Origin of the sequence: Sphaerotilus natans, assembly GCF_900156335.1 — a bacterium.
Taxonomy (GTDB): domain Bacteria; phylum Pseudomonadota; class Gammaproteobacteria; order Burkholderiales; family Burkholderiaceae_C; genus Sphaerotilus; species Sphaerotilus natans.
The window spans coordinates 56,756-112,751 of sequence record NZ_FTMZ01000013.1 but is presented as its reverse complement, the minus strand read 5'-3'; the positions used below and the strand labels follow the sequence as shown (position 1 = coordinate 112,751).

Below are 55,996 nucleotides of genomic sequence, written 5' to 3'. Positions count from 1 at the left end.
CTCGCCGTCTCGGACCTGCTGTTCGATCAGTACGACGAGTCCCCGGAAGGCGAGCTGACCCGCATCCGCGCCCACCTGGTGCGCCAGGACATGCTGCACCGCATCGCGCTGTCGCTGGGCATTCCGGCGATGCTGCGCCTGTCGGAGGGCGAGGCCCGCGGCGGCGGCGCCCAGCGCCCCTCCATCCTGGCCGACGCGATGGAGGCCATCATCGGCGCGGTCTACCGCGACGCCGGCTTCGACGCCGCCCAGGCGCTGGTGCGCCGGCTGTTCTCGCCGCTGATCTCCGAGACCGCGACCCAGGCCTGGGCCAAGGACGCCAAGACCCAGCTGCAGGAGTGGCTGCAGGCGCGCCGCCACAGCGTGCCCGAATACCGCATCGAGACCACCCGCGGCCGCGCGCATGACCAGACCTTCGTCGTCGTCTGCGCGGTCGCCAGCCATGGCGTCGAGGCGCGCGGCGAAGGCCGCTCGCGCCGTGCCGCCGAGCAGGAAGCCGCCCGCATCGCCCTGGAGCGGCTCAGCGCCGAACACGAATGACCCTTCCGAACGAACCGAACCTTCCCGATTCCGAATCCGAGAACGAGACCGCCGACGGCGCCCCGTCGCTCCAGCCCGATCTGGAGGCCATGCTCGCCGCCGCCCGCCCGGGCGGCCAGCCCGAGGGCCCGACCCGCTGCGGCCTGATCGCCATCGTCGGCCGACCCAATGTCGGCAAGTCGACGCTGATGAACTCGCTGATCGGCCAGAAGGTCAGCATCACCTCGCGCAAGGCGCAGACGACGCGCCACCGCATCACCGGCATCGCCTCCGACGGCGACACGCAGTTCGTCTTCGTCGACACGCCCGGCTTCCAGACCCGCCACACCGTCAAGGGCACCGCGGCGCTGAACCGCAACCTGAACAAGACGGTGCAGTCGGTGCTGGGCGACGTGGACGTGGTGCTGTTCCTGGTCGATGCCGGCCGCTTCGGCCTGGACGACGCCAAGGTGCTGTCCATGATCCCGAAGGGCAAGCCGGTCTTCCTGATCGCCAACAAGCTCGACCTGATCCACCGCCGCGCCGACCTGCTGCCCTGGCTCAAGCAGATGCAGGAGCGCCATCCGTTCACCGAGTTCGTGCCGCTGCAGGCCACCAGGCAGGCCGACACCGAGCGGCTGCTGGGCATCATCCGCCCCTACCTGCCCGAGCAGCCCTGGTTCTACGACGCCGACGCGCTGACCGACCGCAGCGACAAGTTCCTCGCCGCCGAGCTGATCCGCGAGAAGCTCTTCCGCCTGACCGGCGACGAGCTGCCCTACACCTCGACCGTGCAGATCGACAAGTACGAGGAGGTCGAGGGCGGGCGCCTGAACCGCATCGCCGCGACCATCATCGTCGAGCGCGACGCGCACAAGGGCATGGTGATCGGCGAGAGCGGCGAGCGCCTCAAGCGCATCAGCACCGAGGCCCGCACCGAGATGGAGCGCCTGACCGGCAAGAAGGTCTTCCTGGAAGTCTGGGTGAAGGTGCGCTCCGGCTGGGCCGACGACGAGCACCGCCTGAAGAGCTACGGCTACGAGTGATCCGGTGGCCGTGAGCCGACGCGCCGCGCCGGCCGCGCTGGCCGCCTATGTGCTGCACCGCCATGACTGGAGCGAGTCCAGCCTGATCCTGGAGCTGTGGACGCGCGAGCGCGGCCGCATCGCCGCAGTCGCCAAGGGCGCCAAGCGGCCGCACTCGCAGCTGCGCAGCGTGCTGCTGCCCTTCCAGCGCCTGCAGATCGTGCTGGGCGGGCGCGCCGAGCGCCGCGACGAGGCCGCGCCGCCCGAGATCCACCTGCTGCGCAGCGCCGAATGGGCCGGCGCCCTGCCCGACGGCCGCGGCGTGGCGGCGATGCCCTCCGGCGCGGCGCTGCTGGCCGGATTCCATCTCAACGAGCTGCTGATGCGCGCGCTGCAGCGCCACGATCCGCATCCGCGCCTGTTCGACGCCTACGCGCTGACGCTGCCGGCGCTCGATCGCGACGACGAGGCCGCCACCGCCGCGGCCCTGCGCGCCTTCGAGCTGGTCCTGCTGCGCGAATCGGGCGTGCTGCCCGAACTGGGCCGGGTCACGCAGACGCAGCAGCCGGTCGAGCCCCGAGCCCGCCACGGCCTGCATGCCGAGCGGGGCGTGACGCCGATCGACGGTGCCGGCGGCCTGTCCGGCGCGACGCTGCATGCGCTGGAGGCAGCGCTGGCCGCCGGCGACCTGGCCGCCCTGCGCCAGGCCTGCCGCGGCGCGCTGCCGGCGCTGCGCACGCTGCTGCGCGGCCTGCTTCACTATCATCTGGACACCTCGATGCTGCGCACCCGCGCGCTGATGGTCGAGATCCAGAAGCTGACCGAACCTTCCACCCCACCATGAACCCTCTCGTCGCCCCCGAGGCCGGCCACCGTGGCAGCCGCACCGCGCTGTCGGTCAACCTGAACAAGGTCGCGCTGCTGCGCAACACCCGCCATCTCGGCATCCCGAGCGTCACGAAGGCGGCGCGCCTCGTGCTGGAGGCCGGCGCGCAGGGCCTCACCGTGCACCCGCGCCCGGACGAGCGCCACATCCGCGCCCAGGACGTGCGCGATCTGGCCGAGCTGCTGAAGGACTGGCCGCAGGTCGAATACAACATCGAGGGCAACCCCTTCCACAACCTGATGGACGTGATCCGCGAGATCCGCCCGCACCAGGCCACCTTCGTGCCCGACTCGGTCGGCCAGTTCACCTCCGACCACGGCTGGACCTTTCCCGCCGACCTCGAGCGGCTGGCGCCGGTGGTGGCCGAGACAAAGGCATTGGGCGTGCGCGTGAGCCTCTTCATGGACCCGATCCCCGAGATGATGCGCGCCGCGCGCGAGGTCGGCGCCGACCGGGTCGAGCTCTACACCGAGGCCTACGCCAGCGCCTGGGGCACGCCGCGCCAGGCTGCGGAACTGGCGCGCTACCGCGCCGCCGCCGAGGCCGCGCTGGCCGCCGGCCTGGAGATCAACGCCGGCCACGACCTGAACCGCGACAACCTCGCCGATTTCCTGCGCGAGGTGCCGGGCGTGCAGGAGGTGTCGATCGGCCACGCGCTGGTGGCCGACGCGCTGGAGCTGGGCTACACGGAAACCATCCGCGACTACCAGCGCTGCATCCAGCGCGCCTTCGCGCCGCGCTGAGCATGGTCCACGGCATCGGCACCGACATCTGCGACATCCGCCGCATCCGCGCGGCGCTGGAGCGCCACGGCGAGCGCTTCGCCGAGAAGGTGCTCGGCCCGAACGAGATGGCGGTCTTCCGCGCCCGCCGCGCGCAGGCCGAGGCCCGCGGCGTGGCCTACCTCGCCACCCGCTTCTCGGCCAAGGAAGCCTTCTCGAAGGCGATCGGCCTGGGCCTGCGCTCGCCGATGCGCTGGCGCGACTGCGAGACGCTCAACCGCCCCAGCGGCCAGCCCGAGATCCGCCTGCACGGCGCGCTGGCCGCCTGGTTCGACCAGCAGGGCCTGGTCGCCCATGTCAGCCTGACCGACGAGAGCGACTACGCCACCAGCTTCGTCGTCGTCGAGACCCGCCAACCCTGAGGCACGCCCCCATGCCCACCCGCAAGAGCAGCAAGAAGAAGTCCGACCTGCCCGCACCCGAGCCCATCGTCCCGGCGCACGCGCCGGTCGTGCTCGATGTCGCCGGCCTGACGCTGGACGACGACGACCGCCGCCGCCTGGCGCATCCGCTCACCGGCGGCCTGATCCTGTTCGGCCGCAACTGGAAGGACCGCGCACAGCTGACCCGGCTGGTGGCCGAGATCAAGTCGATCCGGCCCGACGTGGTGGTCTGCGTCGACCATGAGGGCGGCCGGGTGCAGCGCTTCCGCACCGACGGCTTCACCCACCTGCCGCCGATGCGCGCCTTCGGCGAGCGCTGGATGAACGACGCGGCCCAGGGCGAAGGCCACGGCGCCCTGACCGCCTGCGACATGGCCTGCGCCGCCGGCCGGGTGCTGGCGGCCGAGCTGCGCGCCTGCGGCGTCGACCTGAGCTTCACGCCGGTGCTCGACCTGGACCACGGCCGCAGCGGCGTCATCGGCAACCGCGCCTTCCACCGCGACCCGCGGGTGGCCGCGACGCTGGCGCGCAGCCTGATGCAGGGCCTGCTGCAGGCCGGCATGGCCAACTGCGGCAAGCATTTTCCCGGCCACGGCTGGGCCGAGGCCGACAGCCATGTCGCGGTGCCCACCGACGAGCGCACGCTCGAGACGATCCTGGCCGACGACGCCCGCCCCTACGAATGGCTCTCGACCTGCCTGACCAGCGTGATGCCCGCGCATGTGATCTATCCGCAGGTCGACGCGCGGCCGGCGGGCTACTCGCCGCGCTGGCTGAACGCGGTGCTGCGCGAGCAGCTCGGCTTCACCGGCGTGATCTTCAGCGACGACCTGAGCATGGAGGGCGCGCGCCGCGTGCCCGGCGTCAAGGACGGCGCGGTGCTGAGCTACACCGAGGCCGCGACGCTGGCGCTGGGCGCGGGCTGCGACATGGTGCTGCTGTGCAACCAGTCGCTCGACGGCGGCCGCGCGGTCGACGCGCTGCTCGACGGCCTGCAGGCGGCGCTGGAGCGCGGCGACTGGCACCAGAGCCCCGACAGCGAGGCGCGCCGCCTGGCGCTGCTGCCGCAGACCCCGCCGCTGACCTGGGACGAGCTGATGCACGACGCGCCCTACCGGCGCGCGCTGCAGCGGATCGAGCCGCTGCTCTGAACGCGACGGCCGGCCCGGCTCAGGCCGCGCGACGCAGCGCGGTGTAGGCCTCGCGCGCCAGCGCACCGCCCTGCTCGCGCGTCTGTGCGTGGGCGGCCCGCTCGGCCGCCAGTTCGGCATGCAGCGACTTCAGCGCCTGGTAGGCCTCGCGCGACAGCGCCGCCGACTGCCGGGCGGCCGTCTCGCCGGACTGCTGCAGCGCCTGCAGCCGACGCTCGTCAGCCTGGCGATCCGCCTGCACCGCCTCGAGCTGGCGCGAGAGCGCCTCGGCGCGCTGCTGCAGCGACTGGCGTTCGCTGGCCGATCGCGCCTGCTCCTCGCGCAGCGCCGCCACTGCGGCCTCCGACTGGCGCCGGGTCTCGGCCAGGCGGTGATTGAGCGCATCCAGTTCGGCGCGGCTGGCGGCCTGGGCACGCGTCAGCGCCGTCTGGCTCTCGCTCAGGGTCGCGGCCTGAGAGGCCCGCTCCCGGCTTTCCCGGGCCTCGACCTCGGACTGCAGCGCCGCCATCTGGCGGGCCGCCTCGCCCCGGCCCTGGCCCCGGCCGATCCAGAAACCGGCGGCAGCGGCCAGCAGGATGAACAACAGGCTTGTCACGAGCAGATCTCCTCTTTCTTCCTCATGGCTGGGCACTGTAGTGATGCCGCAGACAAGCGCCCACCCGCACAGACCCGGCCTCGCTCAGCCGCGCTGCTCCAGGCTGATACAGCCATGCAGCCGGGCCGGACACACGCCGCGCAGCGCGTTGCACAGCGCCAGCGCCTCGGCGCGCTCGAGATCGGCCGGGCGCAGCACGCGCTCCTGCAGCGCCCAGGCCGGATCGGCCATCAGCGCCGCGCGCATCACGCCGGGCAGCGCGCCGGCGGCCACCGGCGGCGTCCACCAGCGGCCGTCCAGGCGCAGCAGCAGCGTGCTGCGCGCACCCTCGGTCAGCTCGCCGCGCGGGTTGACGAAGATGCGGTCGAAGGCGCCCTGCGCCTCGGCCTCGCGGATCGCCGCGTCGTAGGTGGCGCGCAGCGAGGTCTTGTGCGCCAGCAGCGCCGCCTCGTCCGCCGGCAGCGCCGGGCCCGGCGGCAGCAGGCCCAGCGGCCCGTCGGGCAGCGACGCGAGCACGCCGTGACGGATCTGCCAGCCGCCGTCGCGCGCCAGGTCCAGCCGCAGCCGGTGGACGAGTTCGCCCGGCAGCGCCTGCGCCTGCGCGAGCACCGCCGCCCGCAGCGCCTCGCCGTCGAAGGCGAAGCCCAGCGCCGCCGCGCTGGCGCCCAGCCGCGCCAGATGCGCCGGCAGCCGCAGCGGCTGGCCGGCCTCGACGCGGATCGTCTCGAACAGCGTGAAGCCCGGATCGGGCCGGGTGGCGAAGCGCGACTTCAGCCGCCACTCGGCCGCCTCGTCCTCGGCCACCGAATCGAGCACGATGCCACCGCCCACGCCCAGCGTGACCGGCCGCAGGCCGCCTTGCCCCGGCACAGGACCAACCGGCGCGCCCAGCTCCAGCGTGCGGATTGCCACCGAGAGCGCGAAGTCGCCCAGCCGCCGGTCGCTGCCGGGCGCGGGCGCCTCCACCCAGCCGATCGCGCCGGTGTAGAGCCCGCGCGGCGAGGATTCGAGCGACTCGATCAGCTGCATCGTGCGGTGCTTCGGGGCGCCGGTGATCGAGCCGCAGGGAAAGAGCGCGCGCAGCACCGCCGGCAGATCGGCGCCCGGCGCGGGCTCGGCCTCGACGGTGGAGGTCATCTGGAAGACGGTGCGGTAGGGCTCGACCTGGAACAGCGCCGGCACCTTCACGCTGCCGGTGCGGGCGATGCGGCCGAGGTCGTTGCGCAGCAGGTCCACGATCATCAGGTTCTCGGCGCGGTTCTTGGTGTCGGCGCCCAGCCAGGCGGCGGCGGCGGCATCGGCCTGCGCGTCGTCGGGGCGGCGCGCGGCGGTGCCCTTCATCGGCCGCGCCTGCAGCCGTCCGCCCTCGTGGCGCACAAAAAGCTCCGGCGAGCACGACAGCACCCAGCGGTCGCCCGGCAGCGCCACCAGCGCGCCGAAGGGCACCGGCTGCAGCGCGCGCAGCCGCCGGTACAGCGCCAGCGGCGTGCCGAGCGCCTGGCCGCGCAGGCGCAGCGTGTGGTTGACCTGGTAAGTCTCGCCGGCGCGGATCAGCGCGTGGATGCGCGCGATCGCGGCGGCGTAGGTGGCGTCTTCGTCGTCGGGCTGCGGCGCCAGCACCGCCGCCGGCGCGGGCTCGGCGCGGCCCTCGGCCTGGGCCAGCCAGGCGGCCACGCCCTCGGCGTCGAGCCGCTGCAGGCGCGAGAACATCAGGAGCCGCAGCGCGCCCGGCGCCTGCTCGCTCCAGCCGCCGGGCGTTCCGGCACCGGCCAGCCGCACGCCCCATTCGTAGTCGGCCAGCAGCAGCGCGTGCGCCCCGGCGGCGATCTGCGCCTGCGCGCCGGCCCAGACCGCCTCCAGCGTGGCCGGATCGTCGCAGCGCCACTCGCCGAGCCAGCCGCTCAGCAGCCGGCTGCGCGGCGCCCCCGCAGGCGCGTCGGCCTCGTCGAGCAGCGCGAAGACGGCGGAATGATCGGAAGACGGGACAGGATCGGCAGGCAGGAACACGGTCGTGTACTGGAAATGGGACAGGTAGCAGGGCGGACAGGCGCAGCAGCTCGGACGCGCCCAGGACTCACGCATGCATCATGCCCGGCCAAGAAAAACGCCGCCGGGCGCAAGCCGGGCGGCGTCATGTCGGAGACGCCCTGCAGGCGCAGGGCATCACCCTCGGGCTCACGGCATCAGCCGCGCGCCGCCTGGGCCTCGACCTCGAAAGGCAGCTGCAGCGAGGCCAGATCGCGGCGGGTCTCGACCAGGATCAGCGGCCCCTCGTCGACCAGCACCACCGGACGCGGCTCGCGCGGCACATGGACCGGCTTGGGCTCGGCGGCGATCGCCTCCTGGACCGCGCGGACCTTGTCCGGGTCGGAGTTGATCCACTCCAGGCCGGCTTCGCGGGCCACCTCGGCCAGCGCGTCGATCTGCAGCACATAGGGCTGCGCGACCGCGACGGGCTCGACAACCGGCTCGGCGACCGGCGCGGCCACGGCGGCCGCCACCGGTTCGGCGGCCGGTGCCACGGCAGCGGCCGCCGCAGCGACCACCGGCTCGACAGCCGGCTCGGCCGGGGCCAGCGCGGCAGCGGCCGCCGGCTCGGCGTCCTGGCCTTCGGCCACGCTGTCGGACACGCCCTCGCCCGCCGCCTCGTCGCGGCGACCACCACGGCGGCGACGACGACGCCCTTCCTCGCGGGCGGCGCCATCCTCGCGGACCTCGTCGGCGGCCACCGGTGCGGGCTCGACCGGCTCGGACGCCTCGGTCGACGCGAGCTCGACGGCCTGGCCGTCCTCGGTCACCGCGCCCTCGGCACCGCGCTCGTCACGGTCGCGGCGATTGCGACCACCACGGCGGCGACGGCGGCCATCGCGCTCGGCGCTGGCGTCCTCGCCATCGAAGGCCTGGGGCTGGGTGTCGGCAAAGGCCGGCGCCTGCAGCGTGGCCTCGTCGGCCGGTGCCGTGACCTCGGGGGCCGGACGACGCTCGCGCTGCGGACGGTCGCCGCGCTCGCCGCGTTCGCCACGCGGCGGACGATCGCCACGCTGCTCGCCTCGATCGGCACGCTCGCCACGTTCACCGCGTTCGCCACGTTCGCCGTTGCGTCCCCCACGGCGCTCGCCGTTGCGGCCGCCGCGACGATCGCCGCGCTCGCCACGATCACCGCGCGGCTCGCCGGCCGGGGTGGCCGTGGGCTGAGCGGCGGCGGTATCGGCTTCGACCGGCTGCGCGGCCGCAGCCACCGGCTGGGCCGCAGCCTGCACCGGCGCGGGCGCCGGCGCGATGCCGAACAGGCGCTTCATCCAGCCGAAGAAGCCGGTGGCCGGCGCAGGTGCCGGGGCGACCGGAGCCGGGGCCGGAGCCGGAGCCGCCACCGGGGCCGGTGCGGCGGCGACCGGCGCAGCCGCGACCGGCTCGGGCTTCGGCGCGGCGACCGGCGCGGGCTGGTCAGGCAGCACGCCCTTGATGACCGGCTCCTGCTTGGCCTTGGCCTGCTGCTTCTCGCGGCGGGGCAGACCGACATCCTCCGGCGGCTCCTCGATCATCGAGTAGCTGGCCTTCAGGTTCTCCAGGCGCGCGTCGTCATGGCGCAGGCGCTCGAGCTTGTAGTTCGGCGTGTCGAGGTGCTTGTTGGGCACCAGCAGCACGGTGACGCGCTGCTTGAGCTCGATCTTGGTGATCTCGGTGCGCTTCTCGTTGAGCAGGAAGCTGGCGACCTCGACCGGGACCTGGACGTGCACCGCGGCCGTGCCCTCCTTCATCGACTCCTCCTGGATGATGCGCAGCGTCTGCAGCGCGGAGGACTCGGTGTCGCGGATGTGGCCGGTGCCGTTGCAGCGCGGGCAGGTGATGTGGCTGCCCTCGGAGAGCGCCGGGCGCAGGCGCTGGCGGCTCATCTCCAGCAGACCGAACTTCGAGATCGACGAGAACTGCACGCGGGCGCGGTCATGGCGCAGCGCGTCGCGCAGGCGCTGCTCGACCTCGCGGCGGTTCTTCGACTCCTCCATGTCGATGAAGTCGACCACCAGCAGGCCGCCCAGGTCGCGCAGACGCGCCTGGCGGGCGATCTCGTCGGCGGCTTCCAGGTTGGTGCGGGTGGCGGTCTCCTCGATGTCGCCGCCGCGGGTGGCGCGCGCCGAGTTGACGTCGATCGACACCAGCGCCTCGGTGTGGTCGATGACGATGGCGCCGCCCGAGGGCAGGTGCACCGTGCGGCTGAAGGCCGTCTCGATCTGGTGCTCGATCTGGAAGCGGCTGAACAGCGGCGCGTCATCGCGGTAGCGCTTCACGCGGCTGGCCGTCTCGGGCATGACGTGCAGCATGAACTGCCGCGCCTGCTCGTAGATGTCGTCGGTGTCGATCAGGATCTCGCCGATGTCGGCGGTGAAGTAGTCGCGGATCGCGCGGATCACCAGCGACGACTCCTGATAGATCAGGAAGGCGCCCTTGCCGCCCTTGGCCGCGTCGTCGATCGCCGACCACAGCTTGAGCATGTAGTTCAGGTCCCACTGCAGCTCGGGCGCGGTGCGGCCGATGCCGGCGGTGCGGGCGATCAGGCTCATGCCCTTGGGGTATTCGAGCTGCTCGAGGTTTTCCTTCAGCTCCTCGCGGTCCTCGCCCTCGATGCGGCGGCTCACGCCACCGCCGCGCGGGTTGTTGGGCATCAGCACCAGGTAGCGGCCAGCCAGGCTCACGAAGGTGGTCAGCGCTGCGCCCTTGTTGCCGCGCTCTTCCTTCTCGACCTGGACCAGCAGCTCCTGGCCTTCCTTGATCACGTCCTGGATGCGCGCCGAGCGGACCTCGACGCCGTCCTTGAAGTACTGGCGCGAGATTTCCTTGAACGGCAGAAAGCCGTGGCGGTCTTCGCCGTAGTCGACGAAGCAGGCCTCCAGCGAGGGCTCGACACGGGTGACGACGGCCTTGTAGATGTTGCCCTTGCGCTGCTCGCGCCCTTCGATCTCGGTCTCGAAGTCGATCAGCTTCTGGCCATCAACGATCGCCAGGCGCCGCTCTTCCGGCTGCGTGGCATTGATCAGCATGCGTTTCACGTTTTCTCCTCATGCTCGCTTCATCATCAAGAGATGCGCGAGGCCGCACGGAAGGAGCCGGGAAGGAATCGCCCTGGACTGCGCGGCAGGCACCGGTCTCGCGACGGGTGGATCAGCTGCGCGGCGTTGGCGCGTGCGTGGACAGGAGGGATGCCGGGTCGGATCGCAGCAGGCCGGCCGCGTGATGCCGGACGGACCGGCAGGGCACGGGTCCGCCATCCGACGCATCCGCGACAGCGGACGGCTCCGGCCGGGGGCGCTGGGCGCCGGCGGTCGGGTCGGGAAACGGCAAAAGGCACTTCTGCTTCATGCGACGGCGGCGTCCGTTCGTCGGACGCAGGCCACAGCAGCGACAGGCCGGAGGACGCGTCGTCATGCGAGATTTCTCACGACCCGCGCCGGCCATCGCTGCTGCAGCCGGAAAAACCTTGTGTCAGGGCTCTTTCAGCGTGGTCTCTGGCGCCCGTCCTGACAGCCCGCGCACTCACCTTGGGAATGCGCACCACCGACAGAACGCGCGCTGCATCAGCGTTGCAGTCGCACCGGGCATGCAGCATGCCGCGAGACGACCGCGACCACCTTGCGCCGGAGGCTGCTTCTCAGTGCCCGCTAAACTCAGGCAAATCAAACACTTACAGCGCCAACGTGGTCCAACGCATTATAGGGGCAAAGCCCGGCCGGCCCGATTCTGGAAAAGACCCCCGAAAGGAGCCGGCCCGGCCCTTGACTGGAACCGCCTCCAGCCCGAGCACCGCCCTGGTGCGCCACCTCGTCGTCGACGAGGGCAGCGCCGGCCAGCGGCTCGACAACTTCCTGCTGCGCGAGCTCAAGGGCGCGCCCAAGACGCTCGTCTACCGCATCATCCGCAGCGGCGAGGTGCGCATCAACAAGGGCCGCGCCAGCGCGGAGTCGCGGCTGCAGATCGGCGACCAGGTGCGGGTGCCGCCGCTGCGCCTGAACGAGCCTGACGCGCAGGCCACTGCGGCGGTGCCCGCGCGCGAGTTCCCGGTGCTGTTCGAGGACGAGCACGTGCTGGTGGTCGACAAGCCGGCGGGCGTGGCGGTGCACGGCGGCTCGGGCGTGAGCTTCGGCGTCATCGAGCAGCTGCGCCGCGCGCGGCCCGAGGCCAAGTTCCTCGAGCTGGTGCACCGACTCGACAAGGAGACCTCCGGCCTGCTGCTGATCGCCAAGAAGCGCAGCGCGCTGACCGCGCTGCAGGACCAGTTCCGCCAGCGCGAGACCGGCAAGACCTACTCGGCGCTGGTGAGCGGCACCTGGCCGGCGGCGCGCAAGGTGATCGATGTCGCGCTGCACAAGTTCCTGGACACTGCCGGCGAGCGCCGGGTGCGCGCGGTCGGCGCCGACCATCCCGACGGGCGGCGCTCGATCTCGCTGGTGCGCATCGTCAAGGCCTGGGCCGGCTACACGCTGCTGGACGTGACGATCAAGACCGGCCGCACGCACCAGATCCGCGTGCACCTGCAGAACGAGGGCCACCCGATCGTCGGCGACGACAAGTACGGCGACTTCGCGCTGAACAAGGCGCTGGCGCGCGGCGAGGCGGTGCCAGGCCTGCGCTTCGAGCGCATGTTCCTGCACGCGCGCCGGCTGGCCTTCGACCACCCGGCCAGCGGCGAGCGCATCGAGCTGGCCGCACCGCTGCCTCCGGACTGTGTCACGCTGCTGAACCGGCTGCCGCCGCTGCCCGCCGCGGCTCCCTCCACCGACACCCCCGCCACGCCATGAGCTCCTCTGCCCTGCGCCCCCGCCGCTACGACCTGATCGTCTTCGACTGGGACGGCACGCTGTTCGACTCCACCGCGCTGATCGTGCGCGCGATCCAGGCCGCCTGCCGGGACCTGGACGCGCCGGTGCCCAGCGACGAGGCCGCCGCCCACGTCATCGGCCTGGGTCTGCAGGACGCGCTGCAGCGTGCGGTGCCGGACCTGCCGATCGACCTGTACCCGGAGCTCGGCCGGCGCTACCGCCAGCACTATTTCGCCAGCCACGACCAGGTCACGCTGTTCGCGGGCGTGCCGGAGCTGCTGGCCGGCCTGCGCGAGCGCAACCACTGGCTGGCGGTGGCCACCGGCAAGAGCCGCCACGGCCTGGACGAGGCGCTGCGCATCAGCGCGCTGGGCGGCCTCTTCGACGCCACCCGCACCGCCGACGAGACCCGCTCCAAGCCACACCCCCAGATGCTGCAGGAGCTGATGCGCGAGTTCGGCGTCGACCCGGAACGCACGCTGATGATCGGCGACACCACGCACGACCTGCAGCTCGCCGCCAACGCCGGCACCGATGCGGTGGCGGTGGCCTACGGCGCGCATCCGCCCGAGCAGCTCGGCGATCTGCGGCCGCTGACGATCGCCCACTCGGTGCGCGAGCTGCACGACTGGCTGGCCAGCCATGGCTGAGGCGATCGCTCCCCTGCCGCTGTGCGCCTCCGACGCGCTGCTCGAGCGCGGCCTGGCCCATGTCTTCGATCTGCGGGAATACGGCCGGCCGGCACGCGGCTTCGTGCTGCGCATCGACGGCCAGCCGGTGGCCTACCTGAATCAGTGCGCGCATGTGCCGGCCGAGATGGACTGGCAGCCCGGCCATTTCCTCGATGACGAGGGCCGCTGGATCCTGTGCTCGATCCATGGCGCGGCCTACGAGCCGGCCAGCGGCGTGTGCGTGGGCGGGCCCTGCCGGGGCCGCCGCCTCAAGGCCATCCGCGTCGAGGAGCGCGACGGTCAGGTGTATTGGTATCCTTCGGACACACTGACGCCCGCCTGTCCATGAGCCCGCAAGACGACGCCTCCGCCCCCGCGCCCGCCCCGAACGCTGCCCCCCGCCCCGACCCGGTCGCGCAGGTGGCCGACACACCTGCCGCACCGCCGCCGATGCCGATCGGGCGCGGCAGCTTCGACCATGTGATGGAGCAGTTCGCGCGCGACTATGTGCGCGACCGCCGCAGCAGCCGGCGCTGGAACCTGTTCTTCCGCTTCGGCTGGCTGGCGCTGGGCGTCTTCGCCGCCTGGACCATTCACCAGGACACCGCCACCAGCAGCGCGCCGTCCGGCCCGCACAGCGCGCTGGTGGAGCTGCGCGGCGAGATCGCCGCCGGGGGCGAAGCCAGCGCCGAGGTGCTGCTGTCCGGCCTGAAGAGCGCCTTCGAGGACGCCGGCGCGCAGGGCGTCATCATCCGCATCAACTCGCCCGGCGGCAGCCCGGTGCAGGCCGGCATCGTCTACGACGAGGTCAAGCGCCTGAAGGCGCTGCACAACAAGAAGGTCTATGCGGTGGTCGAGGAGAGCGCCGCCTCCGGCGCCTACTACATCGCGGTCGCGGCCGACGAGATCTATGTCGACAAGGCCTCGATCGTCGGCTCGATCGGCGTGCTGATGGACGGCTTCGGCTTCGACAAGGTGCTGGAGAAGGTCGGCGTCGAGCGCCGGCTGCTGACCGCCGGCGAGAACAAGGGCATGCTCGACCCCTACTCGCCGCTGAGCGAGAAGCAGCGCGGCTATGCGCAGGCCATGCTCGACCAGATCCACCGCCAGTTCATCGACACAGTGCGCGAGGGCCGCGGCGAGCGCCTGAAGGAAACGCCCGAGACCTTCTCCGGCCTGTTCTGGAACGGCGAGGAGGCGGTGAAGATGGGCCTGGCCGACGGCCTGGGCAATCTCGACCATGTGGCCCGCGATGTCATCAAGGCCGAGGAAATCATCGACTACACGCCCAAGGAGAACGTCGCCGAGCGGCTGGCCAAGCGCTTCGGTGCGGCCATCGGCGAGGGCGCGGTGCGCGCCCTGGGCCGGCTGCCGGCCGTGCACTGAGCCGGGCGCCCGGCGCGGCCGGCTTCAGCAGTCTTCCAGCGCCAGCAGCTCGGCCACCGTCTGGCGGCGGCGGATCAGCCGGGCCTGGCCGGCATCGACCAGCACCTCGGGGATCAGCGGGCGGCTGTTGTAGTTGCTCGACATCGACGCGCCGTAGGCGCCGGCGTTGTGGAAGACCAGCAGGTCGCCGACCTGCACCGCCGGCAGCTCGCGCGTCAGCACCACGCCGCCCTCGCCCTGGGTGAAGACGTCGCCCGACTCGCACAGCGGGCCGGCGACGACGCAGGGCTGGCGCGGCGCGTCCGCCGGCGCGTCCAGCACGCTGATGGCGTGGTAGCTGCCGTACATCGACGGGCGCATCAGGTCGTTGAAGCCGGCGTCCACCAGCACGAAGCGGTTGACGCCCATCGCCTTGGTCGCGCGCACCTCGGCCAGCAGCAGGCCGGACTCGGCCACCAGGTAGCGGCCCGGCTCCAGCTCCAGGTGCACCGCATGGCCCAGGTGGGCGGCGATGCGCTGGCGCGCGGCGTCCCACAGGCCGAAGTAGTGCGCGGTGTCGATGCGCGGCTCGCCATCGCGGTAGGGCACGGAGAGCCCGCCACCGGCGGAGATCGCCTCCAGGTCCGCGCCGCTGCGGATCACCAGATCGACCATCGCCTCGCAGACCTGCTCGAGGTGGCCGTAGTCCACGCCCGAGCCGATGTGCATGTGCAGGCCCACCAGGCGCAGGCCGTGCGTGCGGATCGCCTCAAGCGCCAGCGGCAGGTCGGCGTGCCAGATGCCGTGCTTGCTGTGCTCGCCGCCGGTGTTGGTCTTGTTGCTGTGGCCGTGGCCGAAGCCGGGGTTGATGCGCAGCCAGACCGGGTGGCCCGCGGCCACCGCGCCGAGCTGGTGCAGCATGTCGACCGAGCCGGCGTTGACTGGCACACCCAGTTCCACCACCCGCGCCAGCGTCGCGCGGTCGAGCAGGTCGGCGGTGAAGACGATCTCCGAGGACTGGCCCGGCGTGCAGCCCGGCTGGAAGCCGGCTTGCAGCGCGCGCTCGATCTCGCCCAGCGAGACCGCGTCCACCTTGACGCCCTGCTCGCGCATCAGGCGCAGCACATGGGTGTTGGAATTGGCCTTCTGCGCGAAGCGCACGGTGTCGAAGACGCTCAGATCGGCGATGCGCCGGCGGATCATGTCGGCGTCGTAGACCCACACCGGGGTGCCGTGGTCACGGGCGATCTGGCGCAGCAGCGCCGAGGACAGGTCGAGGCTCATCGGAATCACGCGCCCCAGGCGCGCCAGAAATCAGCGATGCGCGATGCTGGCGCCACACGTTGATTCAATCCAGTGCTTTCTTGTCGTAGGCTCATTCATTCTGGATATGCCTACCCCTCGCGCGGCTATGCTGGCGCCATGCCTTTGAGCCACCGCCTGATCGAAGTCTTCGACGCCGTGATGCGCACCGGCCACCTGACGCGCGCGGCCGAGCGCCTGCACACCTCGCAGCCCACCGTCAGCCGCGACATCGCGCGGCTGGAGCAGGTGCTGGGCATGGTGCTGTTCGAGCGGGTGCGCGGCCGGCTGCAGCCGACACCGCGCGCGCTGGCGCTGCAGCAGGAGGTGGCACGCTCCTTCATCGGCCTGGAGCGCATCCAGGCCCGCGCGCTGTCGCTGCGCGACTTCGCCGAGGGGCGGCTGGAGCTGGCCTGCCTGCCCGCGCTGGCCGAGGCGCTGCTGCCGGCGGCGACGCGCCATTTCCTGGCCCGGCAGCCGCTGGCCGGGCTGTCGGTCACGCCGCTGGAATCGCCCCAGCTCGAGCAGGCACTGTCCGACCAGCGCCATGACCTCGGGCTGGTCGAGCGCCGAGACGCGCCGGCGCAGACCGTGCTTGAGCCGCTGCTCAGCGTCGACGAGGTGGTGGTGCTGCCCGCAGGCCACCGCCTGCTGGAGCGCCGGCGCATCGCGCCGGCCGATCTGGCCGGCGAGACCTTCATCAGCTTCGCGCCGACCGATCCCTACCGGCAGCAGGTCGATGCGCTGTTCGCCGCGCAGGGCGTGCAGCGGCTGCTGGCGCTCGACACCGGCAGCGCCGCGGCGGTCTGCGCCCTGGTGCGCCAGGGACTGGGCGTGGCGATCGTCAACCCCTTGAGCGCGCTCGACCGGGCCGGACCGGACCTGCATGTGCGCGCCCTGACCGTGTCGGTGCCCTTCCATGTCGGTCTGGTGCTGCCGGCGCTGCGCGGCCTGCACCCGCTGCTCGAGGACTGCCGGCAGGCGCTGCACACGGCAGCCCGCGAGCTGCTCGGCCGCCTCGACCTGGCCGCAGATCAGGCCGCAGATTCGGAAGCGGATCCGGCTACGGATCAGGACTGATCCTCATTTCCGGTCAGAACAGCCCGGCGGGGCTACCCTCATTCACGCGGGACAGCCGCGGCGAATGTCGCCAGAATCGCCGACTTTGGAACAAGGAGAAAGCCATGAAAGGCGACGCCAAGGTCATCGAGTATCTCAACGCCCAGCTGCGCAACGAGCTGACCGCGATCAACCAGTACTTCCTGCATGCCCGCATGCTGAAGAACTGGGGCCTGGCCAAGATGGCCAAGCACGAGTACGAGGAATCGATCGAGGAGATGAAGCACGCCGACAAGCTGATCGAGCGCATCCTGATGCTCGAAGGCCTGCCGAACCTGCAGGATCTGGGCAAGCTCTACATCGGCGAGACCGCCGCCGAGGTGCTGGAGTGCGATCTGAAGATCGAGATGGGCTCGCACCCGCTGCTGAAGGAAGCCATCGCCCACTGCGAGAGCGTGCGCGACTATGTCTCGCGCGACGTGCTGCTCGAGATCCTCGACGACACCGAGGAGCACATCGACCACATCGAGACCGAGCAGGGCCTGATCCAGCAGATGGGCGAACAGAACTGGCTGCAGACCCAGGCCGGCACCGGATCCGGCAGCTGATCCAGCGGCAGATGCCCGCCGACACCCCCGGACTTGGCGGGGGTATCGCGACAAATATTGAGAAACATTCTCATTGTCAGTAGCATGGAGGCATGATCATCTGCCTCTGCCACCGTGTGTCCGACCGCGACATCCGCAACGCGGTCCAGTCGGGAACCCTCAGCTTCGATCTGCTGCAGGACGAGACCGGCGTCTCGACCGGCTGCGGACGCTGCAACGGCTGTGCCCGCGAGGTGTTCGACGGCGCCATGGCAGCGCGCGGCGGCTGTTCCACCGCCGCGCTGACCGCGCTCATTGCGCCAGCAGGCCTTTCCGCTCGATGAAGCCGATGACCTCCGCAAGACCCTCGCGGGTCTTGAGGTTGGTCATGACAAACGGCTTCGTCGGCCGCATGCGCACCGTGTCGGTGCGCATGACCTCCAGATTGGCTCCAACATGGGGCGCCAGGTCGGTCTTGTTGATCACGAACAGATCACTCTTCGTGATGCCGGGACCGCCCTTGCGCGGAATCTTCTCGCCGGCGGCCACGTCGATCACATAGATCGTCAGATCCGACAGCTCCGGGCTGAAGGTCGCGGCCAGGTTGTCGCCACCGGACTCGATGAAGACGATGTCGGCATCCGGAAACTTCTCCAGCATGCGGTCCACCGCCTCGAGGTTGATCGAGGCATCCTCGCGGATCGCGGTGTGCGGGCAGCCGCCGGTCTCGACGCCCATGATGCGCTCCGGATCCAGCGCCCCCGCCACCGTCAGCAGGCGCTGATCCTCCTTAGTGTAGATGTCGTTGGTGACGACCACCAGGTCCCAGCGCTCGCGCATCGTCTTGCACAGCATCTCGACCAGCGTGGTCTTGCCGGAGCCGACCGGCCCGCCGACGCCGACCCGCAGCGGCGGGAGCTTCTTGGTGCGACCGGGGATCGAGTGAAGGGGACTGCTCATGGTGGGAAAAGCTCTTGAATGGAAAGCACTGATCATGCAAGACGCAGGCCGCCTTCACCGGGCGCCTCTCGGTGCGAGAAAAAATTCGCCCAAAAGTCTTGCGCTCATCAGAATCACGGGTCATAATTCATTTCTGTCGGCGCTTTAGCTCAGTCGGTTAGAGCGATGGAATCATAATCCACAGGTCCGCGGTTCGAGTCCGTGAAGCGCCACCAAACAAGAAGCCCCTGATGCCAACGCATCAGGGGCTTTTCAGTTTTGGCGTCTACGGCACAGAAAGCCGCGTGGGGTATCTTTGTTGTTCGGATCGCCAAGGCCCGATGCTGACTAGAGTCCGGCGTGTTCCCGTCTGACCTGTCCATCCATGCCCACGTTGCACCCGAATGACCGCCCGCTGCTGATCGCGACCGCCGTCGTGATGGCCGGAGCGCTGATCTACGCCACGATCCATGACTCGCTGCTGCTGGTGCTGGGCATTGGCGGCTTGCTGATGGCGCTGGCCGTCGGCACGGCGCTGGCCTCGCAGGGCCGGCTGGGCAGTCGGATCGCGCTGCCAACGCTGGGCATGGCGATGGTCGCGCTGCTGATCCATGCCGCGCGCGGGCAGACCGAAGCGCACTTCGCCGTCTTCGCCTTCCTGGCCGTCACGATGGTCTACCGGCACTGGCTGCCGATCGTCGTCGGAGCCGCCGCCATTGCGGTGCATCACCTGAGCTTCAACTACATGCAGCAATGGGGCTGGGGCCCGGTGTGCTTCACAGAACCGAGTCTGGGACGGGTCGTCGAACATGCTCTGTATGTCATTGCCGAGAGCAGCATCCTGGTTATGCTGGCGCAGCGTGCCAGCACCGACTTCCGAACTGCAGAACAGCTGGTCACGATCACCGAGAACCTATTGAACGACTCCGGCCACATCGATCTCACGGCCACCACTCACACTCGGAGCGAGGATCCAGCAACAGCACGGCTGCTTGACATCCTCGCTCGCATCGAACAATCGATCCGCCAGGTGCGCAGCAGCGCAGTCCAGGTCGACTCGGCCTCGCGCGAGATCGCCAGCGGCAACACCGACCTGTCGGTGCGCACCGAGAAGACCGCCAGCCATCTGCAGAGCACCGCCAGCTCCATGGAACAGCTCACCGGCACGGTGCAGCACACCGCGACCGCCGCGCGCGAGGCCAGCACGCTGGCGCGCTCCGCCGCCGAGGTCGCCTCGCGCGGGGGTCAGGTCGTCACCGAAGTCGTCTCCACGATGCAGGAGATCGAAGCCAGTTCGCGCAAGATCGCCGACATCATCGGCGTCATCAACGGCATCGCCTTCCAGACCAACATCCTGGCGCTGAACGCAGCGGTCGAGGCCGCGCGGGCCGGCGAGCAGGGCCGCGGCTTCGCGGTCGTTGCCGGCGAGGTGCGCAACCTGGCGCAGCGCAGCGCCACCGCCGCCACAGAAATCCGCCAGCTCATCGGCAGCAGCGTCGAGAAGGTCGGCGACGGCACCCGGCTGGTCAGCCAGGCCGGCCGCACGATGGACGAGATCGTCGCCAGCGTGCAGCGTGTCAGCCAGATGATCGAGCAGATCAGCGCCGCCACCGACGAGCAGAGCAGCGGCATCGGCATGATGCATGGCGCGGTGCACGAACTCGACAGCATGACGCAGCAGAACGCCGCGCTGGTCGAGGAAAGCGCGGCGGCCGCCACCAGCCTGAGCCAGGAGGCGCGTCAGCTGCTCGATGCGGTCGAGGTCTTCCGCCTCGGCGACGAGGCGCGCGGCAGCCGGCTGATGGCCGCCTGAGGCTTCGGCCTCGACCTCAGCCGCGCCCGCTGCGGTAGGGCTCCTCGAAGTCGAGGAAGTCCTGCTCGGACAGCGCGTCGGCCACCCAGGCGGCCACGCCGGGCGCGGCCCACAGCCGCTCGATCCAGGCCGCCACCGGCGCGCTGACCGGCAGGCCATAGGTGCGGATTCGACCGGCCACCGGCGCGAAATAGGCATCCGGAATCGAGAAGGCACCGAACAGGAAGGGGCCGCCGCTCAGCGTCAGCGCCTGCTCCCACAACGCGATCAGCCGGGCCAGATCGGCACGCACATCCGCCCGCTCCGCCATCAGGCGCGCGCCGACCTCCGGCAGATGCGCCTCGATGTTCTGCGGACAGTGCGAGCGCAGCGCGCCGAAGCCCGAATGCATCTCGGCGCACATCGAGCGCGCCAGCGCACGCCGGCGGGCGTTGCGCGGCCACAGCGCCTTCTCCGGATGGCGCTCGGCCAGGAATTCGGCGATCGCCAGCGTGTCCCAGATCGCCAGGCCATCCTCGTCGACCAGCACCGGCACCTTGCCGGTGGGCGAGACGCCCTGCAGCGCGGTCTTGAAGGCCGAGCCGGCGTCGAAACTGTCGAAGCGCACCATCACTTCCTCGAAGTCGATGCCGCACTGCTTCATCAGCACCCACGGGCGCATCGACCAGGACGAATAGTTCTTGTTGCCGATGTAGAGCTTCATGTTGATCTCCGGGCCCGGAACGCACCCTGCGGCGCCCGGGGTGCCCATGCTAGCGGTGCCGCGCCGGGCATGGCATGAGGAAGGCGCATCGAGGCGATGCCTGCCCGACATCAGTCGGGCAGCGTCTCGGCCTCGGGATCGGCCACATCGCCGATGGCCTGGCGCGTCAGCGCCGCCTGCGCCAGCACCCAGTCGCTGAAGGACTGCACCTCGGGGCGCTGGCGGGCATCCGGTCCGCCCAGCCGCACCAGCCAGTAGCAGGGCGAGGCCCACAGCCGGCCGGCCTGGCCGAAGGGCTCGACCAGATCACCGCGCTCGACCACGTCATGCACCATCGCCAGCCGCGCCAGCGCCACGCCCTGGCCCGCCAGCGCCGCCTGCACCTGCTGATGCGTGTAGTTGACGCTGATCCAGCGCCGCGGCGCCAGCTGCCCCAGGCCCTGCGCGGCCAGCCACACCGGCCAGCAGGTCGCCAGCGAGCCCGGCAGGCCGTCATCCATCTCGAGCAGGGTGTGATCGACCAGATCGGCGGGGCGGCGCAGCGGCGGCGCGCTGCCTCGCTCGATCGCATCGGCCAGGCGCGCGCCGATCACCGGCGTCAGCAGCTCGCCGAACAGCCGGATCGCGCCATCGGGCGCCTTGCTGACATCGCAGTGGCGCAGCGCGACATCGAGCTCGGCATCATCGGTCTCGATCATCCGATCGGTCGCGGCGATGCGGATGTCGGCCAGCGGGTGATCACGCTCGAAATCGGGCAGGCGCGGCATCAGCCACAGCGAGGCGAAGGACGGGAAGGTGGTGACGCTGACCATCGCACGGCTGCGGCTCAGGCGGATCTGGCGCACGCTGGCGTCGATGCGCACCAGCGCCGGCTCGACCGCACGCAGCAGCATCTGGCCGGCGCCGGTCAGCTCGACGCGGCGGGTCGCGCGGGTGAACAGCGGCGCGCCCAGCTCCTCTTCCAGACCCTTGATCTGGCGGCTGATCGCCGGCTGCGTCAGGTTGAGCTCCTCGGCCGCGGCGCTGAAGCTCAGCAGGCGCGCCACCGCCTCGAAGGTGCGCAGACAGTCGAGCGGCAGCGGGCGACGAGGCATTCGATTCATGACGCCATGTTATCAATCGATGCCTCCGATTTCATCCCGCGCCAGTCCTGCAGACCGGACACTGTCAACACTGTCAACCCGAGAAGGTCCCGATGCAGGGACCGGCCACCTGGGAGAGCGAAATGGAAATCGAGCATGTCACCACCGCCTGCCGCGCCCGCGTGAGCCGGGACGGCTGGCTGGCCGCCGCCGACGCGCCCGTCTGGATCACCCGTGACGGCGACCTGCACGACCATGTGCTGATGCCGGGCGAGCTGCTGCCGCTGCATGAGGGCGACCGGCTGGTGGTCGAGCCCTGGCAGGCCGGTCAGGCAGCGCGCCTGACCTTCGTCGCCAGCCGTGCGCAGAGCCCGCTCGATGCGCTGCAGGCCCTGGCCCTGCTGGCCGAGACCTTCGCGCTGCTGCTGGAGCAAGCCGCGCGCACCGCACGCAAGATGGCGGACCGGGTCCGGCCTTATCCGGTGATGCGTCACGAACGGGCTCCCTAGACTCGGGCGCATCCCCCATCCCGCGCCGCCCGCGCGGCCCGGCCCATGGATGCTCTCGGTCCCCTGCCTGCGCTGCCGCCCGTCCGGCGCACCCCGTCGTCGGACACCGCTCCGGACGAACGTCATCGGTCGGGCGCGCTGCCGGGATCCTTGCCGGAACCGCTGCCGCGCCGCACGCTGCCGCAGCAGGCCCTGCTCGACGCCCTGGCCTCGCGCCTGCCCGCCGAGCCGGCCACCCGACGCCCGGAGTCGCCGCAGCGCCTCACCCCGCCGGCCGCATCCGCCCCGCCTCCCTCGCCTCCCCCGTCTTCGCCCTCCCCGCTCGACCGCGCTGCTGCGCTGCTGCGCAGCAGGCCGGATCCGACGATCCTGATCTACGAGCGGCCGCGACCGGGCCGGGCAGCATCGGCGGCAGCCGATCGCCCTCCGCATCTGGCGCAGCTGCTCGGCGAGCTGGCGGCCCAGCCTCGCAGCCGCATCACGGCCCGCCCCGAGCCACTGGCGCCGACACGCGATGCCGGTGCAGGCGCCGGTCTGAGCCTGGCGCGCCAGCTCACCGAGGCGGGCCGGCCGGGCGAGGCGCTCGACCTGCTCGATCACCTCGACCCGGCGCCTCAGCCCCGCACCGCATCCTGGCATCTGGCGCGGGCGGCGGCCTGGCAGCAGCTGCAGCGCCCCCAGGAAGCGGCGCGCGAAGCCTCGGCCGCACTGACCAGGACCGGCATCGATGCGCCGACCCGCCATGCGGCGCTGCAGCAGCTCGGGCAGGCCCTGACCCTGCAGGGCGAGATCGCCGAGGCCGCCTGGTGCCACCGCACCCGGCTGGCCGAACATCCACGCGACAGCGGCGCCGCACTGCAGGCGGCCAGCGCCGCCGCCACCGAGGCCGACTGGCCAGCACTGGCGCAGGACCTGATCCGGCTCGAGCAGACGCTTCAGCCCGCACCCACGCCTGCGCCCGCCGCTGCGCAGACACGGCCGGAAATCCGGACGGCCCCCGATCCGGCGCTGCTCGCCGCCTTCACCGACGATCCAGCGCGACTGCGCCAGGCCGCCGAACAGGCGGTGCAGGCGCGCCTGGGACGGCGCGTCGAACGCAGCCCGGCACGGCGCCGCGCCGCCCGGGCGCCCGGCAGCCGACTGCGCCTGGGCCTGCTGCTGGGCGCGGTGCCCGCCGGCGCGCCCTCGCCCTGGCCGATCGTCGAGATGCTGATGGCGCTCGACCCGGCGCAGTTCGATCTGACCGTCTACGCCGACCTGCCCGACGCGGCGGACACCAGCACCGGCACCGACACGCCGCTGCAGCCGCTGCGCGAGCGCAGCAGCCGCTGGCACGACTGCCACGACAGCGACGAAGAAGCCCTGGCGCTGACGATCAGCGCCGACGCGATCGACCTGCTGGCGGTGCTCGATGCGCGGGCCGACACCCGGCGACTGGCCACGCTGGCACGTCACCCGGCCGCCCTGCAGATCGCCTGGGCCGACGGCGCCGGCAGCACCGGCGCGCCCTTCATCGACTACCTGGTCGGCGACCGCGAGCGCACGCCCATCGAGCTGGCCGCCGACACGGTCGAGGCCATCGCCCAGATGCCCGCGCGCCATCGCCCGTCCGAGGCGCCCGCCGCCGCGCCGGAGCCGCCGTTCGATCCGCCGACCCGCGCCGACTGCGGCCTGCCCGAGACGGCGATGGTCTACGCCTGCTTCGCCCGACCCGGCGCGATCCTGCCCGAGCAGTTCGCCGCCTGGTGCCGCGTGCTGGCCGACACGGAGGGCGCGGTGCTGTGGCTGCGTGGCGCCACCCCCACGGTGCGCGCCCGGCTTCAGGAAGCGGCTGCCGGCCTGGGCATCGACCCGCGCCGGCTGGTCTTCGCCGCCGAGCTGGAGCGTGATCGCCATGCTGCCCGGCTGCCGCTGGCCGATCTGATGCTCGACACCTTTCCCGACAGCAGCGAGCGCCGCTGCCTCGAGGCGCTGCAGCAGGGCGTGCTGGTGCTGAGCCGGCGCGGACGCAGCCCCGGATCGCGTCGGGCCGCCGCGCTGCTGCAGGCCGTCGGCCTGCCCGAGCTGGTCTGCGACGGGCCGGAGCGGCTGCACATCGAGGCGGTGCGCCTGGGCCGCGATGCCGCCCGGCGTGCGGCGCTGCGCGATCAGCTGCGCCAGCGCCTGCAGGCCGATCCGCTGCACGACCCCGCCGGACTGGCGCGCGACTTCGCCGCGCTGGTGCGCCGCATGGTCGACCGCCTCGACGCCGGCCTGCCGCCGGTGCCGCTGGCCGCGCTGCCCGCCCCCTGAATCTTTCCCCCGATCCTTCATTCAGAGAACCATGCGACCGAAACCCGCCCGCCTCTACCGCATCGCCCTGGTGATGATCGTCCGCAACGAGGCCGCCGGCCTGAAGCGCACGCTCGACAGCGTGCGCCGCCATGTCGACCGCATGGTGGTGCTCGACACCGGCTCGAGCGACCGCACCCGCGAGATCGCCCGCGCTGCCGGCGCCCGGGTGGCTGACTTCGCCTGGTGCGACGACTTCAGTGCCGCGCGCAACGCCGCGCTCGATCTGGCCGGCGCCGACTGGCATCTGGTGCTCGACGGCGACGAATGGCTGAGCGAGGGCACGCAGGTGCTGGCGGCGCTGCGCACCTGCAAGCCCGACTTCGTCGGCGCGCTGCGCGTCGACAGCCTCCACGCGCTCGAGGGCGGCGAGCCCGGCGGCGAGGCCGTCGCCTCGAGCTGGATCAGCCGGCTGCTGCCCGGCACGGTGCGCTACCGCGGCCGGGTCCACGAGCAGCCGCAGCACGCCTTGCCGGTGCGCCGGCTGCCGGTGACGATCGGCCACAGCGGCTACCGGCCCGAGGCGCTGGCACGCAAGGCCGACCGCAACGCCCGGCTGCTGCAGCGCGAGATCGCCGACCGGCCCGACGACGCCTACCTCTGGTACCAGCTCGGCAAGGACCATGACGTGCACGGTCGCGCGGCCGCCGCGCTCGACTGCTTCGCGCGCGCCGAGACGCTGCAGCCCTGCGGCCCGGAGGCCCCGGGCTGGACGCACGACCTCAGCGTGCGCCGGCTGCATGCGCTGAAATGCGCCGGCCGCCATGCCGAAGGCATCGAGCTGGCCTCGGCGCAGATGGCGCTGTGGTCCGATTCGCCCGACTTCTTCTTCGCGCTCGGCGATCTGATGCTCGACTGGGCCGCCCGCGAGCCGCGCCGCGCCGGCGAGCTGCTGCCGATGATCGAGGGCGCCTGGACGCGCTGCCTGGAGATCGGCGAGCGCCCGGAGCTCGACGGCGCGGTGCATGGCCGCGGCGGCGAGCTGGCCCGGCACAACCTCGAGCTGCTGCGCTCGCTGCGGGCCGAGCTGGCCCCGGCGGCCCAGCCGGGCTGAGCCGCCCCATCCGCCAGCGGCCCCCGATTTGCGCGGTCTTGACCGGGCTGATCAGGCCGACGCGAGACCGCGGCCTTGCCTAGACTGGCCGGGAAATGAAACTTCCTGCCGGCTCGCCCGCGCCCGACCGATCATGACCCTGCCGGACATCCATCTCTGCATCGTCCAGCCCGCCGGCCACGAGCAGGCGCTCGGGCTGCTCGACCCGGCACGCTATTTCCGCTACCACTTCCGACGCCTGGGCGCGCGCGTCAGCCTGTCGAAGAACCGGCTGCGCCATGACGCGGTCAACTTCGTCTTCGGCGCGCATCTGGGCTTCGACGAACGTCAGCTCGAGCGCCATCCCTGCGTGCTCGTCAACCTGCTGCAGTTCGGCGCCGACGGCCAGGACACGCTGCCTGCGGACCTGGTGGACTATGTCGCGCTGCTGTCGCGCTCGGCGGTCGTCGACGGCGACCCGACCAATCTGCCGGTCTACGCCGCCCAGCCCGACCGCGTGCCGCTGGTGCCCTTCGTGCATGCGCCCTACCTGGCCGAGGACGCCGAAGGCGTGCCGCTGCCGATTGACGGCCGTCCGATCGAGCTGCTGCATCTGGGCGAGTTCAGCGCCGCCGCGCAGGACTTCATCGCCCGGATCGAGGCCTGCGGCGTGCCGGTCAGCGTGCTGGACCAGCCGCTGTACGGCGCCGAGCGCGATGCCTTCGTGCGCCAGGCGCGTGCGGTGCTGCTGTGCGACGCGCAGGGCAGCGGCCATGTCGATCCGGTGCTGCTGGCGCACTGCCTGAGCCTGGGCACGCCGGTCGTGCTGCAGCGCACCGCCGCGACCCGGGTACCCGGCTACATCGAGCAGGCGGTCAGCTGGGTCGACGAAGCCACGCTGGGCCCGTTCTTCTCGCGCGAGTTCGGCACGCCTGCCTGGGTCGAGCGCACCCGCCAGCAGCATGCGCACTTCGAGCAGCTCGACCCGGCGCAGGCGATGGCCGACATCCTGGTCCACGCCTGCGCGGTCGGACTGACGCATCTGCACCGGCGCGACCCGAAGCCCTGGCAGCCGACCCGGCTGCATCTGGGTGCCGGCACCGGCTACCGCAGCGGCTGGCTCAACCTCGCGGCCTGCGCCCGCAGCGAGCCCGATCTGGTGCTCGACCCGACGCAGCCGCTGACCCTGCCGCTGTCGACCGTCTCGCCGCTGTGCGGACCGCTGCGGCTGGAGGCCGGGCAGATCGACGAGATCCTGCTGCCGGCGGCGCTCACCCGCGGCGCCGACCTGCCGGTGCTGCTGAGCAACTGCCTGAACCTGCTGCGCGAGGACGGCCTGCTGCTGATCGAGCATGACGCCGGCGCACGCGCCGACATCTGGAGCGCCTGCGCCGACCGCTTCTGGCAGCTGGGCTGGTTCGAGCACCGCCTCGAGATCCTCGCCGACGAGGGCAGCGAGGCCCCGGGCCTGCTGCGCCTGCGCAAGATCGCCACCACCCCGCGCGAGCGCACGCTGGCGCGGCGCATGACCAGCGACTGCCACCTGCCCGAGGACGCGGTGCCCCCGCAGGAGCAGCTGCTGCCGGCAGGCACCTCGGTGCCGCTGCAGGCGCTGGTCGGCGCGGCAGAAGGCCCCGGCATCGACCGCGAGCTCGCCGAGGTGCTCGACGCGGCCTGAGCCGCGGGATTGCCGCATGAATGTCGCAGAATGGGCGTTCCTTGAATTGCCCTGCCGCCCCGGGCTCACGCACCGGGGCGCTGCTGTTTTCCGATGAATCCCCAAACCCTGGAATGGCTGCTGTCCCCGGCAGCGCTGGCGCTGTTCGGCCTGTGCATCGGCAGCTTCCTGAACGTGGTCGTGCACCGGCTGCCGGTCATGATGGAGCGCCAGTGGCGCCAGGACAGCGCCGACATGCTCGGCCTGGATGCAGTGCCGCCGGCGCCGGGCGACGACGGCCGCCCGCTCGGTCTGGCGCGTCCGCGCTCGCGCTGCCCGAAATGCGGCCATGTGCTGCGCTGGCACGAGAACATCCCGCTGCTGGGCTGGCTGCGCCTGGGCGGGCGCTGCTCGGCCTGCCGCACGCCGATCTCGCCGCGCTATCCGCTGGTCGAGCTGGGCTGCGCGCTGCTGTTCGCTGCCATCGGCCTGCGCTTCGGCGCCACGCCCCAGACGCTGCTGTGGTGCGGCTTCGCGGCCGTGCTGCTGGCGGCCTCGCTGATCGACTGGGACACCACGCTGCTGCCCGACAGCATGACGCAGCCGCTGGCCTGGGCCGGCCTGCTCGGCGCGCTGCTGGGCTGGCTGCCGCTGTCGCCCGAGCAGGCGCTGTGGGGCGCCATCGGCGGCTACATGAGCCTGTGGAGCATCTCGCAGCTGTTCCGTCTGGTGACCGGCAAGGACGGCATGGGCGCGGGCGACTTCAAGCTGCTGGCCGCGCTGGGCGCCTGGCTGGGCCCGGCGATGCTGCTGCCGATCGTGCTGGGCGCCTCGGTGATCGGCGCGATCGTCGGCATCGGCATGAAGCTGGCCGCGACGCTGCGCGAGGGCCGCTATGTGCCCTTCGGCCCCTTCCTGGCTGGCGGTGCGCTGGTGGTGATGCTCGCCGGCAGCGATCGGGTGCTGGGCTGGATGGGCTGGGCATGAGCCGCGCGCTGCGCATCGGCCTGACCGGCGGCATCGGCAGCGGCAAGAGCACCGTCGCCGGCCTGCTGCGCGCGCGAGGCGCGCACATCGTCGACACCGACGCGATCGCGCACCGGCTGACCGCACCGGGCGGCCGGGCGATCGCCGCCATTGCCGCCGCCTTCGGGCCGGAGTTCATCGGCGCCAATGGCGCGATGGACCGTGCCCGCATGCGCGAGCGGGTCTTCGCCGACCCGGCCGAGCGCCAGCGGCTCGAGGCCATCCTGCACCCGCTGATCGCCGAGGACACCGAGGCCGAGGCGGCGGCCGCGCCCCCCGGCGCGCCGGTGGTCTTCGACGTGCCGCTGCTGGTCGAGGCGGGCCGGCGCTGGCGCGAGCGGGTCGACCGCATCTTGGTCGTCGACTGCACGCCGGCCACCCAGATCGCCCGGGTGGTCGCGCGCAACGGCTGGACGCCCGAGGCGGTCGAGCGCGTCATCGCGCAGCAGGCCACGCGCGAACAGCGCCGTGCAGTGGCCGATGCGGTGATCCTCAACGAGGGAACGGACCTCGACCCGCTCGCCCGTGCGGTGGACCATGTCTGGAAAAGCTGGCTGTGAAACAATCGAAACCGATCGTCCGACTGGCCGGATCGGGGAGAACAAGGCCTTGACCCACTACGAATACCCCTTCAACGAGAGCATCCGCACGATGCTTCGGCTCGAGCGGCTCTTCACCCGGCTGGCCCTGCTGGTGCCGCGCGAGACCGCGACCGACCACCACTACGCGCTGGCGACGCTGTTCGAGATCATGGACGTGACCTCGCGCACCGACTTCAAGGCCGACCTGCTGCGCGAGCTGGACCGGCAGAACAAGGTCTTCGAGAGCTACCGCGGCATTCCGTCGATCTCGGAGGCGGCGCTGGACCTGGCGGTCGACCGCATCGTCGGCGCACACCGTCGGCTCGCGGCCACGCCCGGCCGGCCCGAGCAGGCCCTGGCCGGCAACGAATGGCTGATGGCGGTGCGCAGCCGCATCCACATTCCCGGCGGCACCTGCGAGTTCGACCTGCCCGGCTATTTCGCCTGGCAGCAGGAGCCGGCGCCCAAGCGCCGCAACGATCTGCTGCGCTGGGTCGGGGTGCTCGACCCGCTGGCCGAGGCGCTCGAGGTCAATCTGGGCCTGCTGCGCGAATCGGGTGTCCAGCAGATGGCGGGCTTTCGCAACAGCCTGTTCCAGCTCAACCTGAACGGCAGCCGCGCGCTGCAGCTGGTGCGCCTGGAGGTGGACCCGGCCTCGCAGCTGGTGCCCGAGATCAGCGGCAACCGGGTGCTGCTGGCCATCCGGCTGAGCCGTGCCGACGCCGAGGGCCGGCTGCGCCCGATGAACGACAGCGTGCAGCTGCCGCTGACGCTGTGCGCCTGAGCTGCACCTGAGTTGCGCCTGAATCACGGACCGCACCCCCTCCCGTCATGCCCGCGAAGGCGGGCACCCACGCAGGAACAGGTCGATCCTGCGGTGAACGGGAAGCGGCGAACGTGGGTCCTCGCCTTCGCGAGGATGACGGGGACAGGCCTTCACGAGGATGACGGGGACAGGCGCTCGGGCGGGGCACTAGACTCGCGGGCGATGACGACGACCTCTTCCTCCGACCTCGCTGCGCCGGCCTCGCCGCGCCAGGTGCCCTGCCCGGCCTGCGGCACGCTCGCGCCCTTCGCGAAGGACCTGAACCCGTACCGGCCGTTCTGCAGCCTGCGCTGCCGCGAGCATGACCTGGGCGCCTGGGCCAGCGGCGGCTACCGCGTCGGCGCGGTCGAGCCGCCCGACGACTTCGACGCCGGCGCATGAAGGACGGCAGCGGGTGCGGCTCGCACCCGCTGAACGACGCTCAGCCGGCCGGCGTCTCGCGGTGCGTCGGCCCGGCGTGGCCGCGCTCCTCGGCGAACCAGCGCAGCACCGGGATCGTGCCCGGCAGCACCGGCGCCACCTCGACCGGCAGCGTCTGCCAGGCCATGGCCTGCGCCTCGCGCATCTCGAACTCGCCGGTCCAGTCGAAGACCTTGCAGAAGTTCAGCCGCACCCGCGCGTGCGGGTAGTCCATCACCAGCTCGCGCCACGGGTGGACCGCGCCGATGGTGATGCCGATCTCCTCGATCAGCTCGCGGCGCAGCGCCTGCTCGACCGTCTCGCCAGCCTCCAGCTTGCCGCCGGGAAACTCCCAGAAGCCGGCGTAGACCTTGCCCGCGGGGCGCGAGGTCAGCAGGAAGCGGCCCTCGCGGCCATCGGCGTCGCGCTCGACCAGCACGCCCACCGCGACCTCGACCGGCACCCGCTCGGGCAGGCTCTCTGCGCCGTCGACGGCGATCGGCTCAGACATGGTCCAGCCCTTCCGGGCCGTCGCCCTGGATCGAGGCGGGCGCGGCGGCCGGCGCCTCGGCCCGGCCGGCGAAGTCGCGCGCGAACTGCCAGGCGACCCGGCCCGAGCGCGAGCCGCGCTCCAGCGCCCAGACCAGCGCGGGCTGGCGCGCCGCCTCGATCGTGGCCTCGTCGACGCCGAAATGGCGCAGCCACTGGCCGACGATGGCCAGGTACTCGCGCTGGCTGAAGGGATAGAAGCTGATCCACAGCCCGAAGCGCTCCGACAGCGAGATCTTCTCCTCGATCGCCTCGCCGGGATGCAGCTCGCCGTTGTCGTCGTGGCGCGCGCCCAGGTTGTCCTTCATCTGCTCGGGCAGCAGGTGGCGGCGGTTGCTGGTGGCGCAGATCAGCACATTGTCGGAGGCCTGCGCGATGGTGCCGTCCAGGATGGACTTCAGCGCCTTGTAGCCCGATTCGCCCTCGTCGAAGCTGAGGTCGTCGCAGTAGATGATGAAGCGCTCGGGCCGCTCGCCCACCAGCGCCACCAGGTCGGGCAGATCGGTCAGGTCGTCTTTGTCGACCTCGATCAGGCGCAGGCCGCGGTCGGCGAACTCGTTCAGGCAGGCCTTGATCAGCGAGCTCTTGCCCGTGCCGCGCGCGCCGGTCAGCAGCACGTTGTTGGCCGGGCGGCCGGCGACGAACTGCGCGGTGTTGCGCACCAGGCGCTCCTTCTGGCCGTCGACCTCCTTCAGGTCGGCCAGGCGCAGCGGCGCGACATGGCGCACCGGCTCGAGCACGCCGCCGCCCGTGCCGCGGCGGCGGTAGCGGAAGGCGATCGAGGCCGACCAGTCGGGCGCGGCCGGCGGCTGCGGCAGCACCGCCTCGAGCCGGGCCAGCAGCGCCTCGGCGCGGGCGATCAGGGTGGAGAAGTCGCTCATCGTTCGGGGCCGGTTCCAGGCGGATCAGTGGATCATCATCTGCAGCGCCAGGTCGATCTGCTCGACCGGGCTGCGGCGGAAATCGGTGCGGGCGAAGCGCTGCAGCCGCCCGATGCAGAAGCAGGTCAGCGCCGCGGCCTGCGCCGCCGCCTCGACGGTCGGCTCGGCCGAGCCGCGCGCGTCGGCGGCGCGGCGCATCAGCTGGCGCAGCTGCGACTCGATGCGGTCGAAGAACTGGTTCATGCGCTGCGTCAGCCGCGGGTCCTCGAGCACCAGCGCGTCGCCCGCCATCACCCGGGTCATGCCGGGATTGCGCTCGGCGAACTGCAGCAGCACGATGACGCTGTGCGCGGCCTGCACGCGGGGATCGTCCTCGCGCTCGCAGATCTGGTTGACCAGCCCGAAGATGCTGCTCTCGATGAACTCGATCAGCGCCTCGAACATCTGCGCCTTGCTGCGGAAATGCCGGTACAGCGCCGCCTCGCTGAGCTCGAGCTGCGCGGCCAGCGCGGAGGTGGTGATGCGCTCGGCACCGGGGCGCTCGAGCATCTGCGCCAGCGTGCGCAGGATCTGCAGGCGGCGCTCGCCGGGCTTGGGGCGACGACGCGCCGGCTCGGCGGCAGCCGTCTCGTTGTCGGGCGCGGAAGCGGCCGGGGCGTCGGAGGTATCGGGCATCGGGAACGGGGCGGCGGGCGCGCTGAAACAGGTCGACAGAGCGCCGGTTCCCGTCCTCCTTCACCAGGCGGAGCGGGCCAGCGCCTGAAGGCTGCGGATTCTGGCACACCCTGCCCACAGGCCGCTGCGTCTGCGGCCCACCTCAGACCATGCAGCGCCAGTGAAAATCGCTGACGCCAGCCTGCACGCCCGTCTGCCCCTCCGTGGGAGTGACGCTGCTGCGGCGACAGGATTACCGTGCCCGACGCTGGCGCCGGCGCACCGCACCCAGCGCACCCAGGCCAGCAAGCATGAGCGCATAGCTTTCAGGCTCCGGCACCGGCGCATTGATGTTCAGCGTCAGCGAATCCGCCATGGCGCCAGTGCCCCAGGTCCAAGTGTAGGTGCCCGGCGTCATACCCAGGGTGCTGAAGCTGTCGTTCAGCCAGGTACCGGTGAAGGACAGCGCCGAGCCGGACACATAGTCCGTCGGCAGATCGATCTGATTGGCATACGCGCGCAGGAGCACCGGGGAACCGGAGAAAGTGTCTCCAAAGACGAAGCCCCCGGTGCCGAAACTGGCCGGACCCTGCAAGCCGGCGTAGTCTGTGGTGGGCTGCATGGCGCCCGCGAACGTGAGCAGCCCGAACCTCGCGTAGGAAGCGACCTTGCTGGACAAGGCCGTGGAGCCGGCCGTCAGGTCGTCCGTCAGGAACGAGCCCTGCCCGGTAGCAACCACATCCGCACCAACTTCGTTCACGTTGATGACAAATGCGGCATGGGAGGCGGCATGGGCCGACAGCAGCACAGCGGCAGCCGCCAGCGATTTTTTCATTTTAATCAATTCAAGCTCCAACAAGCAATGGGGTTTCTGGGGCGCCAGAGCGGGCAGAACAGCCCCGCCAGGACCCCGCGGACAGCACCCGAGTGAGGGTGCGCGGAGTTTGCCGGGGGGGCTTGGATTGCGAAATCCCGCAAATCCGTGGGCATTGACATTGATCAAGCATGAAAAGCCACACCTGGTATGGAGTCAGCGCCACTGCGTTCAAGGTAGACGCCCGAATCGACCGACCGCCATGCTGCAGGTTTCAGCGCCAACGGGCTATCGCTTGCAGGGTGCGCACCCGGGCACATACATACACCGGCCGCCGCGCCCGCGCCAGCCCCGCTTCCGGCCCATGGATCCCGTCGCGCATCCAGCGCTGCATCCACACCGTCTTCATGCCCACCCGGCGCGCCGACTTCTGGTGCGCCAGCGTGTCCTCGACCAGGATGCAGCGCGCGGGCGGCACCTTCAGCAGCGCAGCGATGTGGCGCAGCATGCGCGCGTCCGGCTTGGGGCGCAGCTCGCCGAACATCGTCATGTGCTCGATCGGGATGACGCCGTGGAACAGGCGCGTCATCCCGAGCGCGGCCAGCACCCGCTCGGCATAGGCGCGCGGCGCGTTGGTCAGGATGAAGCGCCGGCCCGGCAGGCGCGCCAGCGCCGCCAGGTCGTGCGCGCTGGCGCGCAGCCGGTGCTCCAGGCCCGGCAATTGGTGCGTGTCGTGCAGGAAATGCGCGGCGCGCACGCCGTGGTGGCGCATCAGCCCCAGCAGCGTGGCGCCGTAGCGGTCCCAGTAATGGCGGCGCAGCGCCTCGGCCTCGGGGCGATTCAGCGCCAGCTCGCGCTCGATGTAGGCGGTCATCGCCTCGGCGATCGGCCCGAAGGCCGCGTGGCTGGCGTCGTGCAGCGTGTCGTCGAGGTCGAAGAGCCAGACCGGGGCGCGCTTCATCGGGCGGGGCCGCTCAGTGCGAGCGGATCATCGTGCCGAAGGCCTGCTCGGTCAGGATCTCCAGCAGCAGCACATGCGGCACGCGGCCGTCGATGATGTGCACCGCGTTGACGCCGCACTTGGCCGCGTCGATCGCGCCGGCGATCTTCGGCAGCATGCCGCCGGAGATGGTGCCGTCCTCGACCAGCTCGTCGATGCGGCGCGAGGTCAGCTCGGTCAGCAGCTCGCCCTGCTTGTCGAGCACGCCGCGGATGTTGGTCAGCATCATCAGCTTCTCGGCCTTGAGGATCTCGGCCAGCTTGGACGCCACCAGGTCGGCGTTGATGTTGTAGCTCTCGTTGTCGGGGCCGAAGCCGATCGGGCTGACCACCGGGATGAACTGGTCGTCCTGCAGCGCACGGACGATGCTCGGGTCGATCGACTCGATCTCGCCGACCTGGCCGACGTCATGCTCGACCGAAGGATCGTTGAGGTCGAGCATCTTGAGCTTGCGCGCGCGGATCATCGCGCCGTCGCGGCCGGTCAGGCCGACCGCCTTGCCGCCGGCGGCGTTGATCAGGCCGACGATGTCCTGCTGCACCTCGCCGCCGAGCACCCACTCGACGACGTCCATCGTCTCGGCGTCGGTCACGCGCATGCCCTGGATGAACTGGCCCTTCTTGCCGATCTTGCTCAGCGCCGCGTCGATCTGCGGACCGCCCCCGTGCACGACGATCGGGTTGATGCCGACGAGCTTGAGCAGCACCACGTCCTCGGCGAAGGCCTTCTGCAGCGCCGGATCGGTCATCGCGTTGCCGCCGTACTTGATGACCATGGTCTTGCCATGGAACTTGCGGATGTAGGGCAGTGCCTGGGCGAGGATCTGGGCCTGGTCGGCGGGCGTGTGGCTCATGCGGGAAGCTCCGGGACGAAGGATCGGAAAGCCCGGATTCTAGGGGCCGCGGCCTATACTGGCCGCCATGGTCCGCCCCTCCCGTCCCTGGCTGCACTGGCTGCTCTGGCTGGTGATCGCGCTGCTGCCGCTGCGCGGCTGGGCGATGGCACAAATGGCGGTGACCGAACTGGCGCCGACGCACGCCCAGAGCGCGCCCCACCCCGCCTGCCACGAGGCGGCCGACCCGCCCCCGACCGACGCTGCCCCCCATGCCGGCTGCACGCTGTGCGAGGTCTGCCATGCCGGGCTGGCGCCGGCAGCGACCCAGGCGCGGCCGCTGCCCACGCTGCCGCACGCCCCGCCGGCCGCCACCGAGCCCGCCGGCCCGCCCGAGGCCCCGCCCTCGGCGCTGTTCCGCCCGCCCCGCCGCTGATCTTTCGGCCCCGTCGCTGTCGCTGGTCGCGGCCGTGCCTCGGCACGTCCGTACCGGCCCCGGATGTGCGCATCCGCCCGACCTGAGAGATCCCCATGACCCGAATCCTGTCCGCCGCCGGCGCGCTGATCGCGCTCGCCGCGGCGTGGCCGCCGGCCTTTGCGGCCGCCTCCCCGGCCACATCCCCGGCCGCCTCCCCGGCCGACCCCGGCGCCGCCGTGCGCCCTCTGCTCCACCGCTCGACGCTGGCCGCACGCGCCGCGTCCGCCCCGCCCGAGACCGCCCCCGGCGACTGGCGCGCCGCCAACGCGCGCGTGCACGCCGTCGGCGGCTGGCGCACCTATCTGAAGCAGGCGCACGCGCCGGAGCCCGCCGCCTCCGGCACCGAAGGAGGCGCGCGATGAACCGCCCGCATCGGATCGCGCTGGCGCTGCTGGCCGCCGCCGCGATGGCCGGCTGCGCCACGACCTCGCCGGATGCGGCGATCGCGCCGGTGCGCGAGCAGCTGCGCGCGGCCACCGGCACCGACCTCGCGCGCTGGCCCCAGGCCCAGGCGCCCTCGGCCGAGGCGCGTGCGCGCCTCGACGCGCTGCTGGCCGCGCCGCTGACGCAGGACGGCGCGGTCGAGCTGGCGCTGCTGAACCACCGCGGCCTGCAGGCCGAGCTGGCCGAGCTGGGCCTGGCGCAGGCCGAGGTCGCGCAGGCCACGCGCCTGCCCAATCCCGGCCTGAGCTACGGCCGCACCACCAGCGGCGACGAGATCGAGCGCGAGATCGGCCTGCACCTCGGCTTGGGCCGGCTGCTGCTGATGCCGCTGGCGCGCTCGATGGCCGAGCAGCAGCTCGCACGCCAGCAGGCGCAGGTGACGATCGCGGTCGTCGGTCGCATCGCCGACGTGCGCCGCGCCTGGGTCGAGGCGGTCGCGGCCGAGGAAAGCCTGGCCTATCTGCGCCAGGTCCACGAGGCAGCCGAGGCCGGCGCCGAGCTGGCGCGGCGCATGGCGCAGGCCGGCAACTTCAACCGCCTGACGCTGGCGCGCGAGCAGTCCTTCGAGGCCGACGCGCTGCTGAACCTGGCGCGCGGCGAGCGCGCCAGCGACGCCGCGCGCGAGCGCCTGGTGCGCGCGCTCGGCCTGTGGGGCGAGGATGCCGAGCGGCTGGCGCTGCCCGCACGGCTGCCCGACCTGCCCGCGCAGCCCCTCGCGCTGACCGACATCGAGGCCCGCGCGCTGGCGCAGCGCCTGGACGTGCAGGCCGCGAAGCTCGCCACCGCGCAGACCGCCCGCAGCCTCGGGCTGACGCGCACGACCCGCTTCGTCGACGCGATCGACCTGGGCCTCTCGCGCTCGAAGACGAACGACGGCCACCGCAGCCGCGCCTGGGAGGTGGGGCTGGAGCTGCCACTGTTCGACTGGGGGGACGCGAAGACCGCACGCGCCGAGGCGATCTACACCGCCAGCGTGCACCGCACCGCCGAGATCGCCATCGACGCGCGCTCCGAGGCCCGCGAGGCCGGGCGGAACTGGCGCCACGCCTGGGACCTCGCGCGCCATGCGCAGCAGGTCGTCGTGCCGCTGCGCCAGCGCATCAGCGAGGAAAACCTGCTGCGCTACAACGGCATGCTGATCGGCGTGTTCGAGCTGCTGGCCGACGCGCGCGCGCAGATCGGCGCGGTCAACGCCGCGATCGACGCCCGGCGCGAGTTCTGGCACGCCGACGCCGACCTGCAGCAGGCCCTGCTCGGCCGCCCCCGGCTCGATGCCGGCAGCGGCCCGGCCGCCGCCTCCACCGCCGCCGAGGCCGGTGGCCACTGAGCGCACCGCGAACCCCACACGGACCTTTCACCATGATTTCCCGACGTTCCCTCTTCTCGGCCGGGGCCGCGGTCGCCGCCGCCTCGGTCAGCCGCGTGGCCATGGCTGCGCTGCCCGAGCCGGTCATCCAGACCTCGGCCGCCACCGCCGCACCGCTGCAGCCCGCCACCGGCCGCCCCTACCGCCCGGTCGTGACGCTCAACGGCTGGAGCCTGCCCTGGCGCATGAACGCCGGCGTCAAGGAATTCCACCTCGTCGCCGAGCCGGTGGTGCGCGAGATGACGCCCGGCTTCAACGCCAACCTCTGGGGCTACAACGGCCAGTCGCCCGGCCCGACGATCGAGGTGGTCGAGGGCGACCAGGTGCGCATCTTCGTCACCAACCGCCTGCCCGAGCACCACGCGGTGCACTGGCACGGCCAGCGCCTGCCCAACGGCATGGACGGCGTGGCCGGCCTGACGCAGCCGGCCATCCCGCCGGGCAAGACCTTCGTCTACGAGTTCGAGGCGCGCCGCCCCGGCACCTTCATGTACCACCCGCACGCCGACGAGATGGTGCAGATGGCCATGGGCATGTACGGGATGTGGATCACGCACCCGAAGGCGAGGCACCCGCTGATCGCCGATGTCGATCGCGACTTCTGCTTCCTGCTCAACGCCTTCGACATCGAGCCCGGCAGCGCCACGCCCAAGGTGATGACCATGCTCGACTTCAACCTCTGGGCCTGGAACAGCCGCATCTTTCCCGGCATCGACACGCTCAACGTGCGGCTGAACGACCGGGTGCGCATCCGCGTGGGCAACCTGACGATGACGAACCACCCGATCCACCTGCACGGCCACGAGTTCGAGGTCACCGGCACCGACGGCGGCCCGGTGCCGAAGTCGGCGCGCTGGCCGGAGGTGACGACCGACGTGGCGGTCGGCCAGATGCGCCAGGTAGAGTTCATCGCCAGCGAGGAAGGCGACTGGGCCTTCCATTGCCACAAGAGCCACCACACCATGAACGCGATGGGCCACGACGTGCCGACGATGATCGGCGTCGACCACACCGACGTCGCCCGCAAGATCACGAAGCTCATCCCCGGCTACATGGCCATGGGCGAGCGCGGCATGGCCGACATGGCCGAGATGGAAATGCCGCTGCCCGACAACACCGCGCCGATGATGACCGGCCAGGGCCCGTTCGGCGGCGTCGAGATGGGCGGCATGTTCAGCATCCTGAAGGTCCGCCGTGACCAGAAGCCGGGAGACTACCGCGACCCCGGCTGGTTCAAGCACCCGAAGGGCACCGTCGCCTTTGAGTGGACCGGCGCGCCGCTGGCCGAGCCGGTGCGGGCGATCCCGCCCTCGGGCGAGGCCGCGGTGAACGCTCGCAAGCCGAGCGGGCATGGCCATCACTGACCGTGTCATCCCACAGGGCACCTCAACCGTTTTCAACCTGTCCGAATGGAGAAGTCACGATGAACCGCTGGATCGCAGCCCTCACCCTCGCCACCTCCGCCGTGCTGGCCGCCGCACCCGCACAGGCCCAGAGCACCGACGCCGAGGTCATGAAGATCGACAAGCCGCAGCAGAAGATCACGCTCAAGCATGGCGAGATCAAGAACCTCGACATGCCCCCGATGACGATGGTCTTCCGCGTGCAGGACGCCGGGATGCTCGACGCCGTGAAGGTGGGCGACAAGGTGAAGTTCGATGCGGACAAGGTGGGCGGGCAGTACACGGTGACGAAGCTGGCACCGGCGCGCTGAAAACTATCCAGTACCGCGTGATGTAAGTCACACAAAAAAACGGTGCACGACACCACCTGTCGCGCACCGTCCTTAGGCTTGCACCTCTGTACCCGGTCCTGCTCCGGTCATGTGCCTGCCGATGGAAAATCCTGAACTGCTGTTAGAGCCCCTCAACCGCGCGCTGCGCGACCTGCGTGCTGCTGCGGCCATCCTCCAGAACGACCGAGACCGCATCGATGCAGCGCTCCTGCCGGTCATGCGGCGGCTGATGCTCGCGGAAGTGGTCGGCAACCAGTGGCTGCTGGCGGTCGGTGGCTCGCAGGGCGCCGGCAAGACCACGCTGGTGCGCGCGCTCTATGACCTGCAGGGCGAAGACGCACGCTGGCTGGCACCCAACGAGGGCCGCGGCGAGCAGTTGCCCATCCTGGTCCAGGAAGACAGCAGCTGCACCCGGCCGCAAGGCCTGCTGCGCCAGCTGTGTCCGAGCGAGGACGGCAGCCACATGGTGCTTCGCGATGTGCCCGCCACTGACGCGCAGCAGTTCTGCCGGGCCGCACGAGGCGAGATGCCCGAAGTCATGCTGCCCGTCCTGAAGGTACCTCGCCGGCATTTCCAGAGCGACCGGCAGGCCCTGATCCTGCTGCCGGGCTACGAGGCGATCCAGCGCGACAACCGCGACTGGCAGGAGTCGATGCGGCTGACGCTGATGGGGGCGTCGGGCTGCATCCTGGTGACCGACCAGACCCGCTTGGCCAATCAGCAGCAACAGGAGATCCAGCGCGATCTGCTGCCGCCGGAGCTTCAGGCCTGCCGCCCCTGGGTGATGGTGAGCAAGACCGAGGGGCTGGCCCGCGATCCTGAGCGCCGCGATGCGCTGCGCCTCAGCGCAGCCCGGGTCTTCTTTCCGGAAGAGCCGGTCGAGACGGCGATGCAGCGGGTGCTGTGCGTCGGCGCGGACGATCCGACCTACCGGGACGAATGGCTGCCGGCCGCCAGCGCGATGCTGCGCGACACCTCGGCCGGCAGCGGTGCGCAGCGCCGGATGCAACTGGCCCGGCTCGGCGAGACCATCGACCGCGACCTCGGGCGAGCCATCAATCTGGTGCACAGCCGCGCAGCGCTGCACCAGCAGAGCCTGGCCGGTCATGGCGGAGGCAGTGCCGCGCAGGTCATGGACGACTGCCTGGGCCTCTTCGACGATGCGGCCGCCGAGCTGCGCGAGCTCTACCAGCAGTCCGTCCAAGACATGCTCGAACAGCACGGCGAGCGTGCCCGCCACCGCCTCGACGAGATTCTGGTGAAGCGCCACGAAGGGCTGCTGAACAAGCTCGTCCGGGTGTGCGACACGGTGAGCGACCAGCATATCCGGCTGCGCGAGACCCTCACCGCCGCCTGGCAGGCGCCGGGCGACGTGCTGCCGCAGTATGTGGATCGGATCAGCAGCCTGACGGCACGGGTGCTGTCAGGCCCGCGGCCGGTGACGGCCGCCCTGCCCGAGACCGCCACGGCGCTGCACCGCCTGGGCTACCTGGATGCCGATGACCAGCCCGTGCCGTCCCGACTGACCGATCCGCAGACACGGCGCAATCTGCGCGCCCTGCTGGCTGCGCCGGGCGATGCGCCCCCCGATCGCAGCAGCGAGGCGCTGGAGCGCACCGTGCGGCTGCTTCCAGCCATGGCGCTCGAATACACCCGCATCGCCGCCGCACTGCCGGCGCTGGCTGGTGTCCATGCCGAGACGCTGACGCCGCTGGAGGACATGGGCCGCCACGAGGCGGGAGCGCCGCTGCGCGAGCAGTTCCAGCAGTTCTCCGAAGTCGCCGTGCCGCTGCTGCAGGGCCTGGCCGTCATGCTGGCCATCGATTTTTCCGCGGACGGCCGCATCGACACGGTCGGATCGCTGCTGTCTCTGCTGGGTCTGGGCGATCCAGCAGACCCCGCCGACAGCACGACCAGCAGCGCCAGCACACTGGCCGACACTGCAGCCGAGCTCAGCTCGACCGTCACGCCAGTGGCCTCGGCGGCGGCCGGCGGCAGCATGGCTGCCGCCATCACCGGAGTGATCGCCATCGGCTTCCTGATCAATGCGGCGCTGACGGAGGTGCGTCGGCGCGACCAGGCGATGCGCGAGCTCAGCCAAGCGATGCTGCGCAGCATCCTGGACCGCCATCTGGTGCATTTCATGGTGCATTTCGACCAGCTGATGCAGGCGCTGCGCAGGCATCTGCAGCAGAGCCTGCGCCGGCGCTATCGTCTCGATGAGCGGCTGATGGAGCATGACCGGCTCGCCTGTGCACTGGCCGACGCCAGCCGCTTCCAGCGCGACATGCTCGATGCGCTGGGCCGCTCGGGCCGCGATCTCGATCCCTTCGGACTGCCGCCCAACCCGCACCGCCAGGCATGAGCACACGCTGGAACCGGTTGCACAGGCAGAGGCTCGACTGGGCGCTGCGCGGCCACCAGGCCTTCCTCGAGACCCTGAGCGCGGACGTGCGCACCCGCCTGTCGCGTGGCGACGAGCAGGGCGAGGCCTATGTCGCGGTGTTCGGTCGCACGCAGGTCGGCAAGACCACGCTGCTGCTGGACCTGATGGGCGTGCGAGGCACAGCCCTGGAGCGTGTCTCCCTGGTGCTGCGCGGCGGGCGCGCGCAGGGTCAGTCGGCCACGGCCACGGCGATGGAATACCGGCGCTCGCCGGATGCCTGCTGGCGGCTGCACCTGCCCCAGATCGATCATCCGGCCGGCGAACAGCGCATCGAGAGCGATCAGGCGATGACCGAGGCCCTGCGCGCGCTGCGCGAGCGCATGGGCAGCCGCGATCTGCAGGCAGACCGTCCGGTCAGCGTGGCGATCCCGTCGGACTGCTTCGAGGCCGGGGACACGCAGGCGCAGCCAGTGCGTCTGCTCGACCTGCCGGGCGACCAGCCCCGCGACGAGATCGAGGCCGAGCATGTCGCCGCGACCGCTCGGCGCCACCTGCCGCATGCCGACCTGATCCTGCTGGTCGGGCGGGGCGACGACCTGTCCTTCCTGCGCCCGCAGGGCCTGCGCCTGCCCGACATCGAGGACTGGCAACTCATGCCCGAGCGCTTCCGCATCGTGACCACCTACACCTACACCGCCCAGTCGGTGCGGGAGGCGGCTCGAGCACATCTGACCCAGGGCCGCACGCCGCTGACCGCCGGCTTCTTCCGCGAGCGGCTGCTCCAGGAGCTGCGCACCTTCATGCCAGACCTCTCGCCCGATGCCGCTCGGCCCGAGCGCTGCTTTCCCCTGGAGTTCGGGCAGTCCTGGGCAGAGGCCGGCGAGCGCGGCGAGCGCGACCCGCTGTGGCATGCCCTGGGGCCGGTGGTGGCCGGCCTGCGCCGGGAACTGCTGGCCGACATCGCGGCTGCCGTCAGCCCGATCGCGCGGCTGCGCAGTGCGATCGACACCCAGACCTCGATACAACGAATCCGCCAGGCCCGTCTGGCCGGCATGGAGCAGGAGAACGCCGAACTGCAGGAGCGGCTCACGCAGTTGCTGGCGCGCATCGATGCGGCCGAGGCCCGGCACCGTGACCTCGTCGCTGCGCGCCAGATGCGGGAGATCGTGCTCGCCCGGCATGACCCCGAGGCCGTCGCGGCCACGCTGGCACCGATGAGTGCACGGCTCGACGCGTCCGATGCGATCCGAGCCATCGACGCCCTGGACACCGACACCCGGCATCTGTGCCGGCTGCTCGATGAATTCACCTCGGATCTGGTGCTGCAGGTCCTGCGACTGCGACCGGATCCGGCCACGGCCCCGCAGCAGCATTTCTGGAAGCTCGTCCAGCCCCGGCTGGAGACACAGGTCACGGCCCTGCGCGACGAGATCGAGCGCACGCAGGAGCCCCTGCGCGACCGCCTGTCGGGCTACCGGCTGGAAACGTATTTCCCACGCCTTTCGGACGATTTTGCGCAGGACTGTCGCCGGATGATCGACACGATGCAGGCGGGTATCGCGGCGGCGGCCGCCTTCGCACGCCGGGCTTGGACACATCAGGCCGATCTGCGCCGCCAGCACCTGAGCCAGGAGTGCGTGCAGCTCCGGGCCGACGAGGTCCGCCTGCGGCTGGCCGTCGATCAGCTTCAGGGCGAGCGGCGCGAGATCGATGCCGCGCTGGCAGTGCTGTCGGCCAGCCGTGCCGCCGCCAGCCGCACGCTCGACGAGGATCTGGAGCGCGGTCGCCAGATCCGCGCCTTCCTTCTGTCCGCCTATGCCCAGGAACTGCAACAGCGCCGCGAGACGCTGCACACGCACCAGCCGGCGGCAGACAGGCTGATCGAGCTGCTGGCCATGCTCGACCTGTCCGCGGCGCGTCGTCAGGTGCTGCTGGGCGCCTGAAACGCCTGAATCCGTCCCCCGTCCCCGACCTCACACGATGAACACGCCCCCGCCCTCCTCGTCCGACTTCCAGGCAATCGAATCCTCCGAACAGGAACTGCGCGAGCTCATGGGCCGCGTCATGGACATGCCGCTGGCACCGCTGCGCCAGCAGGTCGAACGCATCGAGGAACGGCTCGAGGCGGTGGAGGACATGTGCCGCCGCACCGCCGACGAGGACCTGCCCGCCGTGCAGGCCGGACTCAGCCGCAGCTTCGACGAGGCGCTGCGCCGCGTGCGCCAGAGCGTGGGCAGCGCGAGTGACCAGCTCGGCGATCTGCTCGAGGCTGGACTGGCACGAACGCCCGCCACCCTGGAGCAGGCCAACGGAGCCCTGGAGGCTCTGAGCAGGCAATCCGCCCGGTCCGGGCAGGATCTGGCCGAATGCCTTGCGCTGGCCCATCAGACAGCGCAGGCCTGCACACGCATCGCTCAGGAGCTGGCTCGTCAGGACGAGCGGCTCACCGCACTGGAGAGACAGCAGGCGAACGGACAGGCGCAGCTGATGCGCCAGATCGAATCGCTCGGTCGGCACCAGCGCTGGATCGGCCTGGGCGGTGGCGCCGGTCTGCTCGGCATCCTGGGCCTGCTGGCGTGGCTGCTGCGGACTGCCGCACTGCAACAGACCTGAATCCGTCGAACGGAGCACAACAAAAAAGACGCCCCCGGCCCGCAGGAGCCGGAGGCGTTTCGAAAGCGTCCTCGGTCAGGGGACGCCGGAGACTGTGGTCACAGTACAGAAATCAGTGGTTCGAGGCCGCCGCGGCGCCGTAGCCGGTCTGGGCCCGGACGAACTGGTCGTCGAAGGCGTCAAGCTCCTTCTTCGCGGCCGCGCTGCGGTCCAGCTTCGAGACGACGATGCAGATCAGGAAGGCCACCGGCATCGAGAACAGCGCCGGTTGCTCGTACGGGAACAGCGGGGCGGGGTTGCCCAGCACCGTCACCCACACCGACTTCGACAGCAGCACCAGCGTGACCGCCAGCGCCAGGCCGATGTAGCCGCCGGCCAGCGCGCCGCGTGTCGTCAGGCCCTTCCAGTACATCGACAGGATCAGCACGGGGAAGTTGCTCGACGCGGCGATGCCGAAGGCCAGACCGACCATGAAGGCGACGTTCTGCTTCTCGAAGGCGATGCCCAGCACCACCGCGATCACGCCCAGCGCCAGGGTGGCGAAGCGCGAGACACGCATCTCGTCCTCTTCCTTGGCCTGGCCCTTCATGATGACGCGGGCATACAGGTCATGCGAGATCGAGGAGGCACCCGCCAGCGCCAGACCGGCCACCACCGCCAGGATGGTCGCGAAGGCCACCGCCGCCAGGAAGCCCAGCAGCAGATTGCCGCCGACCGCCTTGGCCAGGTGCATCGCCACCATGTTGCCGCCGCCGATCAGCTTGCCGCCGACCTGGCCGCCCTCGAAGAACTCGGGGTTCTGGCCGACGATCAGGATGGCGCACAGGCCCATCAGGAAGATGACGTTGAAGAAGTAGGCGATGAAGCCCGAGGCGTACAGCACCGACTTGCGCGCTTCCTTGGCGTTGGTCACGGTGAAGAAGCGCATCAGGATGTGCGGCAGACCGGCGGTGCCGAACATCAGGCCCAGCGCCAGCGACACCGCGGTCACCGGATCCGGAATCAGCTTGCCCGGGCTCATCATCGACCAGCCGCTCTTGTGCGCGGCCACCGCCTTCTCGACCACGGTGGTGTAGCTGAAGCCGAACTGGCTCATCGCCAGCAGCATCACCAGCGTGCCGCCGGCCATCAGCAGGCAGGCCTTGATGATCTGCACCCAGGTGGTGGCCAGCATGCCGCCCTTGATGACGTAGACGATCATCAGCGCGCCGACCGCCACCACCGCGATGTTGTAGTCCAGGCCGAACAGCAGCTTGATCAGCTGGCCGGCACCCACCATCTGCGCGATCAGGTAGAAGCAGACCACGGTCAGCGAGCCGATCGCCGCCATCGTGCGCACCTTGCCCTGGTCGAGCCGGTAGGAAGTGATGTCGGCGAAGGTGAAGCGGCCCAGGTTGCGCAGCCGCTCGGCCATCAGGAACAGGATGATCGGCCAGCCGGCGAAGAAGCACAGCGCGTAGATGTAGCCGTCCAGACCCGAGCCGTAGACCAGCGCGGTCAGGCCCAGCAGCGTGGCCGCCGACATGTAGTCGCCGGCGATCGCCAGGCCGTTCTGGAAGCCGGTGATGCCGCCGCCGGCGGTGTAGAAGTCCGAGGCCGACTTGGTGCGGTTCGAGGCCCAGAAGGTGATGCCCATCGTGAACGCCACGAAGACCAGGAACATGCCGATGGCATGCAGGTTCAGCGGCTGCTTCTCGGCGGCGGCGATCGGATCGCCGGCGGCCAGCGCGGCCCCCGACAGCAGCAGCGCCGGCAGGGCCAGGCCCAGACGGGCCAGCGAGGACAGGGTCGTGCGGTGCATCACTTGCGGCCTCCCTGGGTGGCGTCCTCGATCAGCTCGCGGGTCAGGTCGTCGAACTCGCCGTTGGCACGGCGGACATAGACCGCGGTCAGCGCCCAGAACAGCACGAACATCGACAGGATGGCCACCGGCCCGAAGGTGACGACCGAGCTCTCGCCGCCCAGGCGCATCGCCATCAGCGCCGGATTGAAGGCGACCAGCAGGATGAAGCCGTAGAACAGGCCCAGCACGACAAAGGACAGCAGCCAGGAAAAGCTGCTGCGCCGCTGCACCAGCGCCTGGAACTTGGGATGGCGCTGGATGCGCCGGTAGACATCGGAAGACATGAGAAGGGCCGACCGCTGCCGTTGCCGGGCGGTGTCCGAAGGGTTGAAACGAGGGGGTGCGGTGGATGATAGGTGGCGGTGCCGCAAGGATTCGTCACAATCCCGGCGATGCCACAAACCAAGGGAAAACACTTATCTCAGCACCATCTGGCACCAAGATCGCTGATAACACCCCGATGTCAGCCCTTCGTCAGAAACCCGTCAGAACAGCGTCAGCCCCGCATCAGCCCAGATAGCGCCGTTCCAGATGGGCGCGGAAATGCGCCGGGTTCAGCGTCTCGCCGCTGGCGCGGCGCGTGAGCTCGGGCGTCGTCCAGCGTGCGCCCTGGCGCCAGATGTGATCGTGCAGCCAGTCGAAGACCGGCGCGAGGTCGCCGGCGGCGATGCGTGCGTCCAGGTCGGGCGTCTGGCGGCGCATCGTGGCGAACCACTGCGCCGCGTACATCGCGCCCAGCGTGTAGCAGGGAAAGTAGCCGAACAGGCCCGAGGGCCAGTGCACGTCCTGCATCGGGCCGTCGCCAAAGTTGCCGCGGGTGTCGCGGCCCAGCCAGAGCGCCATCTTCTCGTCCCACAGCGCCGGGATGTCATCGATCTCGATCGCACCCTCGATCAGCGCGCGCTCGATCTCGAAGCGCAGGATGACGTGTGCGGGATAGGTCACCTCGTCGGCATCGACGCGGATCAGGCCGGGCTCGACCCGGGTGACCATGCGCGCCAGGTTCTCAGCCTCGAAGGCCGGCTGCGCGCCGAAATGCTCGACCAGCAGCGGCACCAGCTGCGCGACGAAGCCGGGGTGGGCGCCGAGCTGCATCTCGAAGGACAGGCTCTGGCTCTCGTGCAGGCCGTAGGAGCGCGCGCGCGCCAGCGGCTGGCCCAGCCACTCGCGCGGCAGGTTCTGCTCGTAGCGGGCGTGGCCGGTCTCGTGGACCGTGCCCATCAGGCTCTGCATCAGGTCGTCGAGACGGTAGCGGGTGGTCAGACGCACGTCCTCGGGCACGCCGCCGGAGAAGGGATGCGTGCTCTCGTCGAGCCGGCCGCCCTCGAAGTCGAAGTCGAGTCGGCGCATCACCGCCAGGCTGATCGCCTTCTGCTGCGTCAGCGGAAAGGGGCCGACCGGCCGGAGCACCGGCGGCTCGGCCTGCTGGCGCTCGCGCACGGTGCGGATCAGGCCCGGCAGCCAGGTGCGCAGGTCGCTGAAGACCCGCTCGACCTCGGCGCCGGTCATGCCCGGCTCGAAGCGATCGAGCAGCGCGTCGTAGGGCGCCAGGCCGGTGGCCTCGGCCAGATGCATCGCCTCCTCGCGGGCGACCTGCACCACCGGGCGGAAGTTCTCGACGAAGCCGGCCCAGTCGTTGGCCGGACGCTGCGCGCGCCAGGCATGCTCGCAGCGCGCGGTGGCCAGCGCGCGGCGCTCGACCAGCGCGGAGGGCAGCGCGTTGGCGGCGAGCCAGTCGCGGCGCATCTCGCGCAGGTTGGCGCGCTGGTCGTCCGACAGCGGCTCGTCCTCGGCACGCGCGAGCAGATCGCGCAGCGCCGGATCGGTGCGCTGGGCATGCATCAGCGTCTCGAGCTCGGCCATCGCGGCTGCGCGGGCCTCGTTGCCCTTCGGGGGCATGTTGGCGGCCTGGTCCCAGCCGGCGATCGCGCCGAGATGCTCGAGACGGTACAGACGCTGGAAACGCGCCTCGAGATCGGCATAGGCCGGCGCACCGGCGGGATGGATGGAACGGCTCATCGGTCTTTTCCCCTGCAGATGGAACATCGGACACGGCGGCCCGACTTGACGGACATCATCCTGCCACCACCGCCATGGTACCTGAGCGATTTTTCCATTTCACCGCAGAACATCATGCTTCGGCTGCCGGCAGATCGAGGGTGAAGACCGCCCCGCGAGCTCCGCCCTCCCCGTCGCACCGGTTGGCGGCACGCAGCTCGCCGCCGTAGCGCTCGAGCAGGCCACGGCTGATCCACAGGCCCAGGCCGTTGCCGTCGCGCCGGGTGGTGAAGAAGGGCTGGAACAGCGTCGCGCGCACCGCCTCGCTCAGGCCGGGGCCGGAGTCGCTCACCGCCAGCAGCACCCGGCCGTCCTCGTGGCGCACCGCGATGTCCAGCTCGCGCGCCGCTCCGGCCTCGCCCTGCTCCTGCATCGCCTGGGTGGCGTTGACGATCAGGTTGATCAGCACCTGCTGCAGCTCCTGGCGATTGATCCGGACCGGCGGGGTCGCGCCGGGCGGCGCGCGCAGCACCAGCCGCACCTGCGCCCGCTCGAGCAGATGGCGCACCAGCACCAGGCTGGCCTGCAGCACCTCGGCCGGATCGAGCGCCTCGGCATAGCCGGCGTACTCGTTCGGCCGGGCCTGCTGCAGCAGCTGCGCGACGATCAGGCGCATGCGCTCGACCTGCGCGTCGATCAGCCGGATCTCGTCGCGGGCGGGTGCGGCGGCCTCGCCCAGCGTCATCTGCAGCAGGTCGAGATTGCCCTGGATCACCGCGATCGGATTGTTGATCTCGTGCGCGATGCTGGCCGCGAGCTGGCCAATCGTGGCCAGACGCTCGCTGCGCACCAGCTGCTGCTGCGCGGCCTGCAGCGCCGCGGTGCGCTCGGCCACCTTGGCGTCGAGCTCCTCGCCCCAGCGCTGCAGCGCGCGGGTCTTGTCGTCGACCGTGTCGAGCAGATGGTCGAGCGTGGCGCCGAGCCGCTCGATCTCGCCGTCGGCCTGCAGCGGCCCGACCCGCGCCGCCTGGCCGGACTCGACCTGCTGCATCGTCTCGGTCATGCGCTCGAGCGGCCGGAAGATGCGCGCGGCCGAGCGCAGCGACCACCAGGCCGCCAGCAGCATCACCACGAAGAACAGCAGCCCGATGCCGACCAGCACCGCGTACTTGACCACCACGAAGGGCCGCTCGAGAAAGCCCACATACAGCATGCCGACGCGCCGGCCGCTGGCATCCGTCAACGGCTGGTAGCCCGAGACATACCAGTCCTTGACGACGAAGGCGCGCCCCAGCCAGGTCTCGCCGCGCCCGAGCACCGCCTCGCGCACCGCCGCCGACACCCGGGTGCCGACCGCGCGCTCGGCCTGCGGATCGCCGAACAGCCGCACATTGGTGCTGATGCGCACATCGTCGAGAAAGAGCGTCGCGGTGCCCTGGCTGCCGAAGGCCAGCGCACCGTCCGGGTAGACGATCTGGTTGATGTGATCGATGACGCCCAGATTGCGGTTGAGCAGCACGCCGCCCTGCAGCCAGCCGATCGTGGCGCCGGCGGCGTTCTCGATGCGCGCCTGCGCGATCAGCACCAGGCCACGCGATTCGGTGACCCGCTCGCTCGGAGCGGCGCCGTCGGAGTCGACCAGACCGATGTGCGCCCGCTCGGCCAGACCCGGCGCCAGCGCCTCGAGCTGCGCCGCCTCCATCACCGCGACCCCCGCCTCCCCCCCGGAGCCGGCCACAGCCTCGCTCGCCTGCGGCGGCAGCATGCGCAGGAAGTCGAGCCGGTGCCGGACCTGCTCGCGGGCCAGCAGCGCGGCCAGCGCCGCCTCGCGCTCGGCTGGCGGCGTCAGCGCCAGCGTGCGCACCAGCAGATGCGAGCCGGCCACCGCCTGCGTGCCGCTGCCGACCTCCGCCTGCACCCGGTCGAAATAGCCCTGCGCGACCGCCAGGTCGGAGCGCACCCGGCCCGAGAGCAGCAGGTCGATGGCCTGGTTGCCCCACAGCAGCAGGATCAGCCCGAGCAGCGGCAGCACGCCCAGCAGCGGCACCAGCGTCAGCGCCAGCAGCCGGGTGCGGATCGAGCCGGCGCCGGCCGCGCGCACGGCCGTCACGGTGCCTCGGCGGCCCATTCGGCGACGCGCCGCTCCAGCGTGCGCCGCGAGATGCCCAGCAGCTGCGCCGCCCGGCCCTTGTCGCCCTGCACCGAGGCCAGCACGCCCAGGATGTGACGCCGCTCCAGCGTCTGCAGATCGGTCGGCGCGCCGGCGGCACCCGGCGCACCCGGCACATTCGCCTCGGCCGTCTCCGGGCCCGCCGCGGCAGGTGCCGGATAGAGCGCGGTCACGTTGATGCGCCCGAGGATCAGCGAGCGCTCGACGAAGTTGCGCAGCTCGCGCACATTGCCCGGCCAGTCGTACTGCTGCAGATAGCGCAGCTCGTCGGCATCGAGCCGCAGCGGCACAGCGCCGAGCTGCGGCGCCAGCAGCGCGACAAAATGCTCGAACAGCAGGCCCAGGTCGCCGCGGTGCTCGCGCAGCGGCGGCAGCGCGATCTCCACCACCTGCAGCCGGTAGTACAGATCCTTGCGGAAGCGTCCGGCGGCGACCTCGGCGGCCAGATCGCGCTCGCTGGCGGCCACCAGCCGCACGTCGACCGGGATCTTCTGCCGGCTGCCGGCCGGGCGCATCTGGCGCTCCTCGATCACCCGCAGCAGGCTGGCCTGCACCGGCAGCGGCAGCTCGGAAATCTCGTCGAGGAAAAGCGTGCCGCCCTGGGCGTAGTGGAAGAGGCCGTCGCGGGCCTGGTCGGCGCCGGGGACGGCGTCGGCGAAGGCGCCGGGCGCATGGCCGAACAGCTCGCTCTCGAGCGCCTCGGCCGACAGGCCGGTGCAGTGCAGCCGCACGAAGGGCGCGGCCGCCCGGGCGCTGCCGCGGTGCAGGGTCTGCGCGGCCAGCTCCTTGCCGGTGCCGGACTCGCCGCGCAGCAGCACCGGCGCATTCACCGGCGCGACCCGCGCCAGCGCATCGATCAGCGCGCGCATCGCCGGCGAGCGGCCGACGAACTCGGGCAGCTCGCGCGGCTGCTGGGCCAGGCGGTGGCGCAGCAGCCAGTTCTCGCGCGCCAGGCGCGAGCGGTTCATGCCCTGCTGCACCGCGTTGAGGATCTGCGCGACCCGGAAGGGCTTGAGCAGGAAGTCGGAGGCGCCGGCGCGCAGCGCCTCGATCGCGGTGTCGAGATCGGCGAACGCGGTGATCAGGATCACCTCGCCGGCATGGCCCTGCGCGCGCAGCTCGCGCAGCCAGGCCAGGCCGCTCAGGCCCGGCAGCGTGATGTCCAGGATGACCAGGTCATAGCGGTGCGCGGCCACCAGGTCGCGCCCGGCCTCGGCGCTGTCGACCGCATCGACGCGGCCGAAGCGCGGCGCCAGCGCGCGCGACAGGAAATGGCGCATGCCCTGCTCGTCATCGACGATCAGCGCCGCCGCATGGGGCCAGGCCGGTTCGGCAGCGGGAGACAGGGGGTCGGCGGAATCGGACATGGGCGACAGACAGCGGGCAGCGCGTGGGCCGCCGCACTGTAGCGCAGGCCCGCGCCCCGGATCAGCCGGCAACAACCCGCACCGGCGCGCGCTGCGGCTCCGGCTCGGAGTCGAAGCGGTCGAAGCCGGTGTAGCAAAGAAAATGGCGGTTGGCGGCGCGGCCGAACAGCGTCATGCCCAGGCGGGTGGCCAGGTCGTGGCCCATCTGGGTCACGCCGTTGCGCGAGACGATGATCGGCACGCCCATGTGCGCCGACTTCATCACCATCTCGCTGGTCAGCCGGCCAGTGGTGTAGAACACCTTGTCGCCGCCGTCGATGCCGTGCAGCGCCATCCAGCCGGAAATGGTGTCGATCGCGTTGTGGCGGCCGACATCCTCGACGAACATCAGCCGCTCGCGGCCGTCGGCCGAGAACAGCGCGCAGCCGTGCACCGAGCCGGCGCGGCGGTGGATGCTGTCGGTCTGGCGCATCGTCTCGAGCATCGCCACCAGCGCGCCCTGGCGCAGGCGCGCCTGCGCGGGCGGCGGCAGTCGGATGCCGTCGACCTGCGCCATCAGATCGCCGAAGACGGTGCCCTGGCCACAGCCGGTGGTAACCACCCGGCGGCCGGTGCGCGCGTCCAGGTCGGCGATGCCGGCGCGGGTGCGCACCGCCGCCGCGCCGACCTCCCAGTCGACGGTGATCGACTCGATCTCGTCGGGCGAGGCGATCAGGCGCTGGTTGCGCAGCCAGCCCAGCACCAGCAGCTCGGGCATCGCGCCCAGCGTCATCAGCGTGACCAGCTCGCGGCGATCGACGAAGACGGTCAGCGCCTGCTCGGCCGGGATCGCGATCGGGCGGCGCACGCCGTATTCGTCCATCACCTCGATCTCGCGCAGCAGCGGCAGCCGCGCGTCGGTCATGCGCGGCGCGACCGGGGCCGGCGCGGAGACCGGCGCAACGACGGCGGGATCAGGCAGCGCGTGCGGCAAGGCGGGCATGGCAGGAGACTCCGGACAGCGGACGACGCGGGATCAGGGCTTGCTGGCGGCGGCAGCCGGCGCAGTCACCGCCGCCACCGGCGCGGCCGGCGCCGAGGCGGCCGCGGCCGGCGGCGCCGGCACGAAGGCGCCCGGATCGGCACAGGGCGGCGTCTCGGTGGCCGGGCGGACCTCCTTGCCGGCGCTCTTCGCACGCGCACGGTAGTCGGCGGCGACCTTGTCCATCGCCAGGCAGAGCTTGTAGGCGGCGACCTTGTCGCCGTGCGCGCCGCGGGCCTTGGTCTCCTCGGCCTTGGCCTTGGCCTCCTCGGACAGCGGCGGCAGCTTGGCCAGGGCCGGTGCGGCCAGCACCGAGAGCATCAGCGGCAGGGCGGCCCGGGCCGCCAGGGACACCGCGAAGGAAACCGCAAAGGAATGGGGGCGCTTCATGCGGAGGGACTCGTCTGAGGTGAGCGGGGAGCGGCGGAGCTGGCGACCGGCTTGGAGCGCACGGCCGGGATCTTGCCCGCCTTGATGTCGTCGTACCAGAGCTCGTGGTGCTCGCGCGCCCAGCCCTCGTCGACATAGCCGGTCTTCATCGCCGCGTAGGCGCCCTTCATGCCGATGGTGCCCATGTAGATGTGGCCGAGCAGGACCGACATCATCAGGATCGCCGCGACCGCATGGACCATGTGCGCGACCTGCATCTCGCCGCGCAGCTCGCCCCAGCCAGGGACCAGCCGGTCGAGCACTAGGCCGGAAGCCACGACGATCACGCCCGGCACCGTCACGCCCCACCAGAACATGCCCTTCTCGCCGGCGTTGAAACGGTGGGAAGGCACCTCTTCGTCGCCGAACATGCCGCCGGCCTTCGACAGCCAGACGAAGTCGGCACGGTTGGCGATGTTGTCGCGCACGAAGACCAGGATCACCACCAGCAGCGAGACCGCGAACAGCGGGCCGGCGAAGTTGTGGACATTCTTCAGCGCCAAGGTCAGCAGCCCGAAGACCGAGTGCCCGACCAGCGGCAGCAGGAAGAACTTGCCGAAGGCCATCACGATGCCCGACAGCGCCAGCGCGACGAAGGCCGCGGCATTGACCCAGTGCGCCGCGCGCTCCAGCGGGGTGAAGCGCTCGATCATGCGACCGGTGTCGGGCTGGTGGCCGCCCAGCGCGCCCTTGCGCCAGTAGAACAGGCCGATGGCCAGGCTGACGATCAGCAGCAGCGAGCCGCCATACGGCAGGATCCACTGGTTGCGCACCTGGCGCCAGGCCTCGCCGGCCGTGGTCAGCCGCGAGCCGGGATACTGGACCTGCGACTGGATCAGCACGCCCTTCTCGGCGCCGGGCAGCGAGCTGTAGCCGGCCTGCTGGCCGGAATCACGCACGCCACGCCAGAACGGCGCGTTGTTGCCGGGCTGAGCGCGGGCGCGCTCGGCCTGGGTGTCGTTCGGGCGGGGCGCGGGAACGGCTTCAGTCGCAGCCGAGGCGGCTGGCGCGACCGGCTCGGCGGCCAGCGCGGCCGGCTGCGCCAGCAGCGCCGCGGCCGCCAGCAGCAGGGAGGAAATCAGGCGGGACATGGCGGGGCTCCTCGCGGCGTCGGCCTCAGGGCTGGCTGGCGGCCGAGGCGGCAGCCGCCGCCACCGGTGCGGCAGCCAGCGCCGGCAGAGACGCATTGCCGGCCGCGCCGGGCCCGGACACGCCGGTGCGGGCGTACTCGTTCTGGCGCTGACCGCGCTGGCGGATCTGCTCCTGCCAGGCGCTCTGGTCGCCGCCCTGCCAGCCACTGGCGCTGAAGCCGCCCGACTTGCCGCTCCAGGGAGAAGCGTCGGGGCCCTTGGCCTGCAGCTCCTGGGCACGCTCGCCACAGCCGCTCAGCATCAGGCCGGCCAGCAGCACCGCGCCCAGCGCACGACGCACGACAGGATGACGGCGCGCGCTCACGACTTCACCTCCGCCTTGGGCTGGCCGTAGGCGGTGCCCCAGCCCCAGACCTCGCTGCCCTTGCCGCGCTGGATCACGCGGGTGCGGAAGATGTCGGCCACCACATCGCCGTCGCCGCCCAGCAGCGCCTTGGTCGAGCACATCTCGGCGCAGGCGGGCAGCTTTCCCTCGCTCAGGCGGTTGCGGCCGTACTTCTCGTTCTCGGCGGCCGAGCCGTTTTCCTCGGGGCCACCGGCGCAGAAGGTGCACTTGTCCATCTTGCCGCGCAGGCCGAAGGTGCCGTTCGACGGGAACTGCGGCGCGCCGAACGGGCAGGCGTACGAGCAGTAGCCGCAGCCGATGCAGACATCCTTGTCGTGCAGCACCACGCCTTCGTCGGTGCGGTAGAAGCAGTCCACCGGGCAGACCGCCATGCACGGCGCGTCCGAGCAGTGCATGCAGGCCACCGAGATCGACTTCTCGCCCGGCAGGCCATCGTTGAGGGTGACGACGCGGCGGCGGTTCACGCCCCAGGGCACGTCATGCTCGGCCTTGCAGGCGGTGACGCAGCCGTTGCACTCGATGCAGCGCTCCGAGTCGCAGATGAATTTCATTCGGGCCATGGGTGCTCCTCAGGCTGCCTTCTCGATCTGGCAGACCGTCGTCTTGGTTTCCTGCATCATCGTGACGCTGTCGTAGCCGTAGGTGGTGGCGGTGTTGATCGCCTCGCCGCGCACCACCGGCATCGCGCCCTCGGGGTAGTACGGCGCCATGTCGATGCCGCCCCAGCGGCCCGAGAAGTGGAACGGCATCCAGACGGTGTCGGCATCCACCCGCTCGGTCACCAGCGCCTTCACGCGCAGGCCCTTGAAGTCGGGCAGCGCCGCCATCGGCGGGGTCTTCACCCAGACCCAGTCGCCGTTGCGGATGCCGCGGTCGTTGGCCGCCTTCGGGTTGATCTCGACGAACATCTCCTGCTGCAGCTCGGCCAGCCAGGGGTTGGAGCGGGTCTCCTCGCCCCCGCCCTCGTACTCGACCAGACGGCCGCTGGACATGATCAGCGGGAAGCTCTTGCCCACGTCGCGGTTCTTCTCCTGCACCGACTTGTAGAGCGTGGGCAGGCGCCAGAAGGCCTTCTTGTCGTCGTGCGTCGGGTACTTGTCGATCAGGTCCGGGCGGGTCGAGAACAGCGGCTCGCGGTGCTGCGGGATCGGATCGGGGAAGTTCCAGACCACCGCGCGCGCCTTGGCATTGCCGAAGGGATGGCAGCCGTGCACCTTCATCGCGACGCGGATGATGCCGCCCGACGGATCGGTCTTCCAGTTCTTGCCTTCGGCTGCTGCCTTCTCGGCTTCGGTCAGGTCATCCCACCAGCCGAGCTTCTTCAGCAGCAGGTGGTCGAACTCGGGGTAGCCGGTGGTGAGATCGGCGCCCAGCGAGTGCGAGCCGTCGCCGGCGAGCAGCGACTGGCCGTCGCGCTCGACGCCGAAGTTGGCGCGGAAGTTGCCGCCGCCGTCCATCACATGCCGGCTGGTGTCGTAGAGATTGGGCGTGCCGGGGTGCTTCATCTCCGGCGTGCCGAAGCACGGCCACGGCAGGCCGAAGTAGTCGCCGTCGAGCGCGTAGCCGCTCTCCTTGTCGATGCCGCCCTTGGCCTTGAGCGTGCGCACGTCGAAGACATGCATGTTGCGCATGTGCGCCTTCAGCCGCTCCGGGCTGTGGCCGGTGTAGCCGATGGTCCAGACCGAGCGGTTGATCTCGCGCAGGATGGACTCGGTCTCGGGCTCGAGCATGCCGCCCTTGCCCGGCACCATCTTGTAGTTCTGCACCAGCTCCTTGCCGAAGCCGAGCTTGTCGGCGAGCTGCACCATGATCATGTGATCGGTGCGCGACTCCCACAGCGGCTCGATGACCTTCTCGCGCCACTGCACCGAGCGGTTCGACGC

The 55,996-nt window shown here is 71.2% G+C and carries 54 protein-coding genes and 1 tRNA gene (2 of these 55 cut by a window edge); 31 read left to right on the top strand and 24 right to left on the bottom strand.

The features are described from left to right. The 6 genes from rnc to nagZ form a co-directional block, all read left to right on the top strand. Positions 1-540 carry the 3' portion of a ribonuclease III gene (rnc, locus tag BW996_RS12805; RefSeq protein ID WP_037481771.1) on the top strand. 144 nt of this gene lie to the left of the window's left edge, so the window shows 540 of its 684 coding nt (coding positions 145-684); its start codon lies off the left edge, out of view; the stop codon is at positions 538-540. Positions 541-629: 89 nt separating this feature from the next. Beyond that, positions 630-1,565: a GTPase Era gene (gene era / locus BW996_RS12800; RefSeq protein ID WP_037481783.1), complete on the top strand. Its 936-nt coding sequence runs from the start codon at positions 630-632 to the stop codon at positions 1,563-1,565. A 10-nt stretch (positions 1,566-1,575) separates the two neighbouring features. Further along, a complete protein-coding gene (gene recO / locus BW996_RS12795) occupies positions 1,576-2,388 on the top strand; it encodes a DNA repair protein RecO (protein WP_037481785.1) in 813 nt (270 codons plus the stop codon). Continuing rightward, complete coding sequence (locus tag BW996_RS12790) at positions 2,385-3,173, top strand: pyridoxine 5'-phosphate synthase (RefSeq protein WP_051631915.1); 789 nt, start codon at positions 2,385-2,387, stop codon at positions 3,171-3,173. The genes recO and BW996_RS12790 overlap by 4 nt, the downstream gene beginning before the upstream one ends. Before the next feature lie 2 nt (positions 3,174-3,175). Further along, positions 3,176-3,574: a holo-ACP synthase gene (gene acpS, locus BW996_RS12785; protein WP_037481773.1), complete on the top strand. Its 399-nt coding sequence runs from the start codon at positions 3,176-3,178 to the stop codon at positions 3,572-3,574. 11 nt (positions 3,575-3,585) lie between these two features. Next, positions 3,586-4,746, top strand: coding sequence for a beta-N-acetylhexosaminidase (gene nagZ, locus BW996_RS12780; protein ID WP_081838104.1), 1,161 nt, complete (start codon positions 3,586-3,588; stop codon positions 4,744-4,746). Positions 4,747-4,765: 19 nt separating this feature from the next. Here nagZ and BW996_RS12775 read toward each other — a convergent pair whose 3' ends face one another. The 3 genes from BW996_RS12775 to BW996_RS12765 all read right to left on the bottom strand — a co-directional run bounded on the left by BW996_RS12775 (position 4,766) and on the right by BW996_RS12765 (position 10,386). Then, positions 4,766-5,341, bottom strand: a complete 576-nt coding sequence (locus BW996_RS12775; RefSeq protein WP_139330872.1) for a hypothetical protein — start codon at positions 5,339-5,341, stop codon at positions 4,766-4,768. Between the two features lie 84 nt (positions 5,342-5,425). Continuing rightward, positions 5,426-7,348, bottom strand: a complete 1,923-nt coding sequence (locus tag BW996_RS12770; protein ID WP_245801915.1) for a chorismate-binding protein — start codon at positions 7,346-7,348, stop codon at positions 5,426-5,428. 176 nt (positions 7,349-7,524) lie between these two features. Further along, positions 7,525-10,386 (bottom strand): Rne/Rng family ribonuclease, encoded by a 2,862-nt coding sequence (locus BW996_RS12765; protein WP_037480187.1) that lies wholly within the window; start codon positions 10,384-10,386, stop codon positions 7,525-7,527. Positions 10,387-11,145: 759 nt separating this feature from the next. On the opposite strand from BW996_RS12765, the gene BW996_RS12760 reads away from it, so the two are divergent. The 4 genes from BW996_RS12760 to BW996_RS12745 are packed head-to-tail and all read left to right on the top strand — an operon-like array spanning position 11,146 to position 14,210. Then, positions 11,146-12,132 carry an RluA family pseudouridine synthase gene (locus BW996_RS12760; RefSeq protein ID WP_037480188.1) on the top strand — a complete coding sequence of 329 codons (987 nt, stop codon included), beginning with the start codon at positions 11,146-11,148 and terminating at the stop codon, positions 12,130-12,132. Further along, positions 12,129-12,803: an HAD family hydrolase gene (locus BW996_RS12755; protein WP_037480190.1), complete on the top strand. Its 675-nt coding sequence runs from the start codon at positions 12,129-12,131 to the stop codon at positions 12,801-12,803. Before BW996_RS12760 ends, BW996_RS12755 begins: the two co-directional genes overlap by 4 nt. After that, on the top strand, positions 12,796-13,173 hold the full coding sequence (locus tag BW996_RS12750; RefSeq protein ID WP_037480192.1) for a Rieske (2Fe-2S) protein: 378 nt from the start codon (positions 12,796-12,798) through the stop codon (positions 13,171-13,173). Before BW996_RS12755 ends, BW996_RS12750 begins: the two co-directional genes overlap by 8 nt. Next, complete coding sequence (locus BW996_RS12745; protein WP_037480193.1) at positions 13,170-14,210, top strand: S49 family peptidase; 1,041 nt, start codon at positions 13,170-13,172, stop codon at positions 14,208-14,210. Before BW996_RS12750 ends, BW996_RS12745 begins: the two co-directional genes overlap by 4 nt. A gap of 24 nt (positions 14,211-14,234) precedes the next feature. Here BW996_RS12745 and lysA read toward each other — a convergent pair whose 3' ends face one another. Continuing rightward, positions 14,235-15,473, bottom strand: coding sequence for a diaminopimelate decarboxylase (gene lysA, locus BW996_RS12740; protein WP_037480196.1), 1,239 nt, complete (start codon positions 15,471-15,473; stop codon positions 14,235-14,237). Between the two features lie 138 nt (positions 15,474-15,611). On the opposite strand from lysA, the gene BW996_RS12735 reads away from it, so the two are divergent. The 3 genes from BW996_RS12735 (at position 15,612) to BW996_RS12725 (ending at position 17,481) form a co-directional block, all read left to right on the top strand. Further along, the gene (locus BW996_RS12735; RefSeq protein WP_051631763.1) at positions 15,612-16,571 is read left to right on the top strand and encodes a LysR family transcriptional regulator; all 960 of its coding nucleotides are present in this window, start codon (positions 15,612-15,614) and stop codon (positions 16,569-16,571) included. Between the two features lie 104 nt (positions 16,572-16,675). Continuing rightward, a complete protein-coding gene (bfr, locus tag BW996_RS12730) occupies positions 16,676-17,158 on the top strand; it encodes a bacterioferritin (protein ID WP_037480198.1) in 483 nt (160 codons plus the stop codon). Between the two features lie 92 nt (positions 17,159-17,250). Next, positions 17,251-17,481 carry a (2Fe-2S)-binding protein gene (locus tag BW996_RS12725; RefSeq protein ID WP_037480201.1) on the top strand — a complete coding sequence of 77 codons (231 nt, stop codon included), beginning with the start codon at positions 17,251-17,253 and terminating at the stop codon, positions 17,479-17,481. Here BW996_RS12725 and ureG read toward each other — a convergent pair. Then, positions 17,450-18,097 (bottom strand): urease accessory protein UreG, encoded by a 648-nt coding sequence (gene ureG, locus BW996_RS12720; RefSeq protein ID WP_037480203.1) that lies wholly within the window; start codon positions 18,095-18,097, stop codon positions 17,450-17,452. The genes BW996_RS12725 and ureG overlap by 32 nt on opposite strands. Before the next feature lie 138 nt (positions 18,098-18,235). On the opposite strand from ureG, the gene BW996_RS12715 reads away from it, so the two are divergent. Further along, positions 18,236-18,312, top strand: a tRNA-Met gene (locus BW996_RS12715). 149 nt (positions 18,313-18,461) lie between these two features. Further along, on the top strand, positions 18,462-19,889 hold the full coding sequence (locus BW996_RS22480; protein ID WP_051631764.1) for a methyl-accepting chemotaxis protein: 1,428 nt from the start codon (positions 18,462-18,464) through the stop codon (positions 19,887-19,889). 16 nt (positions 19,890-19,905) lie between these two features. Here the strand turns inward: BW996_RS22480 and BW996_RS12705 are convergent, their stop codons facing one another. Continuing rightward, positions 19,906-20,592: a glutathione S-transferase family protein gene (locus BW996_RS12705; RefSeq protein ID WP_037480204.1), complete on the bottom strand. Its 687-nt coding sequence runs from the start codon at positions 20,590-20,592 to the stop codon at positions 19,906-19,908. Positions 20,593-20,702: 110 nt separating this feature from the next. Beyond that, positions 20,703-21,695, bottom strand: coding sequence for a LysR family transcriptional regulator (locus tag BW996_RS12700; protein WP_037480207.1), 993 nt, complete (start codon positions 21,693-21,695; stop codon positions 20,703-20,705). A gap of 122 nt (positions 21,696-21,817) precedes the next feature. On the opposite strand from BW996_RS12700, the gene BW996_RS12695 reads away from it, so the two are divergent. The 8 genes from BW996_RS12695 (at position 21,818) to BW996_RS12660 (ending at position 30,018) form a co-directional block, all read left to right on the top strand. After that, positions 21,818-22,183, top strand: coding sequence for a DUF2917 domain-containing protein (locus BW996_RS12695; protein WP_162177967.1), 366 nt, complete (start codon positions 21,818-21,820; stop codon positions 22,181-22,183). Positions 22,184-22,333: 150 nt separating this feature from the next. Then, positions 22,334-24,475: an O-linked N-acetylglucosamine transferase family protein gene (locus BW996_RS12690; RefSeq protein WP_051631765.1), complete on the top strand. Its 2,142-nt coding sequence runs from the start codon at positions 22,334-22,336 to the stop codon at positions 24,473-24,475. Between the two features lie 31 nt (positions 24,476-24,506). Beyond that, positions 24,507-25,568, top strand: a complete 1,062-nt coding sequence (locus BW996_RS12685) for a glycosyltransferase family 2 protein (RefSeq protein WP_037480210.1) — start codon at positions 24,507-24,509, stop codon at positions 25,566-25,568. A gap of 133 nt (positions 25,569-25,701) precedes the next feature. Beyond that, positions 25,702-27,225 (top strand): hypothetical protein, encoded by a 1,524-nt coding sequence (locus BW996_RS12680; RefSeq protein WP_051631766.1) that lies wholly within the window; start codon positions 25,702-25,704, stop codon positions 27,223-27,225. 93 nt (positions 27,226-27,318) lie between these two features. Then, positions 27,319-28,191 (top strand): prepilin peptidase, encoded by an 873-nt coding sequence (locus BW996_RS12675; RefSeq protein WP_051631767.1) that lies wholly within the window; start codon positions 27,319-27,321, stop codon positions 28,189-28,191. Then, positions 28,188-28,790 carry a dephospho-CoA kinase gene (gene coaE, locus BW996_RS12670; protein WP_051631768.1) on the top strand — a complete coding sequence of 201 codons (603 nt, stop codon included), beginning with the start codon at positions 28,188-28,190 and terminating at the stop codon, positions 28,788-28,790. Before BW996_RS12675 ends, coaE begins: the two co-directional genes overlap by 4 nt. A 49-nt stretch (positions 28,791-28,839) precedes the next feature. Next, on the top strand, positions 28,840-29,595 hold the full coding sequence (zapD, locus tag BW996_RS12665; protein WP_037480212.1) for a cell division protein ZapD: 756 nt from the start codon (positions 28,840-28,842) through the stop codon (positions 29,593-29,595). A gap of 204 nt (positions 29,596-29,799) precedes the next feature. Further along, positions 29,800-30,018: a DNA gyrase inhibitor YacG gene (locus tag BW996_RS12660; protein WP_037480214.1), complete on the top strand. Its 219-nt coding sequence runs from the start codon at positions 29,800-29,802 to the stop codon at positions 30,016-30,018. 40 nt (positions 30,019-30,058) lie between these two features. Here the strand turns inward: BW996_RS12660 and BW996_RS12655 are convergent, their stop codons facing one another. From BW996_RS12655 to argB, 6 genes are all read right to left on the bottom strand, one after another. Beyond that, entirely contained in the window at positions 30,059-30,547 is a 489-nt protein-coding gene (locus tag BW996_RS12655) for an NUDIX domain-containing protein (RefSeq protein WP_037480215.1), read from the bottom strand. Next, positions 30,540-31,466: an ATP-binding protein gene (locus BW996_RS12650; protein ID WP_037480217.1), complete on the bottom strand. Its 927-nt coding sequence runs from the start codon at positions 31,464-31,466 to the stop codon at positions 30,540-30,542. Before BW996_RS12650 ends, BW996_RS12655 begins: the two co-directional genes overlap by 8 nt. 24 nt (positions 31,467-31,490) lie before the next feature. Continuing rightward, positions 31,491-32,141, bottom strand: coding sequence for a nucleoid occlusion factor SlmA (gene slmA / locus BW996_RS12645; RefSeq protein ID WP_037480219.1), 651 nt, complete (start codon positions 32,139-32,141; stop codon positions 31,491-31,493). Positions 32,142-32,373: 232 nt separating this feature from the next. Then, the gene (locus tag BW996_RS12640; protein ID WP_206539507.1) at positions 32,374-32,979 is read right to left on the bottom strand and encodes a PEP-CTERM sorting domain-containing protein; all 606 of its coding nucleotides are present in this window, start codon (positions 32,977-32,979) and stop codon (positions 32,374-32,376) included. A 229-nt stretch (positions 32,980-33,208) separates the two neighbouring features. Then, complete coding sequence (locus tag BW996_RS12635) at positions 33,209-33,895, bottom strand: pyrimidine 5'-nucleotidase (protein ID WP_037480221.1); 687 nt, start codon at positions 33,893-33,895, stop codon at positions 33,209-33,211. Between the two features lie 13 nt (positions 33,896-33,908). Beyond that, the gene (gene argB / locus BW996_RS12630) at positions 33,909-34,787 is read right to left on the bottom strand and encodes an acetylglutamate kinase (protein WP_037480223.1); all 879 of its coding nucleotides are present in this window, start codon (positions 34,785-34,787) and stop codon (positions 33,909-33,911) included. A 67-nt stretch (positions 34,788-34,854) separates the two neighbouring features. Between argB and BW996_RS12625 the strand changes: the two genes are divergently transcribed. From BW996_RS12625 to BW996_RS12590, 8 genes are all read left to right on the top strand, one after another. Further along, a complete protein-coding gene (locus BW996_RS12625) occupies positions 34,855-35,202 on the top strand; it encodes a hypothetical protein (RefSeq protein WP_037480225.1) in 348 nt (115 codons plus the stop codon). A gap of 95 nt (positions 35,203-35,297) precedes the next feature. Then, positions 35,298-35,606, top strand: a complete 309-nt coding sequence (locus BW996_RS12620) for a hypothetical protein (protein WP_037480227.1) — start codon at positions 35,298-35,300, stop codon at positions 35,604-35,606. Continuing rightward, a complete protein-coding gene (locus tag BW996_RS12615; RefSeq protein WP_037480229.1) occupies positions 35,603-37,015 on the top strand; it encodes a TolC family protein in 1,413 nt (470 codons plus the stop codon). Before BW996_RS12620 ends, BW996_RS12615 begins: the two co-directional genes overlap by 4 nt. 32 nt (positions 37,016-37,047) lie before the next feature. After that, complete coding sequence (locus tag BW996_RS12610) at positions 37,048-38,418, top strand: multicopper oxidase family protein (protein ID WP_037480231.1); 1,371 nt, start codon at positions 37,048-37,050, stop codon at positions 38,416-38,418. A 59-nt stretch (positions 38,419-38,477) separates the two neighbouring features. After that, positions 38,478-38,768 carry a copper-binding protein gene (locus BW996_RS12605; RefSeq protein WP_037480233.1) on the top strand — a complete coding sequence of 97 codons (291 nt, stop codon included), beginning with the start codon at positions 38,478-38,480 and terminating at the stop codon, positions 38,766-38,768. A gap of 121 nt (positions 38,769-38,889) precedes the next feature. Further along, positions 38,890-41,154: a hypothetical protein gene (locus BW996_RS12600; protein WP_139330871.1), complete on the top strand. Its 2,265-nt coding sequence runs from the start codon at positions 38,890-38,892 to the stop codon at positions 41,152-41,154. Beyond that, entirely contained in the window at positions 41,151-43,118 is a 1,968-nt protein-coding gene (locus BW996_RS12595) for a hypothetical protein (RefSeq protein WP_139330870.1), read from the top strand. The genes BW996_RS12600 and BW996_RS12595 overlap by 4 nt, the downstream gene beginning before the upstream one ends. A gap of 37 nt (positions 43,119-43,155) precedes the next feature. Continuing rightward, positions 43,156-43,788, top strand: a complete 633-nt coding sequence (locus BW996_RS12590; RefSeq protein WP_076458935.1) for a hypothetical protein — start codon at positions 43,156-43,158, stop codon at positions 43,786-43,788. Positions 43,789-43,900: 112 nt separating this feature from the next. On the opposite strand, the gene BW996_RS12585 is transcribed toward BW996_RS12590, so the two are convergent. The 11 genes from BW996_RS12585 to BW996_RS12535 form a co-directional block, all read right to left on the bottom strand. Continuing rightward, positions 43,901-45,589, bottom strand: a complete 1,689-nt coding sequence (locus BW996_RS12585; protein WP_037480239.1) for a cation acetate symporter — start codon at positions 45,587-45,589, stop codon at positions 43,901-43,903. After that, positions 45,589-45,915: a DUF485 domain-containing protein gene (locus tag BW996_RS12580; RefSeq protein ID WP_037480241.1), complete on the bottom strand. Its 327-nt coding sequence runs from the start codon at positions 45,913-45,915 to the stop codon at positions 45,589-45,591. Before BW996_RS12580 ends, BW996_RS12585 begins: the two co-directional genes overlap by 1 nt. Positions 45,916-46,138: 223 nt before the next feature. Continuing rightward, positions 46,139-47,650 carry a carboxypeptidase M32 gene (locus BW996_RS12575; RefSeq protein ID WP_037480243.1) on the bottom strand — a complete coding sequence of 504 codons (1,512 nt, stop codon included), beginning with the start codon at positions 47,648-47,650 and terminating at the stop codon, positions 46,139-46,141. A gap of 112 nt (positions 47,651-47,762) precedes the next feature. Beyond that, positions 47,763-49,739 (bottom strand): sensor histidine kinase, encoded by a 1,977-nt coding sequence (locus BW996_RS12570; protein WP_037480345.1) that lies wholly within the window; start codon positions 49,737-49,739, stop codon positions 47,763-47,765. Further along, a complete protein-coding gene (locus BW996_RS12565) occupies positions 49,736-51,166 on the bottom strand; it encodes a sigma-54-dependent transcriptional regulator (RefSeq protein ID WP_051631771.1) in 1,431 nt (476 codons plus the stop codon). The genes BW996_RS12570 and BW996_RS12565 overlap by 4 nt, the downstream gene beginning before the upstream one ends. Positions 51,167-51,227: 61 nt before the next feature. Next, entirely contained in the window at positions 51,228-52,070 is an 843-nt protein-coding gene (locus BW996_RS12560; RefSeq protein ID WP_037480347.1) for a formate dehydrogenase accessory sulfurtransferase FdhD, read from the bottom strand. A gap of 111 nt (positions 52,071-52,181) precedes the next feature. Beyond that, entirely contained in the window at positions 52,182-52,577 is a 396-nt protein-coding gene (locus tag BW996_RS12555) for a hypothetical protein (protein WP_037480245.1), read from the bottom strand. Next, the gene (locus BW996_RS12550) at positions 52,574-53,707 is read right to left on the bottom strand and encodes a formate dehydrogenase subunit gamma (RefSeq protein ID WP_037480247.1); all 1,134 of its coding nucleotides are present in this window, start codon (positions 53,705-53,707) and stop codon (positions 52,574-52,576) included. Before BW996_RS12550 ends, BW996_RS12555 begins: the two co-directional genes overlap by 4 nt. Positions 53,708-53,732: 25 nt before the next feature. Then, positions 53,733-54,071: a hypothetical protein gene (locus BW996_RS12545; protein ID WP_051631773.1), complete on the bottom strand. Its 339-nt coding sequence runs from the start codon at positions 54,069-54,071 to the stop codon at positions 53,733-53,735. Next, positions 54,068-54,673: a formate dehydrogenase FDH3 subunit beta gene (gene fdh3B / locus BW996_RS12540; protein ID WP_037480250.1), complete on the bottom strand. Its 606-nt coding sequence runs from the start codon at positions 54,671-54,673 to the stop codon at positions 54,068-54,070. Before fdh3B ends, BW996_RS12545 begins: the two co-directional genes overlap by 4 nt. 9 nt (positions 54,674-54,682) lie before the next feature. Further along, positions 54,683-55,996, bottom strand: partial view of a formate dehydrogenase subunit alpha gene (locus BW996_RS12535; RefSeq protein WP_037480251.1) — the end only. 1,683 nt of this gene lie beyond the right edge of the window; 1,314 of the gene's 2,997 nt are visible here — the last part of the coding sequence; the start codon falls outside the window, past its right edge; it ends in the stop codon at positions 54,683-54,685.

Bases quoted from the DNA above. Each gene is read 5' to 3' on its own strand.
- BW996_RS12550 (WP_037480247.1), bottom strand. From the start codon at position 53,707: ATGTCCCGCCTGATTTCCTCCCTGCTGCTGGCGGCCGCGGCGCTGCTG.
- BW996_RS12590 (WP_076458935.1), top strand. From the start codon at position 43,156: ATGAACACGCCCCCGCCCTCCTCGTCCGACTTCCAGGCAATCGAATCC.
- BW996_RS12575 (WP_037480243.1), bottom strand. From the start codon at position 47,650: ATGAGCCGTTCCATCCATCCCGCCGGTGCGCCGGCCTATGCCGATCTC.
- BW996_RS12560 (WP_037480347.1), bottom strand. From the start codon at position 52,070: ATGACCGACGCGCGGCTGCCGCTGCTGCGCGAGATCGAGGTGATGGAC.
- BW996_RS12600 (WP_139330871.1), top strand. From the start codon at position 38,890: ATGGAAAATCCTGAACTGCTGTTAGAGCCCCTCAACCGCGCGCTGCGC.
- era (WP_037481783.1), top strand. From the start codon at position 630: ATGCTCGCCGCCGCCCGCCCGGGCGGCCAGCCCGAGGGCCCGACCCGC.
- BW996_RS12650 (WP_037480217.1), bottom strand. From the start codon at position 31,466: ATGAGCGACTTCTCCACCCTGATCGCCCGCGCCGAGGCGCTGCTGGCC.
- acpS (WP_037481773.1), top strand. From the start codon at position 3,176: ATGGTCCACGGCATCGGCACCGACATCTGCGACATCCGCCGCATCCGC.
- BW996_RS12695 (WP_162177967.1), top strand. From the start codon at position 21,818: ATGGAAATCGAGCATGTCACCACCGCCTGCCGCGCCCGCGTGAGCCGG.
- BW996_RS12700 (WP_037480207.1), bottom strand. From the start codon at position 21,695: ATGAATCGAATGCCTCGTCGCCCGCTGCCGCTCGACTGTCTGCGCACC.
- bfr (WP_037480198.1), top strand. From the start codon at position 16,676: ATGAAAGGCGACGCCAAGGTCATCGAGTATCTCAACGCCCAGCTGCGC.
- BW996_RS12615 (WP_037480229.1), top strand. From the start codon at position 35,603: ATGAACCGCCCGCATCGGATCGCGCTGGCGCTGCTGGCCGCCGCCGCG.
- BW996_RS12655 (WP_037480215.1), bottom strand. From the start codon at position 30,547: ATGTCTGAGCCGATCGCCGTCGACGGCGCAGAGAGCCTGCCCGAGCGG.
- BW996_RS12610 (WP_037480231.1), top strand. From the start codon at position 37,048: ATGATTTCCCGACGTTCCCTCTTCTCGGCCGGGGCCGCGGTCGCCGCC.
- fdh3B (WP_037480250.1), bottom strand. From the start codon at position 54,673: ATGGCCCGAATGAAATTCATCTGCGACTCGGAGCGCTGCATCGAGTGC.
- BW996_RS12735 (WP_051631763.1), top strand. From the start codon at position 15,612: ATGCCTTTGAGCCACCGCCTGATCGAAGTCTTCGACGCCGTGATGCGC.
- BW996_RS12585 (WP_037480239.1), bottom strand. From the start codon at position 45,589: ATGCACCGCACGACCCTGTCCTCGCTGGCCCGTCTGGGCCTGGCCCTG.
- BW996_RS12725 (WP_037480201.1), top strand. From the start codon at position 17,251: ATGATCATCTGCCTCTGCCACCGTGTGTCCGACCGCGACATCCGCAAC.
- BW996_RS12675 (WP_051631767.1), top strand. From the start codon at position 27,319: ATGAATCCCCAAACCCTGGAATGGCTGCTGTCCCCGGCAGCGCTGGCG.
- nagZ (WP_081838104.1), top strand. From the start codon at position 3,586: ATGCCCACCCGCAAGAGCAGCAAGAAGAAGTCCGACCTGCCCGCACCC.
- BW996_RS12755 (WP_037480190.1), top strand. From the start codon at position 12,129: ATGAGCTCCTCTGCCCTGCGCCCCCGCCGCTACGACCTGATCGTCTTC.
- BW996_RS12750 (WP_037480192.1), top strand. From the start codon at position 12,796: ATGGCTGAGGCGATCGCTCCCCTGCCGCTGTGCGCCTCCGACGCGCTG.
- lysA (WP_037480196.1), bottom strand. From the start codon at position 15,473: ATGAGCCTCGACCTGTCCTCGGCGCTGCTGCGCCAGATCGCCCGTGAC.
- argB (WP_037480223.1), bottom strand. From the start codon at position 34,787: ATGAGCCACACGCCCGCCGACCAGGCCCAGATCCTCGCCCAGGCACTG.
- BW996_RS12625 (WP_037480225.1), top strand. From the start codon at position 34,855: ATGGTCCGCCCCTCCCGTCCCTGGCTGCACTGGCTGCTCTGGCTGGTG.
- BW996_RS12745 (WP_037480193.1), top strand. From the start codon at position 13,170: ATGAGCCCGCAAGACGACGCCTCCGCCCCCGCGCCCGCCCCGAACGCT.
- BW996_RS12580 (WP_037480241.1), bottom strand. From the start codon at position 45,915: ATGTCTTCCGATGTCTACCGGCGCATCCAGCGCCATCCCAAGTTCCAG.
- BW996_RS12660 (WP_037480214.1), top strand. From the start codon at position 29,800: ATGACGACGACCTCTTCCTCCGACCTCGCTGCGCCGGCCTCGCCGCGC.
- BW996_RS12705 (WP_037480204.1), bottom strand. From the start codon at position 20,592: ATGAAGCTCTACATCGGCAACAAGAACTATTCGTCCTGGTCGATGCGC.
- coaE (WP_051631768.1), top strand. From the start codon at position 28,188: ATGAGCCGCGCGCTGCGCATCGGCCTGACCGGCGGCATCGGCAGCGGC.
- BW996_RS12595 (WP_139330870.1), top strand. From the start codon at position 41,151: ATGAGCACACGCTGGAACCGGTTGCACAGGCAGAGGCTCGACTGGGCG.
- ureG (WP_037480203.1), bottom strand. From the start codon at position 18,097: ATGAGCAGTCCCCTTCACTCGATCCCCGGTCGCACCAAGAAGCTCCCG.
- BW996_RS12565 (WP_051631771.1), bottom strand. From the start codon at position 51,166: ATGTCCGATTCCGCCGACCCCCTGTCTCCCGCTGCCGAACCGGCCTGG.
- BW996_RS12790 (WP_051631915.1), top strand. From the start codon at position 2,385: ATGAACCCTCTCGTCGCCCCCGAGGCCGGCCACCGTGGCAGCCGCACC.
- BW996_RS12635 (WP_037480221.1), bottom strand. From the start codon at position 33,895: ATGAAGCGCGCCCCGGTCTGGCTCTTCGACCTCGACGACACGCTGCAC.
- BW996_RS12620 (WP_037480227.1), top strand. From the start codon at position 35,298: ATGACCCGAATCCTGTCCGCCGCCGGCGCGCTGATCGCGCTCGCCGCG.
- slmA (WP_037480219.1), bottom strand. From the start codon at position 32,141: ATGCCCGATACCTCCGACGCCCCGGCCGCTTCCGCGCCCGACAACGAG.
- BW996_RS12685 (WP_037480210.1), top strand. From the start codon at position 24,507: ATGCGACCGAAACCCGCCCGCCTCTACCGCATCGCCCTGGTGATGATC.
- BW996_RS22480 (WP_051631764.1), top strand. From the start codon at position 18,462: ATGCCCACGTTGCACCCGAATGACCGCCCGCTGCTGATCGCGACCGCC.
- BW996_RS12605 (WP_037480233.1), top strand. From the start codon at position 38,478: ATGAACCGCTGGATCGCAGCCCTCACCCTCGCCACCTCCGCCGTGCTG.
- BW996_RS12555 (WP_037480245.1), bottom strand. From the start codon at position 52,577: ATGAAGCGCCCCCATTCCTTTGCGGTTTCCTTCGCGGTGTCCCTGGCG.
- BW996_RS12680 (WP_051631766.1), top strand. From the start codon at position 25,702: ATGACCCTGCCGGACATCCATCTCTGCATCGTCCAGCCCGCCGGCCAC.